Here is a 57,671-nt window from a genome sequence, read left to right on the forward strand (position 1 = left end):
TATTATCAAAAACCCCTCGATTAACCTCTTGGGGTTTTTTTTATGACCTTAGTCTTTAAGAAAGATGGTAAAGGACAGTTTTGAAAGCGCTTTTATATGAATTTTGTTTCAGGGAAGTGAGAAATATTGTATTATAGTAAAGAATTTCTATTTGTATTAAGCAGTAGCAATTTCGACCTTGAACTGAACGCCTCAACTCGATGATCCAGATACGTATATGTCACTATACGACAAAAATATTTTTTACATTATTATTTTGTTTCATATTTTTTCTCGTTACAAGTTCTCCATTACATTCTCAATCTGAGAAAATTTCTGACTTAATAGAACTGTCTAAACGAAATTCACGGTACCCAGATAGTTTAGCACTTTATGGAAGGGAACTCATTTCATATAATGATTCTCTTGCATTGACAGAAGGTCATTTCGCCATTGGTTATGCTTTTTACCAAAGAGGAATAATGGAAGCTGCTGGTTTACATTATGATAGTGCGTTAAACTTCATTGATTCTTCAAAAGATTACTTAACCTATAGTAGAATTAAAAGAAATAGGGGGATAGTTTACCAGAGGCAGGGTGAGTTCACAAGGGCAAAAGAAGTTTTTGAGACATTATTTCAGGAGGCTCAAGATCAAAAGAATGAGTTGGGTCAGGCTTTGATGTACAATCAATTAGGGATTATTGCACAGTCACAAGGTAATTATAATGAAGCTGCGGACGACTTCAATAAGGCTATTGAGATATATTCAAAGAAGGATTCTGCCAATATAGCCAATACATTAATGAATTTAGGCACCCTATATGGGAGAATGAACTTGATTGGCCAATCTAACCAGAAATTACTGATTGCTGCTGAGATTGCTGGAAACTTCAAACAGTGGGTAATACAGGCTAGATGTTATAATAATATTTCTGTCAATTATAGAAAAGTATCTAACCTAGATTCTAGTAATTATTATCTTAGTTTAAATGAGCAACTGTACAAAAAGTTGAATAATAGATTAGCCTTAATTGAGGTCTATCAAAACAAAACCAGTAATTTTTTAATTGCTAAAAACGCAGATAGTGCTTATTATTTTTTAGAGAATGCACTTTCGTTAATTACACCAAATCAGGATTTATATAGGGAGTCGCAACTAGATTTTTTAAGAGCTAGGGTTGAGTTGGAGTTTGGAGATGCGAATTTAGCCATACAATATGTGAACGATGCTATTACTAAGGCATTAGCTCAGAATAGGGTTGATGATCTCAATGATCATTATGTTTTACTATCTGAGGCATATGAAAAGGAAGGTGATACAAAGGCGGCCTTGGCTATTATGAAGAAGTGGAAAAGTTTGGATGATAGTCTTGAGATATATAAAAGCATTAAAACTATTCATGAGATAACTTCTGCTTATGATTTGGCAAGATCAGAAGAGGTAATTAAACAGAGCCAAGAACAGGCTACTTTTTTTCAGAAATTAAGTACTCGTTTGGCTATTGGCGCTATTTTATTTGCTGCTTTAAGTGCCTTACTTTATTTCAAATTTAGGAAAAAGAGTAATGAAGCAGAGCTCAGAGAGAGTGAGGTAAATGAATTGAAGTCGAAAATATCAGAATTACAACAGAAAGTTAAAAAGTCAACCGAGAACTTTATTACCCTTAAAAGCAAAGCAGTAATACCTCTAAACAAGTTGATGTTCGTTCAATCCGATGGCCCTTATCTAGAATTTTTTCTAGAAAATAAAGAGAGACCTGAGATTGATAGAGGAACCTTAAGGGATTTGAAAACCGATTTGCCAATCAATACCTTTATTCAGGTTCACAGATCATATATAATCAATATTCATTTTATACGTGAAGTGTATGCCAATAGAGTGGTGTTACAAAACGGCCATGAATTGAATATTTCTAGGAGTTTTAAGACGAATATGGATGAGATTTTTCAAGCAAAAGCTTCTTAGCTAACATTTGTGCTAAACCCAAACTCAAAAAAGGAGTGTCAATCATTTTAGGTTTTTGGTGATTCATGACAAAATCTTTCAATTTTACTTTTTTTTGGTATTCAAAGTATTTCCATTCGTGCTAAGACTACTGTCATTCGTGACATTTTTTTTGAATAACCCATATTCCTTTCGACCTTTTCCTAACAACAACTAGTACCCGAATTCGGGTGTGATTTCAGACGCTTATGACTATTGTAAGATTTCGAGAAACTCGAAAATCTATTATTGAAATACTTTCTAATCGAGAAATGGAGGTTCTACTCAGACTCGCAAAAGGAGAAAGTAGAAAAAGCATTTCGGAACAGCTTGGTATTTCAGTTCTTACTTATGATGAACATCGAAAAAATATAAAACAGAAGCTACGGTTGAGAACGCAAGCCGATTGGGCTTCTGCTATTGTGCTTTTTAGAAATTCAGGTTCAGTAACTGTAAAAAAGGAAATTGATAAATAAACATCAAACACATAATAACCCACTCATGAAAAAACATTTACTACTCTTAACATTGTTTAGCGCCTTTATGCTTTTTAACGGCCTCAACAGTTATGCAAGTCCCTTTCAGGAGACAACGGTACCAGCAAATGCTGGTATGAAAATGAACTTTCAAGGAACACTTTATGAAAATGGTGAACCTGTGAATGGCGATAGAAGTATGACTTTCAGTATTGATATTGAAGGTACAGCATGGACTGAAACCCAAACGGTTCAAGTAATTGAAGGTTTGTATTCGGTTACTTTGGGAGCTGAGAACCCACTTCCTGAAAGTCTGTTTTATGATGTAGCTGAGAGGAGTCTTACAGTAAGTGTAGGAAGTAACACTCTTGGTACTGTTCAACTTTTGGCTCCTTTTTCACCTAAAGAAATTGGCCCAGCTAATGATTTGCCTAGGAGGATTGAAATTGACAATGAAAAAGCCAATTCAGATACCATTTTTCACTTTGTAATGAGTTCTGATAATCTGAATAATGGAGCTCAAAGAGGTCTTCAGATTGACATGACCGGTATAGGCTTCAAAATGGCGGTTAGAGGAAATATTGCTTCTCAAGCTGAAGACGCTACTACTAAAATTGGTTTAATAGGTAGTACGATAGGTCAAGGTACTGGCAATCATTATGGTGTTTTTGGCCAAGCATTTGGAGCTGGTAAAACTAATGCTGCTATTTACGGTTTAGCAGGTGGTCCTGGAAACGGGGATGAAGGTTACGAAAACGGTTCTTACAACAATGGTGTGCTTGCGTATGCTCAGTCTAACCCTTGGGGGAACGTTGGAGTTACTGGTTTTGCAACGGGTACTGTTGGAGTTGATAATATAGGTGTGTCAGGTATTTCTTGGGTTGGTCAAGCAGGAAATACAGAAATTGAGAACAAAGGTGTTTTAGGTAGGGCTGAAGGGCCAGGAATAAATAAAGCTGTTTGGGCAAGGGCCATGAATGGTGTAGAAAACTGGGCTGGTTGGTTCGAAGGCGACATAGCGATAAGAGGTGGCAAAAATTTGAAAATTTTTGGGCCAGAAGAAAATCTAAAGGCAGATTTAAATTATTACGAACCAAATAATGCAGGTTCTTTGGTTTTGTACGGACATAATAACACTAGACGAGTAATTCTTGGTAGTAATTCTGGTGGTCAGGCTGGATTTTTAGGACTATATGATTCTTTAGATGTTAGTCGTGCGGTATTAAGGGCTTACCCATCTGGAAATGGATTTTTTAGTTTGGCAGGTAAGAACTCAACAAATATTGAGGCTGGGGCTAAATTTTGGGAAGAAAACTCAGGTTTAGATTTAGGCTACTTCAAAATTCAAGGCTCAACCCAAGTAGACGATGGAAATGGAGGTACTTATTTTCCGGATTTAGTTTGGATGGACGCTCAAAGATGGGAAGATGGTACCGAACTGGGTTCAATAGAATTTAGATCTACTGACGGTGCGCATTTTGGAATGAATGCTTACGGTTTAACAGGGAATAGACCTATTGAAATACATGATAATGAAGGTGCTGTTAAGTCTGCGCTTAGGTTTGATGAGGGTTATAACTCAGGTATTCTAGAGCTATTTGGTGCCACAAGTGAGCCAGATATAAAAATGGGATCTTTCGGTAGTAGCCCAGGAGGCCGTTTGCAAATGTACAGAAGAAGCGATGATAATAGTTTTGTAAGAAGCGCTATTGCTGCGGCTGCATATGGTGAAGGGATGTCTTACTTAAACCTATATGCTGAAAACTTTACGGCAGATAATAATGCAAGATTAGTCGATTTATACACGTACAATAGAGATATTAATAACAATCCATACTCTGATAATTATAAGCGATCGGGCATTGATTTTTATGATAACCAAGGAACGAGGCTGGTTGCTGTTGGTTCAGATAGAGAAGAAGGAGGAGCAGACCCAACGGGTAGGTCTGGCTTTATTTACTTATCTGGAACAAACTCTCCGAACGTAGAATTGTCAGGAAAAAGAGGTGAAAATAATGATTTGGGAGCCATTAGAGTTTATGGAAATACCTCAGATGGAGGCGCTTGGTATCATGCTAATGCTTCTATGGAAGTAAATACTGATGGAACCAACCAATGGGGGAGATTAAGCTTAAATAAGACAGAAATTGCGAACAGTACATCTAGCGAAAATATTGTTCTAGATGCCAACTCAGGAGATATTGTAATATCAGGTTCTTTATCTCAATCATCAGATGTGCGTCTTAAAAAGAATATTTCAACTTTAACTTCTGGCCTAGCCACAGTAAATAGATTGAGAGGAGTACGCTATAACTGGAAAGATTTATCTCAACCAGAAAACAAAATAGGCTTCATTGCACAAGAGGTAGAAAACATACTTCCAGAACTGGTAAACACAAAATCAGATGGATTTAAAACAGTGAATTACGCTGAAATGACAGCCGTTTTAGTAGAAGCAGTGAAAGAACTTAGTCAGCAAATTGAAAACTTAAAAAAGGAAAACACTTCTTTAAAAGCTGAGCTAACAGGCGTAAAAGAAATGGAAGATCGATTGGCCAGAATTGAGGCTTTATTGGGCGCACAAAACACAACTCAAAAAACTGATCAGAAATAATCATGGTGGATTTAAAAGGAATATTTAATGTGTTCCTGAAATCCATATGCTGCCTATCTCTATTGCTTTTGACACATCAAGTAGAAAGTCAAGAAGTCAATAAAGATGAGTTGCGAAACCGTAGGGTGACCAACGCAAGGGGTGGAGAATGGATTTCAGGAGGAATATACACCGGTTATACTTCGGTGGGTCAATATGGTTCTTCTAGTGTGTTAACAGTTACCGATGGACAAACAGAGCTCAAGGGTTCTTTTGGGTTCGTTATACCGTTATTTAATCTTGAAGAAAACAATGCGCCTATTGCCATTGTACCCAGTTCAGAGGTGTTTTACAATTTGGGTAGTAGTATTGAACTGAACGGATTCGATCCTGATGATGACGAAATTACTTTTCAAATAACGGGTAATCCAATGTTGGGGGATTTGACAGCTGTTGAAGGTTCTGATTATGAGTTTCAATTCTCGCCTTCATCAAGTTTGGCCGCTGGGTCAGGTTATAAGGATACCATCAGGTTTAAAGTGAATGAAGTTGAGGGTGAGCTTTCTTCAGAGGTTGCCACTTTCCCTTTTACATTCAATGTTGAAGATAAACCTCATGCAATTACAGATTTTCAGGTAATTACAGCTTTATCCGATAGCAAAACACTGGGGCTTAGTTTTGAAGATGATCGATTCAATTCAAGCTACGATGTTAAGATTAGCTATATTGATTTGTCGCAACCAGGAGCTGTTACACTGGTAACTTTGGTTGATCAAACGTATAAATTAGCAGACCTAACAGCGTCAGGAAACAAGCTAACGGTAAATGTTAATGCTGCCAAAGCGCAGTTCCCATATCTTTTTTCAGCATCACAAGTATTTATTACGGCTGAAGTGAGTGTGAACAATGGCTATGAGGATGACGAGGCCTTTGTTCTTAGTAATTCGGCCGATGGTAGTTCGAGTGGAGCCATAGCAAATTCGGAAAATACATCAGGTTTGTTTGATATTTCTTCGGCAACCGCTGCCACGGGTGTAGATACACAAACCTCTGCTGATGGACAGTTTTTTACTTTTGCTACCAGAAAATCGACTCCTGAGAACCAATCTGTGGAATTGAATTTGTATGCAGTAGAATTAGGTGCTTTTGATTTAACGAAGGCTTCAATTGAAATTCCAACACTTCCTAAAACAGGGAGCAATGAAAGCCCTGTGAAAGTAAAAAGCACGGCTAATTTGGTTCAATGGTCTGTAAAGTATAAGCCTAAAGGAGAAAAAGGCTATTTAGATTCTTTACAGTTCGCGGTGAATAATACGGGAAGAGATTTCACTTCGAAATCATATGCTGTGGTTCAGGTAGTGGATGTTAACGACCCGCCAACCATGAGTGATATTCCAAACCAACAATTGAATGAGGATGGAAGTCTTACACTTACCTTGGCTTTTGCCGATGTAGATAGTGACTTGACCGTAACGGCCAAATCATCGGATAACACTAAGGTGGGCACTACAGTTAATGGAAACCAGTTAACAATAACCCCAGCAGCAAACTTCAATGGCAATGCGAATATTTCGGTTCAGGTGTCCGAGACGGGTACAACCGAGGCGTATTCTGTTATAAAAAGCTTCACTGTAAATGTTCTACCAGTGAATGATGCACCTATCATTGCAGATATTAATGATGTTACTATTGATGAAGACAACTCGGGAACAATTAACATTTTAACCACAGATGTAGATTCTAAGATTTCCGTTTTCAACTATACTGTAACACCTGACAAATTAGGTGTGGTTGACGTTTCATTTTCGGGAAATACAATGAAGGTGACACCTAAACCTAATTATAATGGTACGGTGAGTTTTAGTGTAAAGGCCGATGATCGACTAGGCACAGACCAATCTATTTCTCAGCCTAAAACCTTTAACTTAGTAATTAACCCAGTAAACGATGTGCCAATTGTTGAACAGGTTATTCCTACTCAGAAGGTATTGAAAAGCTTTCCTACTTATACCTTAGAGTTAGGGCGCTTTTTTCAGGATGTTGAGACAACGGACGCTAACCTTACATACAGCTTGAGTAATAGCTCATTATTTACCTTAACCGAGGCTAATGGTGTGTTAAGCATAAGTCCTAATAATGTGGCTGCCGGAAATGAGTCGGTTACAATTACGGCAAGTGATGGCACTGCGAGTGTAAGCCAAAGTGTGTCTTTCGTATTAGAAGAACTGGCAGCCGATATTCAAGTGGCGAATCCTATTTCTAACCGAAATGAAAATGAAGACTTCGGTCAGGTGAGTTTTGATATTAGTAATGTGTTTACCGATGTGAATGATGCGAATGCAGTTTTCACCTATGAAGTTACAGGTAATTCCTCCATTGGTGCCAGTATTTCAGCAGACGGTAAATCCATAGTTCTTACTTCGCCTCAGAACTATTCAGGAACAGAAAAAGTGTTTTTGGTTGGGAAGACTGGGGCAAAGTCTGGATTCGTATCTTTTGACATCACCGTCAGCCCAGTAAATGATGCTCCAACTTTAGGAACTGTCTCAAATCAGACGGTTCAAGAAGATTTTGCATTGAACGGACTGTTTGTATCATATGAAGATATAGATAACAGCTTAAGCGAAATGACCTTTACGGCTTCATCTTCTAACCAGAATTTGATTAAAGACGGGGCAATTACGTTGACCCCGAGCGAAACAGGAGTGTTGGTTTCTTTAAATCCAGAAGTCAATAAAAATGGAGTTGCAGCCATCACGTTAAACGCCTCTGATGGAAATTTAAGTGCAAGCCGTACTTTTGATGTAACGGTTCAATCTGTCAACGATATCCCAACCGTAGTTTCAACAACTATGGCTGATGCAACCGAAGATGTAGCCTATACGGTAGACCTATCAACACTCTTCAACGATGTAGATAACGATAAGCTTACATTCACTTTTGAAAACAAACCTACATGGTTAACCTTTAGCGGAAACCAATTGGCAGGAACACCTTCTAATGAGAATGTAGGGACAGCGACCTTCTTTGTAACAGCCGATGACGGAAGTGGCGGAAAGGTGCGTCAGTCCTATAGTTTGAATACTATTAATGTAAACGATGCACCAACATTGGTTACTGCGTTGCCCGCCATTAATGCTACCGAAGATGTGTTGTTGAGTGTAGCGTTGAATGAAGCTTCTTTCCTCGATGTGGATGGAGATAACCTTACTTATTCAGCTACTTTTAGTGGAAATAGTTGGTTAAGCTTTGATGCGGCTACAAAACGCTTTACGGGAACGCCAAGTAATGATAATGTTGGAGATGTTACCGTTACTGTAACGGCTACCGATGGTTCGAATGAAAGTGTTAGTGCTACATTCCAGTTGAAAGTTATCAATGTAAATGATGCACCAACGGACATCACTATACCAACTTTAACTATTGCAGAGAACGCAAGTTTAGGCGCTCTTTTAAGTGCGCTTTCAACAGCCGATGTGGATGCTGGTGATGTACATACTTACACTTTGGTTTCTGGAGAAGGCTCAGACGATAACAGTGTGTTCAGCATAAACAACAGTAATTTGCTAACAGCTTCTGCTATCGACTTTGAAAGTAAATCATCATTAAAAATCAGGTTGAAATCTACCGATGGAAGCGGAGCAAGCATCGAGAAGGCCTTCGCTGTTACGGTAACAAACGTAAATGAGAGCCCAGAAGCAATAGTTTTAAGTGCTAGTAGCATCGAGGAAAACAAAGCTTCTGGAACAGTGATTGGCGCATTAACCACAACTGACCCAGATAACGGTGATAGTCACGCCTATTCATTCGTGGCTGGAGCCGGAGATACAGATAATGCTTTGTTCGAAATTTCTGGAGGCAATTTGGTTAACAAGTCCGCCTTTAATTATGAGGCAAAAACGGCTTATTCGGTACGTATTAAAACCACAGATGCTGATGGATTGAATTTTACCCAAAATTTCACAGTGAGTGTTCAAGATGTGAATGAAGCCCCAAGTGCTTTGGCTTTGAGTAACCTGTCTGTTTTGGAAAATGAAGACGCAGGAACTTTAGTAGGTAATTTAAGCACTACCGACCAAGATGCGGCTGATAGCCATACCTATGCTTTTGTGAGTGGTGAAGGAGATGGTGATAACAGTGCCTTTATTATTAATGGAAATCAATTGGTAACAGCTCAGACTTTCGATAGAGAAGCCAAGGGTGCGTATACCGTGCGGGTGTCAACTACTGATGGAGGCGGGTTGAGTATTGAAAACAGTTTTACCATTGAAATTTCGAATGTGGCAGAACCTAATTTGAAAGTAGAAGGCGATCTGAGTTTTAACCAAACGGATATTGGTATGAGTAGTGAGTTGATTTTCACCATTACCAATAATGGAGATGGAGACGGTTTGGAGGTCACTAGTATTCAAGTGCCAGAAGGCTTTAGTGTAGATAAGAGTACCGTTAGTCTTTCAGCAGGAGCTTCGGAAGAAGTGAAGGTTACATTCAGTCCTACTGAAGGTAAAACCTATAATGGTCAAATCTCTATAAGCTCTAATGCTGGAACAGAAAGTTTGAATGTTTTAGGTGAAGGGGCAGTAGTAACAGGTATTGATGATGATTTAATAGATCAGGATGAAGTTCAACTCTATCCGAATCCTTCTAGAGATATTGTTACAATTGACTTAAGTCTTGCTCCTGTAGTAACTCCAGATGTTGCCATTGTAGACATAAACGGAAATACGGTTTGGTCACTGAGTAAGGTGAAGGAACGAAAGGTTCAAGTGACTGTGAGTCAGTATCCGGCAGGCACCTATTTGGTGAGAATATCTTCAGAAAAGGGTTCCGTAATTAAAAAGCTAATGATAATTAAATAGTCATGTATACTTTCAAAAATAAAATATCGAGACACTTTGAATTACTATTGTTAGCTATTGTAATTCTGTTAATTACCGCCTCCTGTGGGGGAGGCGGTGGTGGTGATGATAACCCAGGCCCTTCCGAACAAGAGTTGGCCTTTGACAAGCTTAAGGGAGATTGGGGAATTACCAATAATGGTAAAATTGAACTGGATGGAGGCAATGTAGCCGCTAATTATGTTGGTTTTACACTCTCCTTTACAAATGGCGCATTCACAACTACTAATGCTGGCGATCTTTTTCCAGCAACTGGAACATGGGAGTGGGTTGGAGAAGGAACCAATCAAATTCGTACAGGAAGAGGGAAGCTTGTTACAATTACATCCCTTACCACAACAAATTTTGAATTCTCTTTTACAAAAACAGCAAGTAATTCTGTAGCCGGAGTAAGTGGAAATTATGTAATTAAGGTAACTAAATAAGCTTCACTTATTAGATGGAGAGGCCAATCGTCTCTCCATTTTTAATTTAAAAAAAATAAAAATACCCTAAACTGGGTATTGATACTGGAAGCCAAAAAACTCAATTTTGAATTACTAGTTGGGATTAACACTTCATATAGTAGTCTGATTTTAGTTGAGTCTCTTAGGGTATTGCGTACGGCAGTACCCTTTCTTTTTGCCCTATCATTAATAGGCATAAAAAAAGGCATCACTGATGATGATGCCTTATTCATTTTGATGAGCTTTTTATTATTTACATGTCTTCATCATCCTTACCAAAGTCTCCGCGAACGGCCTCGCTTACATTGATAACGTGGTCCCCAATCTTTTCGGCAGCAAAGAATAAATCTCGGTAGATGATTCCACTTTGAACATCATATTCTTTTTTCTCAGTGCTCTTTAAATGCTGCTTTCTCATTTTCGTTTTAAGGGCATTAATGGCCATTTCTGTTTCAATAGCCCCAGAAATATCTACTTTACCATAAACACCATTTAAATTGGTAATCATTTGTTCAATAGAAAGGTCAACCAATCCGAATATTTCCTTAATATTTTTGTTTTGCTTTTCTGAGAAAACGGACTTTTGTTTATTCCCTCGCTCAATATCCTTCGACATCCTAAGAATAATATCGGCAATTCTTTCTAAGTCATGAGCAATGCTCAGTATGGATCTCACTTTAACAGAGGATTCAATACTCAATTGTTGTTCAGAAACCCTTACTAGATAGTCGGCAATTCTTTCTTCAATTTCATCTGTACGAACTTCCAGTTTAGATATTTTGGCTTTTAGTTTATCTCTTGTGTCCTGTTTTTGCTCATTTAGAAGTTCTTTGAGGTTAGTAAACATGAGCTTAGTAATTTCAGCAAACTTAATGCTCTCCTTTTGTGCGCTTAAAATAGATACCTCTGCAGTTAATGGTGCATCATAATTGATGTTTGTAAGAGAGAACTCTTCGTCTTCATCTCCTTTAGATTTCACCAATCTTGTAGCCAGCTTCACAATTGAAGGCACAAACCAAATCAAGAGCATTACATTCATAAAGTTGAATGTAGTGTGGAATAATGCCAAGGTAAATTTGTTTGGATCACCAGTTTCTGGTGCAGGCCAAATGTAGTGTAGAAGATCTAGCACATAGGGTAGCATAATCACCATCCATGTTACCCCAATAATATTAAAGAGAGAGTGGATTTTAGCCGACCTTTTTGCGTGAACGTTTCCAACTAAAGCGGCTAGTTCTGCAGTAATCGTTGTTCCAATGTTTTCTCCCAAAATCATTGCTGTTCCAATTTCAATTGGCAAACCCTGTGCACAAAGCACAATAGTAACCGCCATAGCAGCACTAGACGATTGAACAACGATAGTAAGTATAGTACCAACACCAACAAACAATAACCTTGTTAATATGCCTGGGTCATTAAACTGAGTAAGAAAGGAGAGTAGTTCTGGGCTTTTTTGTATTTCTGGAACGGCCTCTTTTAGAGCTTCTAAACCCAAGAAAAGAAGGGCAAATCCGATCATAAACTCTGACCAGTTTTTAAGGTTTGGCTTTTTAGAGAACATTAGAGGCATTGCAACTGCAATTAGAGGCAGCGCATAAGCCGAAATTTTCATTTTAAAGCCAATCAAAGAAACTAGCCAGCCTGTAATGGTGGTTCCAATGTTCGCTCCCATCATTACACCAGCTGATTCCACCAATGAAATTAAACCCGCATTAACAAAGCTTACCGTCATTACTGTGGTGGCAGATGATGACTGAACTATAGCAGTGATTAAAAAGCCCGTAAGTACTCCCGTATATCTATTGGAAGTCATGGTGCCTAAAATGCTTCTGAGGTTATCTCCTGCAGCTTTTTGAATGCCTTCGCTCATGACTTTCATGCCGTAAATGAAGAAGCCAAGAGCGCCTAAAAGTTCTATTACATTCCAGATGCCGTAATCCATTGTGTTATTTTACTGTGATGACGATATTATGAAAATTCGTTTTTCAGCCGTAAAAGTAGAAATACTTTTTTTAAGGCTAATGTTAAATAATCATTACCAAGCTGCGTAATCTTGTCAAGCATACTTAACAATAGGTTCATGTTGCCTAAAAGTCTTTGAGTCAATTAATAATTACCTTTGCGACTTTCTAATGACTTTAAAGAAACGGGAATTTTAAACAATATGAAAGAAGTTACCTTTGAAGAGAGCGTATTCTCTAGCATAGTTGCGAAGGTGACCCTTATTATATTGGCCGTTCTATTTTTTCTAGTATCCATTGATCTAGTGATTACCGCTCTTTCGGGCTCTCTCAATTTTATAAATGAGAACTTACTCTCAAATGCTCTGAATCCTTTTGTAGGGTTGTTCTTAGGGTTATTGGTTACCGCCATCATTCAGAGTAGCTCTACTACCAGCACTATGGTTGTAGCGCTTGTAGCTTCTGGTACTCTTTCACTCGAAGAAGCCGTTCCTATTATAATGGGAGCAAATGTGGGTACAACACTTACCAGTACAATTGTAGCTTTAGGCTTTATTTCCAATAAAAGAGCATTTAGGAGAGCTGTAGCAGTCGGTACTATTCATGATTTTTATAACATCATTTTAGTGTTGATTTTATTTCCACTCGAGCACTACTATGGGTTTCTTTCTGGCGTTTCTTTTTACTTTAGTGAACTTTTATATGGTAGCGGTATTTCAGAGGCCTTACCACATACTGATAACGTTTTAGGAAGCGGCTTAACAAACCAGTTTGTACTTTGGGTAAATAATAGTGTTCTGATTTTAATTATCTCTTTTGGTTTTTTATTCGCCTCGATTAAGCTTCTAACCTGGATCATTAAAAAAACCATTATTGGGGAGTCGAAAAACAGGTTGCAATCTTTTGTTTTTGGTAAGCCTATACAATCCTTTAGTTGGGGTGTTTTACTTACAGCGGCAATTCAATCAAGTTCTGTAACTACCTCTATTTTAGTACCCTTAGCTGCCGCAGATAAAATTAAGTTAAGAAATGCCTTTACTTTTATTATTGGAGCAAATGTTGGCACTACCTTAACAGCACTTATAGCAGCCGGCTTTAGGTCTGAAGCTGCAGCTACTATCGCCATAGCCCATTTACTGTTTAATTTAACAGGGGTAATTATTTTTATGTCATTACCTATACTCAGAAAATTGTTGGTTCATTTTGTTAAGGAATTTAGCTATGCTATCGCTAAATATAGAATTATAGGTTTGGCTTATATAATTGTTATGTTTTTCTTATTGCCCTTCTTGCTAATTTCATTGAACAGAAATATGGACAAGCCAGTTGATAAGGTACATGATACAAGTGTGGGTCAGCACTTTTAACTTAAAAAAATTTACTCATTAATGTAAAGTTAGCTTTACATTAATGAGATATTTGTAATTAAAAATAGATTAATGCTGAAATTAGACGATCCTAAAACGGGTGCAATATGCAGAATTTTTTTTATGGCTGTGTTATTTTCCGCTCTGACTTTACCTCTAAATGGGCAAGATAAGAGTAGCAACAGTTTTGGTAAGGGACTCCAGGTTGTAGCCTCAGACTCATCGTTTTCGATGAAGTTTGGATTGAGATTTCAAAGCCTGTATCAAGGGTCTCTTAATGTAGTTTCAGAAAAATGGAGTGATCAATTTTTAATTAGAAGAGCTCGGATGAAATTTGATGGTTTTGCATACCATCCTAGCCTTACTTATAAAGTTGAATTAGGCCTTTCTAGTAGAGATATTAGTGGAGGTGATGTAGATGAACATAGTAATACTTCTCGTATAATTTATGATGCCGTTTTGAAATGGCAGTTTAAAGAAAATTGGAGTCTTTGGGCAGGTCAAACAAAATTACCTGGAAATAGAGAGCGTGTAATTTCGTCTCAAAAAATGCAATTTGTAGATCGTAGCCTTTTAAACGCTAGGTTTAACATAGACAGAGACATAGGAATTCAATTACACCATTCAGCTAACCTTGGTAAAAGGGCTGTGATCAAAAATATTTTGGCGATTTCAATTGGTGAAGGACGTAATCTTACCACTGATAATATTGGTGGGTACGATTACACTTACAGGCTAGAGTATCTGCCATTTGGAGAATTTTCTGGAAAAGGTGATTATTTTGGATCTGATTTGAAGCGAGAAACCGCCCCAAAACTGGCCATAGGTGCTACTTTTGATTACAATGACGGTGCTGCAAGGCAAAGAGGGCAGCTCGGAAGTTTTGTGCAAGGCTCAAACGGGTATCAACTTTCAACCGATCTTTCTACCTTATTTATTGATACTCACTTTAAATATAGAGGGTTTTCATTGATGGGGGAGTACGCCAATAAACGATCATCTAAGCAAGTGTTTGTTGTATTAGACGACTTCTCAACACTAAAGTACACTACAGGAAATGCTATTAATCTTCAAGCGGGTTATTTAATTGATAAGTCTGAATGGGCTGTTCGCTATACGCATGTAAAGCCTGATGACTTGGAGTATTCAAGTTTGAAAGAGGAAACGGAGTATACCCTTGGGTACTCTAGGTATATTGTTGGTCATAGTTTAAAACTACAAAGTGACTTATCTTATACTAACAAGGCACTTGGAGATAACTTGGTGTCATTCAGGGTCCAATTTGAAATTTCGTTTTAACGAAGTAACCAACCTTACTAACTGTTAACCCCCTAATTATAAAGCGCCTAACATTAATATGAAGGTAATAGCGTTTACATTCAAACAAAGTTGCCTGAAAAGGGATTGTTTATTAAGAGCGTTACTGGAGCTATTTTAAGCCGAATTGCCTGATAGTTCCTTTCTTCTTCTTAAATTGAAAACTTAAATCAGGGAGTTTGAAACTATTCGATTTTCATAAATTAATTGAGGCCCTTACTGGCTTTATTGAAACCAAAGTTGAACTTTGGAAGCTCGAAGCTAAAGAAGAGATTGGTGCGCTTATCGCTAAAACACTAGTGGTAATGTTGCTCGCTTTGGGGGCTGTAATGGTCTTATTGTTTTTTACTTTGGGCTTAGCTTTTCTTTTGAATGATTTACTGGAGAGTAAAATATGGGGCTTTGTTATTGTGGGGAGCGTTTATGGCTTATTTACCACTGGCCTCTATGTTAAAAGAAGGGCTATTGTCGATATTATTATTAAAAGGCAGAATAACGAAATTGAAGGAGTAAGTGAAGAATAATGCTTATGAAATCTAGAAAAGAAGAGTTGGAACAATCTAACGCTAGCTACAAAGAGTTATTGGAAGATCAGTTTGAGTTGATAAAAAACAATTTTCAAGATACAGGAAAGAAAGCTTTGTGGATTGGCGGTTCACTTTTATTGGCTTATGGACTGACCAGATTAATTACATCTGGTACTTCTGAAGAAGGTGAGGAAACGGAAGAAGGTCAAATTATTGAAATTATACCAGAACCTTCATCAAGCAAAAAGATGAAAGTGAGAAAGTTAGTTCAAAATGAACATACTGAAGAATCAGCTGTTGTAAGTGCCCTAAAACACCAAGCTATTGTTTTTGTGTTAGGCTTGGCCGCTAAAAAACTTGGAAGCTTTCTAAACGAACTCGGAGAAAAAGAAGAAAATAGTGGTTCTTAATTTATTCAAACAAAGAGTACGAGAAGGTAAAAAATCCCTTGCCTTGCTTATCGACCCTGACGACATAAATAAAAGTGGTTTAGGCGCTGTTATTAATGCTGCCATTGAAAACAGAGTTGATTATTTTTTTGTAGGAGGTAGTTTAATTACAACCAATAATCTTTCATCTGTTATAGAATGTATAAAATCCCAAAGTAGTATTCCTTGTGTATTGTTTCCTGGCAATGCCATCCATATTCATTCAGATGCAGACGCTATTCTTTTTCTGTCTTTAATCTCTGGAAGAAATCCCGAATTGCTTATTGGACAACACGTGGTAGCTGCGCCAGTTATAAAAAGGAGTAGGCTGGAAGTTATACCAACGGGCTATATGCTAATCCATTCCGGAAAACCTACGAGTGTTTCATACATGAGTAATACTCAGCCTATTCCCAACGACAAACCAAGTTTAGCGGTAAGTACAGCCATGGCGGGCGAAATGCTTGGTTTGCAGTGTATTTATTTAGATGCGGGAAGTGGAGCCATTGAGCCCGTACCTTCAAAAATGATCAAGGCAGTTAAACGAAATATTGACTCAACTCTAATTGTAGGAGGAGGAATAAATACCACTAGAAAGGCAAAGGAAGCGCTCGAGGCTGGAGCTGATATTATTGTTATAGGAAATGCTGCACAAAAAAACCTCAGCGTTTTGGCTGAGGTTTCTGATGTAGTCGAATGTTTTAATCAAGAGTTAAACGTTAATTAAACTCTCTCTTCTTCTCATTTTTCCTGCAGGAATACCGAACATCATTTTAAATCTACGGCAGAAGTAGGCAGTATCTTTATAACCCACTTCGCGTCCGATATCGCGAATGCTCTTTTTAGTAGTACGAAGTAAATCAACCGCTGCTTCCATTCTTTGGTATTCGATGTAATCCTGAGGGTTGATTCCAGTAAGCATTTTGAAATACTGACCCACGTAATCTTCAGAAACACCAGCAACACCAGCCAATACTTTGTTGGAAAGATCTCCACCAAGGTTGTTTTTGATGTAAGCAAAAATATCGATAAGTCTTGGATCCTTAAAGTAAGTGCTGTTAGTTACCAATTGCTCAACAAAAAGACGTTTGTCAAGAATGTATCTAATGATTTCTACACAAAGATATTCTGTATTTACCTTAATAATTCTGTTTTTACCAGGCTTGGTAGAGTTGGTCTCTTCAATAATTACACGGATTAATTGTGCAATTGTATCGTTACCTCGAATGGCAAAAGGTGTGATGTTTAGCGAAGCAAAGAAGTTTACAGAATCAAAAACTTTAGCTTCAAACATTACTTGACTAAATCCATCAACATCATAATCATTAATGTCAGAATCAGTAGCGTTTTGAAGGTACTTCTTTTTATTAGCAATAAAATCTTCGCTAGAAACAACTGGCGCAGTTAAGGAGCTATATGAAATTGCAGTCGACTTTCCACCAGGGATGAAAAGCATATCTCCTTCAGAAACTTTTTCTTGGTCGGGGCCAAAAAATATATCTCCATTATTTACTATGAAAATCGTGTTCTCTACATCGTAGTGATTTTCGATAGTTACGGGCTTCGCTATTTTCATGTTTCGGCTCTTAATATAGCGTACTCCTAGCGACTCAATGATTTTGTTGTAGTCTTCCATTTACGTTCTTGTTAAAATTAATTATACACTTACACACTGTAAAAGTAAAACAGAATTAACGAGAAACAAAAAAAAATGACCATTGGCAATATTTATTATTCCAATGGTCATTTTAATAGGATAATTCTAACTATTTGAGTAGCTCTCTAGAGATTACAATCTTCTGAATCTCTGATGTGCCCTCATATATCTGAGTGATCTTTGCATCCCTCATCAATCTTTCTACATGATATTCTTTAACATATCCATAGCCGCCATGAATTTGTACTGCCTCAACAGTAGTGTCCATTGCAACTTTAGACGCAAATAATTTTGCCATTGCACCTGCTTTACCGAAGTCCTTCTTCTGGTCTTTTAAGTAGGCAGCTTTAAGGCATAACAATCTTGCCGCGTCAATTTCAGTAGCCATATCGGCTAATTTAAACTGAATGGCTTGGTGTTGGCTGATTGGTTTGCCAAATGCTTTTCTTTCTTTTGAATAAGCTAGGGCCAATTCGTAAGCTCCTGAAGCAATTCCTAAGGCCTGAGATGCGATTCCGATTCTACCACCATTTAATGTTGACATGGCGAATTTAAATCCAAAACCATCTTCTCCTATACGGTTTTCTTTTGGAACCTTAACATCGGTGAACATTAAAGAATGAGTGTCTGAACCTCTAATTCCAAGTTTGTTTTCTTTTTTTCCAACAACAAATCCGTCCATTCCTCTTTCTACAATGAGGCAATTAATGCCCTTGTGACCTTTTTCACGGTCGGTTTGGGCAATTACCAAATAAATTGAAGCGGTGTTTCCGTTTGTGATCCAGTTTTTGGTTCCGTTTAAAAGGTAGTAATCACCATTGTCTTCTGCGGTTGTTCTTTGCGAAGTTGCATCAGAACCTGCTTCTGGCTCAGAAAGGCAAAAAGCACCTATCTTTTCTCCAGTAGCTAAAGGCTTAAGGTATTTTTCTTTTTGTTCTTCAGTTCCGTATTTTTCAATTCCCCAGCATACAAGGCTGTTGTTAACCGACATACAAACAGAAGCTGATGCGTCAATTTTAGAAATCTCTTCCATGGCGAGTACATAAGAAATGGTGTCCATACCACCTCCGTTATACTTAGGGTCTACCATCATTCCTAAAAAGCCTAGTTCTCCCATTTTCTTTACCTGCTCTAATGGGAAAGTTTGGGTTTCGTCTCTTTCAATGACTCCTGGAAGAAGTTCTGTTTGTGCAAATTCTCTTGCGGCTTGTTGAACCGCTAATTGTTCTTCGGTTAATTGAAAATTCATGCTTTAATATTTACCTAACGTTTGTTAGCAAATGTAATAAATTCAGCTTAATGTTTAGTCGCGATTCATGAACATTAACACGTAATATAGCAACATGGCTAATGAACCTAATGCGGCAACTAAATATGTTCTTGCTGCTGCGTTTAATGCGTCTTCGGCCATGCCGTGTTCACCCGAGGTAACAATATTGCGTTCATCAATCCAAGCTAAGGCTCTTTTTGTAGCATCATATTCTACTGGTAGGGTAATGAAAGCAAATAGGGTGAAAATGAAGTAACAGCCAATTACTATTGGTAACCCTACTGTGAATAAATCTAGGCCAGTCATCAAAAATGAACCGAAAAGCATAATCATAAAAATGGTATTGATGATTCTACCACTTGCGTTTTGAATTGGCACCAAGGCAGACCTCATTTCTAAGGGGCCATAAGCCGTAGCGTGTTGTACAGCGTGGCCACATTCGTGGGCGGCAACTGCAGCAGCCATTACTGAGCGACCCTCGTATATTTCTGGGCTAAGGTTTACAGTTTTGTCTGCCGGATTATAATGGTCAGTTAACCTGCCTTGTACTGAAACTACTCTTACATCGTGAATGTGGTTGTCTCGAAGCATTAACTCAGCAATTTCTCGGCCCGTTAAGCCAATATTCAAGCCTACTTTCGAGTACTTTTTAAACTTCCTCTTTAAGTTGTTCTGAACCACCCAGCTGACTATTGCAATTACTATAATCAATATTAAAAACATGTTTTTTTATTTATTTAAGTTTTTGAATCAAATTTGTTGTGGAGTATCCGTCCACTAAATCGATGGTTTTTACTTCTCCACCGTTCGCCAATACGATATCTGCCCCAACAATGTTGCTTAAATCGTAGTCGCTTCCTTTTACTAAAATATCTGGAAGCAAATAGGTAATCAATTCCTTTGGTGTGTCTTCCGAAAATAGTGTCACACCATCAACAAAAGCCAATGCCGCAAGCATTCTCGCTCTGGCGTTTTCATCGTTTATTGGTCTTTCTTCCCCCTTAAGTCTTTTTACAGAAGGATTATCATTGAGCCCCACTACTAGCTTGGAGCCTAAAGTTTTGGCTTTTTCCAAATAGTCGATATGGCCTAAGTGAAGAATGTCGAAACAGCCGTTGGTAAAAACCACTTTTTCTCCTTGGCTTTTCCATTTCAGCATGAGCGCTTTTAAGGCCTTTGGGCTATAAATTTTATTTTTCGTTGGTGTCAATTCGCTTTTTCTTTTTTCTAAAGTTAAGAATCAGAAGACTCAAAAATCCAAATAATATAACTGAAACTACTTGTGATCCGTGTGATACCACTGCAAAAACATAACCATCGTTATAAGTTATGCCATAAACGACTAAAATGCTTGCTACTAAAGCTTGATAGGCCCCAATTCCGTTGTTTACTGGTGCGGCCATGCCAAGACTTCCCATTACTAGTACTGCAACGCCTGCTATTAATGACAGTTCGGCAGTAGGGGCATAGCCAAAGGAAATAACATAGAGCATAGCAAAATATAATACCCAAATCCCTAAGGTAGATACCCAAAAACCAAGTGGGTTTTCTACTTTTTTGATGGCTTTGATTCCTGAAACAAGCTCTTGGACTTTTTGATTTATCTTGTAGTAAATTGATTTTGAATTACGCTCTTCCTTAGATTTTCTCACGAAGAATAAAATGGTTAATAAACCTAATACTCCAGCTAGTGCTAAATACGGCCAAATTGTGATTAAAAAAGGTAGCTTATCATCTATAAATTGGCTGAAATATGATTTGAGCAAATCAAACTGCATTGCGAGTAAAAACATAGCCAGCAGCATAAGCATAAATAAATCCAAAAGTCTATCTGTAATAACGGTGCCTAGTGAGAATGTTACTGGAATATCTTTCTCCTCTTTCATGATGGTACAGCGAGCGACTTCGCCTAACCTGGGAATGGCCATATTCCCTAAGTAACATGCCATTACAGCCAAAAATGCCGTCCATGTACTTGGGCGAGGGCCTTGGGTACCCAATAGCATAGCCCACCTGTAAGCTCTCAGGCCATGGCTTAAAAGGGATAGTATAACACTTACTGCAATCCATTCATATTTGAAGCTTTTTAGAGCTTCCCAGATTTGATTCCAGTCGGTAGTTTTTGTGCTATTATATAAGATATACCCTGTAATCCCAAGGGACAGAATAAGTTTGAGGATATCTTTAGAACTGACTTTCAAAATAGCGTTAAGCTAGCTTGTTGTTCTTATCAGGGAAAACGATTTTAGGCTTGAAGGTTTTGGCTTCTTCATAATCCATTATGCCATATGAAACTATAATGATGATATCACCCACTTGTACTCTTCGAGCTGCCGGGCCATTTAAGCAAACTGTGCCGCTGCCTTTTTCGCCTTTAATAACATAAGTTTCAAATCGTTCTCCGTTGTTTACGTTTACGATTTGTACTTTTTCATTTTCAATGATTCCAGAGGCCTCCATTAAGCTTTCATCCAGCGTGATACTGCCTACATAATGCAGTTCTGCCTGTGTTACTTTTGCCCTGTGAATTTTTGATTTAAAAACTTCTATCTGCATACCTTCTTAAAATGCGACCGCAAAGCTAATAATTTAATAGTAAGTTGTCTATTAACCTTACTTTTCCAATTTCAGCGGCTATACAAAGCGCTGTGGTCTTTGGGTCCGAAACCGTAGAAATTCCTGTGAAATTCTCGGTTTCAACTACTTCGAAATATTCAAGTTTCAAACGCTCGTTTTTCGCGAATAGTTCGTTGGCTTGTTCAATTACATGATGAATTGATCTTCCTTCTAGGATTGCCTCAGCAGATAGCTTAAGTGTTTGGTAAATCAGCCCAGCTTCTAATTTTTCTTCTTGAGTAAGTCGTTCATTTCGAGAAGACATTGCCAAGCCGTTGTCTTCTCTTTTGGTCGGAATCATGTGTAGCTCAATTGGAAAACAAAGCTGATTTATTAGTTTTTTAATTATGAAAAACTGTTGCAAGTCTTTCTGGCCAAAGAAAGCGCTATGAGGTTGGAAAATATTGAAAAGCTTAGACACAATTTGACCAACACCACTAAAATGGCCAGGCCTAAATTTCCCCTCTAATGAATTTTCAAGGGTTCCAAAGCTGATTTTTAAATCATGGCTTCCAGCGTACATTTCTGTTACTTCAGGTGTGAAAACTATATCGCAGCCTGCTTTTTTCAGTAAGTCTAAATCGCGCTCAATATTTCTAGGGTACTTTTCTAAGTCTTCAGGGTTGTTGAATTGTGTGGGATTAACAAAAATTGAAACCGCCACCACATCAGATTTCTCTTTGGCTTTTTCCACCAGTGAAATATGGCCGTGATGTAAGGCTCCCATGGTTGGAACGAGTCCGATTTTCTTGTTTTCAAGTCGATATTTGAGTAGCTCAGCACGGAGTTCCTCTATTTTTTTGAAGGTGTTCATTTGATCGCGAAGGATAGTCTAATTAACGCTTATTAACAACGCTTTTTTAGATAAATCAAGGTTTTTTCGGGAAAATGGAGTAATTTTGTGCTCATTTTCTAAATGAAGGTGTCATTAAATTTCCAATAATTATGTCAAAATTTCGAATTCTTTACGTTGCGAGTGAGATCAATCCGTTCCTAGAAACTTCCGCTGTTGCCGATTTTGTGAGAAAACTTCCACAAGCGATGCAGGAGAGAGGTATGGAGATTAGGATTTTAGTTCCTCGTTTCGGACTTATTAACGAAAGAAAAAACAGGCTACACGAAGTGGTCAGACTTTCAGGTATCAACATTTCTGTGGGTGACGAAGAAAAACCTTTAGTAATTAAGGTGGCGTCTATCCCAAATGCTAAACTACAAGTCTACTTTATTGACAATGAAGACTATTTTCATAGAAAATCGGTATTCGTTGATAAGGAGAATAACTTTTATGCAGATAATGACGAAAGGGCAATATTCTTCTGTAAAGGCGTTCTTGAAACAGTGAAGAAGTTAGGTTGGGCTCCAGATATTGTTCATTGTAATGACTGGATGACTAGTTTGATTCCATTGTATCTGAAGACTACCTATAAAAACGACCCTATATTTCAGAATACTAAGTCAATCTTTACAATCTATAACAATGCATTCTCACATCAGTTTGATGCAGATTTATTAGATAAGGTGAAAATGATGGACATTGATGATAGTATGCTTGAAAATTTAAAAACAGCGGATTTCGCTGGTTTTATTAAAACAGGTGCTGAATATGCCGATGCTGTTATTAGGGCCGAAGAAGAAGGTCATGAGGGTTTAAATGATTTAGTGACTGAAATCGAAAAACTTAAAAAAGTAGATACAATAGAGAAAGACGATAATTTCTTAGACTCTTATTATAACTTATATAATGAACTTGTTGGGTAAGATTAAAAGTATTGGGGCCTTAATGTTAGGCCTCACTCTTTTGTTTTCTTGTGAGAAGAACGGAGATTTTGGGTTTGGGTCAGATGATGTCTCACCTGTAGAGTTTTCAGTAGAAACGGTGGGCACTAGCTCGTCAGTTGTTCTATTGGATTCCATATCATCTACAAACTTAGGAGTAGGCTTTATTGGTAATATTGATGACCCTGATGTAGGGAAAGTTAAAGCTACCACATACGCCAAAATGGAGCTGAATGAAGATGATTTAAACAGTATATCTGAAGAGGCTATTCTTGATAGTGTTAAACTGAGTATTAAGTTTGGTTACTTATACAAGGACTTCGCAAAAACAGTGCGTCTTAAAGTAAGCTTGCTATCTGAACAAATAGAAGACACACTACATATCACAACTAATAGTACTGCCATTTCGAACGAATTGGTTGCTGCGGGTAACATTTTAATCGATGAACTTGATTCGGTTTATACCATAGATTTAGATATGGCTTTTGCCAACAGGTTATTCGAAATCATGAGAGATGAAGGGCCTGAAGTGGCTTCTCAAGAAGCTTTTGAAGCAGCTTTTCCTGGTTTAGCTTTTCAAACAGAGGATAATTCATCGAATGCTTATGGAATAGTTTTAGATCCAGAATCTTCGATGATTGACTTTTACTATAGTGAAGTGTCGAGCACAGGGGCGGTTAACGTTCCTTCTACACACAAAATAACGCTAGGAGACCTCACACATTATTTCGGGCTTGAACTCGATCGCTCAGGTACAGCGTTAGAGGGATTGACTAACACAAACGAAGAGTATTCACCAAGTTCTGGTTTACGATACATTCAAGCTGGTGCGGGAATTGTAACAAAAATTGATCTTTCTGAATTGGAAACATTTGCCAATTTAAAACCCGAAGCAATTGTGAATACAGCTCAAGTCTCAATTGGGCCTATAGAAGAGCCTGTAGACGGAGTTACTCCTCCTACAAGGTTATTGCTTTTACTTACCGACTCTGGAAACAGAGTGATTCGTGATGGACAGAACTTTAGAGCCATACAGCAAGATGGTTCGAATCCAATTGGAAGTGAAACTCCGCTGATACTTTTATATGATGAGGATTCAAAAACTTATATTGGATCGATTACGTCATTTGTAGGCTATTATTTTTCTGATGTTTTTAGAAGAAACCAATTTTTCATTGCTCCCCCATCTGTAAATGGGGAGTTAGGAAATGTAGTATTTCGACCAGAAGATTTTAAACTAAAAGTTTTCTACTCCGAACTTAAATAGAGTAACCCATCTTCTTATATTTATCCAATAAAAAAAAATCGTATGTGCGGAATAGTTGGCTATTTAGGTCATAGAGAAGCTTATTCAGTAATTATCAAGGGTTTACAGCGCTTGGAGTATAGAGGCTACGATAGTGCCGGTGTGGCTTTGTTGAATGGCGACCTTAATGTTTACAAGAAAAAAGGAAAGGTAGCAGATCTCCATGATTTTGCTAAAGGAGAAAACTTAAAGAGTAATATTGGTATTGGGCATACGCGTTGGGCAACCCACGGAGAGCCTAACGATGTAAATGCTCACCCACATTTATCAAACTCAGGTAAACTGGCAATGATTCATAATGGGATTATTGAAAACTATTCCTCTCTTAAAACCGATCTGATTAAAAAAGGCTATGATTTTAAGAGCGATACGGATTCGGAGGTATTTATAAATTTTATTGAAGACATATATTTAAACTCTGAAGTTAGTCTTGCTGAAGCTGTTCGCTTAGCATTAAATAAAGTAGTTGGGGCATATGCTATCGCTATTATTTCTTTGGAAGATCCAAATTTAATGATTGCTGCGCGTAAGGGCAGTCCATTAGTTGTAGGCTTGGGTAAAGATGAGTTCTTTCTTGCTTCAGATGCTACTCCAATTATAGAGTATACCAACGAAGTTGTGTACCTAGATGATCAAGAAATTGCCATTATTAAAGATGGACATCTTACCATAAAGAATGTTTCTGACGTTGAAATGACTCCTTATGTTCAAACCATTGATATTCAACTAGAAGCGATAGAAAAAGGTGGTTACGACCACTTTATGTTGAAGGAGATTTTTGAGCAACCAAAATCAATAGGTGATTGCCTCAGAGGCCGACTTCAAGCAAAAGAGGGCAAATTGGTGCTAGGTGGTATTTTTGACTACGTGACCAAAACGGTTAATGCCGATAGAATCCTGATTATTGCTTGCGGAACCTCTTGGCATGCTGGCTTAGTGGCTGAATACATATTTGAGGAGTTCTGTCGAATTCCAGTAGAAGTAGAGTACGCTTCTGAATTTAGGTATAGAAACCCTATCGTAAATGAAAAGGATGTAGTAATTGCTATTTCTCAATCAGGCGAAACGGCTGATACATTGGCTGCCATTGAGTTGGCCAAGTCGAAAGGTGCTACCATTATAGGGGTTTGTAACGTTGTGGGTTCTTCGATTGCACGAGCTACGCATGCGGGTTCGTATACGCATGCAGGGCCAGAGATTGGTGTAGCAAGTACAAAAGCATTTACTGCTCAAATTTCTGTGCTCACCATGATGGCCTTGATGATTGCTGAGAAGAAAGGCTCTCTTTCTGAAAGCAAGTACAGAGCATTATTATTTGAGCTGGAATCAGTACCAGAGAAAGTGGCTAAGGCTTTGCTGCTAAATGATCAACTTGAGGAGATTGCTAAAGTATTTAAAGATGCTAGAAACTTCCTTTATTTAGGTAGAGGTTTCAATTTCCCTGTAGCCCTAGAAGGAGCTTTAAAGCTTAAGGAGATTTCTTACATACATGCAGAAGGTTACCCTGCAGCAGAAATGAAACATGGTCCTATTGCTTTGATAGACGAAGAAATGCCAGTTGTAGTAATTGCTACTAAGGACAGTAGTTATGAAAAAATTGTTTCTAACGTTCAAGAAGTAAAGGCGAGAAAAGGTAAAGTAATCGCAGTCGTTTCTGAAGGTGATACTGAAATTCCTAAAATGGCTGATTATGTGATTGAAGTGCCTCACATTAGTGATGCATTGATGCCACTTATTGCTGTAATTCCATTACAACTGTTATCATACCATATTGCGGTAATGAGAGGTTGTAATGTAGATCAGCCTAGAAACTTGGCCAAATCGGTTACTGTTGAATAATAGAAATTAAAAATATACTTAAATGAAAAGGGAGCTCAATAGGCTCCCTTTTTTAATGCGAAACTTGGCTTAAGTATTCCTTTTTAAGCAGTGGGCAGATTTTATATCGTTCTTCTTTAGTATCGTCATACAAGGCTTCAAGAACTTCATAAACATTGTTGATTCCTATTTTTTTGCACCATTCAAAAGGACCAAAAGGGTAGTTGGTTCCTAACTTCATGCCTGTGTCTATAGCTTCTTTTGAGGCTGTACCTTCCTGAAGCGTATAAAAGGCCTCATTAATAATCATGAAGATGATTCTGGGAGTTACCATCCCAACACGATCTTCAACCATCTCAAAGTCAGTATTTAGTTTTTTGCATAGGTCCGCCAAACCCGACTGAGCCTTATCATTCAAGGCTGAAACTTCTAGAATATCTCGATTCAGGAAAGTCGGTAGACCGTTAAACCCATAAAGGTTACAGTTCAGTTCTTCTTGGTAATAAGCCAGTTCTGCGAGTGATATTTTAGGAGCGTTTACGAATAGGTTAAGCCCTTCATATGCGCTAAATATCTCGAATTGCTCAGGGCTATCACCAATGAAAAAATCAAAAACACAATCAAATGAGGAGAGGTCTTCTTCGAAATCATAGTCCGTTTCGAAGCGGCATTCATGCCCCGTATTAAATTTTAATTTAAACTCTTCGATATTCTGTTCGGAACCGATGACTAGAATTTTCATAAATGTGTAATTTGCCCCAAAATTATTCATTAAATCAAACAATCCGAACATGTCGAAAATAATCGTTAATAGTCCAGATGCCCCAGCACCAATAGGGCCTTATAGCCAAGCCGTTAAAGCAGGTAATACATTATACATTTCAGGTCAGATTCCTTTTGATCAAGCTACTGGCGAAATGATCAATGAGAATATTACAGAAGAAACGCATCAAGTAATGAAGAACCTTGAGGCCATTCTTTCAGAAGCTGGAATGACATTCAATAACATTGTGAAATGTTCAATTTTCATTAAAGACATGAACCAGTTTTCTACCATCAATGAAGCTTATGGTGTTTATTTCAAAGAGAACCCTCCAGCAAGAGAATGCGTTGAGGTGGCCAGGCTACCTAAAGATGTGAACGTTGAAATTTCTTGCATTGCGGTAGATCTTTAATCCAAATAAATTTTAATTCATTGTAAATCACCAAGTCATTCTTAGCGATGGACTTGACTTTTGCGTATTTTTGCGCCCAAATTAAATTTCATGAGTGTTAGAGTAAGATTTGCCCCTAGCCCAACAGGAGCTTTACATATTGGAGGAGTTAGAACGGCTCTTTATAATTATTTATTTGCCAAGAAAAACGAAGGTAAATTCATTATTAGAATTGAAGACACCGACCAAAACCGCTATGTAGAAGGGGCTGAAGACTATATTCTCAAATCATTGGAATGGTGTGGTATTATACCAGATGAAGGCCCGCAAACTGGAGGCGATTTTGGCCCTTATCGCCAGTCTGATCGTAAATCTCTATACAAAGAATATGCTGACAGACTGATTGCTGAAGGAAAAGCATACTACGCTTTTGACACCCCAGAAGAACTTGATGAAATGCGTGAACGACTTAAAGAAGCACGCATGGCAAACCCACAATACAATGCCATCAGCAGAAATCAAATGAAAAATTCGTTGACAATGTCTGCCGAGGAGGTTGAGCAGAGGCTGGCGTCTGATGAACCTTATGTGATTCGCTTTAAAATGCCTAAGAATGACGATGTCCGGTTTAAAGATGTAGTTAGAGATTGGGTTGTAGTAAATACCACCACGCTCGATGACAAGGTGCTGATGAAGTCAGACGGAATGCCAACCTATCATTTGGCGAATATCGTGGATGACCACTTGATGGAAATCACGCATGTAATTCGTGGTGAAGAATGGTTGCCTTCGGCTCCTTTACACGTTTTATTGTATGAAGCCTTTGGTTGGGAAGCGCCACAATTTGCCCACTTGCCATTGTTACTCAAGCCCGATGGTAACGGTAAGTTAAGTAAGCGAGCCGCAGACCAATTGGGCTTTCCTATATTCCCAATGAATTGGTCTGACCCAGTTACAGGAGAGTTGTCAAAAGGCTTTAAGGAATCTGGTTACTTGCCAGAAGCTTGTATGAACTTCTTGGCTTTGTTGGGCTGGAATCCAGGTACAGAGCAAGAAATGTTCACTATGGATCAGTTAATTTCTGAATTTTCGTTGGAGCGAATCAATAAATCGGGAGCTAAATTCGACATTGAAAAAGCGAAATGGTTCAATCAGCAATACTTGAAGAACAAGTTGAATGATGAGTTGGCTCAAATGCTGAAGGAAGAGAGCAATGTTGATGCAGATATGGAGCTTTTAAGTGCTATTGCTGGCTCAATGAAAGAGCGTATTACTTTCGTTTCCGATATTTTGGAAAACGGAGAGTTCTTCTTTTCTGCACCAAGCACTTACGATGAGAAAACGGTAAATAAAAAATGGACGGCAGAAGCGGTTAAGAAATTGGCTGAGTTTGCAAACGAAATAGCTAAGCTTGAAATGGTTAGCCCAGAAGAAGCAAAAGAGAAGTTTGTAGCCGTACTAGCAACAGACGATACTCCGCTTGGAAAAGTAATGCCCGCATTGCGTTTGGCTTTAACGGGAGCAGGAGGTGGCCCAGACCTCATGGAGATAATCTCTATTTTGGGAACAGCAGAAACAGTTAGCCGAATTAATACAGCTATTGAATCCTTAAAAACATCAAACTAGGTCATTGCGTTACTGACGAGGACTGATATAAATAATAATAACATGGCAAGGAAAAAGGAGAGTAAACAAAAGGATCAGAAGCCAAAGGTGAATAAAGAGCTTGAAGGAATGGAAATCAAGATCGACTCTTTTGGAGAAATTCGTAACTCCTTGTCAATTGATAAAATCAATGAGTTCTTGAACAAGAATGTTGATGATAAGAAGCTCCGCGATCGAGATGATCTGGATGAAATTAAGAGTAAAGAAAGTGATGAAGAGGAATAAAAATTCCTCTTCTCAAATTTTTGAAATCAATTAAATCTTCTCTTTAATACCTGAATAAAGGCGTCCATTTCATCGCCTTCAATATCCCATTTTTTATTGTATGGCTGGGTTTTTGCCAAAGCTTCATCAATGCTGTTCGCTGTATCAAGCTCTTCAAGCACCTTCGTCATTAATTCTTGATTGCCCTCAAAAAGTGTTTTAGTAAACATGATCCGCTCATTCAAGGTAAGTGTTTTTTCAAGCGGCTGTCTATTACTTTTCTGCAGCTTCTCTGCTAGTGTTGGTGCAGTTGTATTTCCGTTGAACCGATCATTAATGGTTTCTTTACCATTCTCATGCTTGGTAGCAACAGTGTTGATTACCTCCGGTGTTTCTTCTATTTCTGGTGTTTGAATAGGTGCTGGTGCTGGCTCAATTACTACTTCTTTCTCGAAAAGGAGATCAAGTTTGTTTTCAGCTTTTAACTTTTGTAGAAACTCAATAGGTTCGGGGATTTCAAAATGAGAACTCATCGAATCGAATAAATTACCCAAATAAGCAGGGTTAATCGGTGTTTTTGCGGTTTCAAAAATTAATTTAAATCCTTCTGTATGCGTTTTGATGTACCTTAGCTTGCCTTTTGGAAGGTTTTCTCTGTTCATATCTAACCAATAGCTTAAGAGAAATTTCTTTGGAGCGAAAGTCAATAGTATTGTGGCCTCAATTGCCTTACTCAAAAGTGGCTCTAAATGCCCTCGGCCAATACTAATGTGGTTTGAAAGGGTATTCATAAACTCTTTAAGCGCTATTTGAACCTCTTCTGCTTCGTAATTAAAGTAAGGACTTCTCAGGCGGGCCATTTCGGCTTGCCATTGGGTAAATAATGCTTCAATAATAAATGAATTCACTTGTCTGACATCGGTGAGACTCATAATCGACTCTCCGCTGATCTTATTTTTTCCAGCAAAAAACTCAGTACATATGTTTGCAGCAGTGGCAGTAGAAAAACTCGAGATTGATTCTTGCTTTAGCTTGTAGCTCATGGCTTATTTCTTTTGTTTTGTAAATTAAAAATTATGGGACAGATCACTATTGAAAACCTGAACAATAAAGAGATTTCTAACACAGATAACTCTAAATCGGTACTGGATATTATTCACGAAAGCGGAATCGACTGGATGCACGCTTGCGGTAAAAAAGGCCGTTGTACCACATGTAAAATTATAGTAGTAGAAGGAGCAGACCAACTGAGCCCGATTGAAGAAACAGAGCAACTGCTTTTCGATGCTGGTAAGCTTCAACCTGGAGAACGTGTGGCTTGCCAGGCAAAGTTACTGGGTGATGTGAAAGTTCGCGTAGCTGACAAAAATAAATTTCCTCATATGACCTATACCGCATAGTATGTTTATCGAACCACAAGGTAAAATAGCAGGAGAACATGCGTCAGGATCCATCGAGGTGGTTTGTGGCTGTATGTTTTCTGGAAAAACGGAGGAGCTAATTAGGCGCCTCCGAAGGGCTACTATTGCCAGACAGAATGTGGAAATCTTTAAACCAGCTATCGATACGCGTTACGATGTAGAGAACGTAGTCTCACACAACAATACCGTGATTCGGTCTACGCCAGTACAGTTCGCGTCCGATATTTTGCTTTTATGCGGTGAAAGCGATGTGGTAGGAATTGACGAGGCACAATTCTTCGATGATCAAATTATAGATGTGTGCCGAACCATGGCCAATAACGGGAAGAGGGTAATTGTTGCTGGTTTAGATATGGACGCCCAAGGAAATCCTTTCGGCCCCATGCCTCAGTTACTTGCAATTGCAGAATTTGTAACCAAATTACATGCTATTTGTACAGTGAGCGGTAGCTTAGCTTCGTTCTCATACAAACTTTCCGACTCTGAAAGGACAGTGGAATTGGGTGAAAAGGATATTTACGAAGCTCGAAACCGTAAATACTTCTACAAGGGACTCGAAGAAAAAAAGAGAAATAAGAAAAAGTGATCAAACGCCTGCTTAGTCTGACTTTAGGAGCCGTCATACTCCTTGCAGTGCAAACCAGCTTTGCACAAGGTCAGATTCCAGTTTTTAATTGGCGGTCGCACATCAGCTATAATAATGTGATTGACATTGCTGCGGCAGGCGAGTTGATTTATGCCGCTTCCCCCAACGGACTTTTCTTTGTCGATCTATCCGAAAACTCTGTCAACAGACTTACAAAAAGTAACGGACTTTCCGATGTGAGTATTGGCGCTATTGGCTACGATTCTGATTCCAAAACACTGGTGATTGGTTATGCAAATGGAAATATCGATTTGCTTTCAGCTAATGGTATACACAACATTAGAACAGTACTCGAAGCACCAACAACTACCAATAAATCATTTAAGGATATCGCCTTCAATGATGGAAAGGCCTACTTGTCCGGAGATTTAGGTATTATCGTTTTAGACCTTTCCTCTGAAGAAATTATCGAATCGTACCAGAATATAGGTGTGAATGGCGAAAGTGTAAGTGTTTCAGAGATCGTATTTTCGAATGACCGCATTTATGCTGCTACCGAAAGTGGAATTCTTTCAGTCAGCTTAGAGAACGGAGTTAATCGCCAAGATTACAATAATTGGGAAAGAGATTTTGTTGGGATTCCTTTTTCGAATATTCATGAAGTAGAGTCGAAACTTTACGCTAGTTCAACTACGGATTTGTTTGCCTTCAATGGAAGCAGTTGGTCGTATCAAACTTCAGCTGATGCATCGATTACGGCAATTACTTCCGATTCAGACTTACCATTGATTTTAACCAATTCCGGTATTTTTTCTTTCGACAATAATCAGTTTAACCTTCAATATAGCTTTCCAAAACAAGGAATTTCCCGAAATGAATTATTACGCTATCAGAATTATTGGTGGGTGGGCGATGGCTTTGATGGTTTGCTCAAGGTGGAGCCTAATGGTCAACAATCCTTCAAACCTTCTGGCCCAGCCAACGACAATACTTGGTTGGTAGGAAAGAGCGAAGCACAAATAATAAAGCTTTCAGGCGGATTTGATGATAACCTTTCTGCTTTAAATAGGGCTTCATTTTTCTCTTCTTTTTCGTTTGACGAGGGTTGGAAAAGCTTGGCTGTCGTGAATAGTCAAGGAGATAGCATCCAAGATTTGTTGGATTTTGAATCCATTTCTTTTTCAGGAGAGAACAAGTTGGTTTCAGCTTCATTTAATGAAGGCCTCTTTTTGTATTCAGAAGGAAACATTCGCTCGGTTAATGAAATTTCACCTAATACCACTTTGAATACAAGCGGGAATGTTAAAATCACAGGTTTGGCCAAAAGCGAGAATTCGCTTTGGGTGACGGATTATGGAACATTGAACGTTCTTCACGAATGGAATTTTGAAGAAGATACTTGGCGCTCTTATTCTCTGACCAACTCCCGAGCAAGATATGCGGTTTCACTTTTCATTGCACCCAATGGCGATAAATGGCTTCCTATAGACGATAGTCGTGGAGGTGGAATTTTGGTGTTTAATGAAACCAGTAATACCGAACGATATTTGAATACAAATGGTGGGCAGGGTGGTTTGCCAGGAAGTAAAATCACCTCCTTGATATTGGATCAAAACCAATTTTTGTGGGTGGGAACTGACGAAGGGATCGCTTTTTTTCCTAACCTGAATGCCGTTCTTCAAGGCCAAGCGTTAACAGCCAGTATTCCTATTTATGAAAATCGCCTTTTGCTTCGCGATGAAAATATTACTGCCGTGGCAATCGACCCAGCTAATCGTAAATGGTTCGGAACGAAGAATAATGGGCTTTGGCTGTTTAGCGAAACGGGTGAGGAGTTGGTGCAAAGGTTTACTACTCAAAATAGCCCGCTCATTTCCAATACCATCACTTCGGTTTATGTTGAAGAAACTTCGGGAGAAGTGTTTGTTGGAACAGACAAAGGCTTGGTGTCTTTTAAAGGCGATGCTACTCAAGGTACTTTCGAACATCAAAATGTAAAGATTTATCCTAACCCAGTACCACCAAATTTCGATGGGCAAATTGTAATTAATGGACTGGTGAATAATGCTTCGGTAAAGTTTACTGACATTTCGGGTAAGCTGGTAAAAGAAACCAAAGCCAATGGCAGCACAGCCATTTGGAACGGCCGCGATAACAACGGTGCAAAAGTGAAAACCGGTGTGTATTTGGTGTTTAGCTCGAATGCCGATGGAACGGAAACCTTTGTTGGTAAAATAGTGGTTATCTAATGCTACATCGTACCAGAGGCATAGTTTTGAGCTATATAAAATATAGAGAAACCTCCATCATAGTTCGGGTGTTTACTGAAGCCTTTGGCATGCAAAGCTATATTGTAAATAGTGTGCGAAGCGCAAAATCAAGAGGAAAAATGGCGCTTTACCAGCCGTTAGGTTTACTTGATTTGGTAGTGTACCATAAAAACGGAAAAGACTTACAGCGGATTTCTGAAGCCAAATTTGCTTATGGTTATAGCTCTATTCCATTTAATCCAGTAAAAACCGGAATAGGAATTTTCCTTACCGAAATGCTCAGCAAAACATTGCGAGAAGAATCGGAAAACGAAGGCCTTTATGATTTTGTGCATCAGGCCATGGTTATTTTCGATCATTTGGAAACGAACATAAGCAACTTTCATTTACAGTTTTTAATGAAATGCAGCGGTTACTTGGGCTTCGAACCCCAATCGGCCGAAGGTTTTATTGAAGAGCTAGGTGAGCATGGTGTTCACTTTTCTACTTTAGAAGCTGAAAGAGCAATTATTTCTGATTTAATGAACAAGCCTTTGGGAGACGAAATAACGTTGAGTAGTCAGCTCAGACGTGATGTGCTCTCACATATTATTAAGTTTTATCAGATTCACGTTTCAGGATTAAATGAAATAAAATCGTTAGAAGTACTGAAAGAGGTGTTGAGATAGTGAACTCTATAACGAATATTTAATAAATTAGACTGTTTTTAACCATTTGAGCCATGAGCGAAAAATTATACGATGAGGTTCCCTCACTAGATTTAGCCGATTTCACTTCGGGTGACCCAGCCAAAAAACAAGCATTTGTAGATGCACTAGGCCAAGCTTATAATAATATTGGATTTGTTGCCATTAAAAATCACGGACTTTCCGATGCCCAAACGCAAAAGCTTTATGCCATTATTCAGAAGTTCTTTATGTTGCCCGACAACATTAAGCAAAAATACGAAGTGCCAGAATTAGCAGGGCAGCGTGGCTATATAGGCAAAGGTAAAGAACACGCCAAAGGTCGTAAAACTGGCGACTTGAAAGAGTTTTATCATGTTGGCCAAGAGGTAACCGATGGCGACCCGATAAAAAACGAATACCCAGATAATATTTGGCCAGAAGAACTTCCAGAAATGGAAGAGATTGCGCTAGAAGTATATAAAACCATTGAGGCAGCAGGTATAAAAATGTTACAAGCCATTGCGCTTTACTTAGGTTTACCTGAGCATTATTTTGATGATAAAGTAAAGAATGGGAATAGCATTTTGCGCCCTATTCATTACTTTCCAATAGAAAACCCAGACGAAGTACCTGATGATGCGGTTCGTGCAGCTGAGCATGGCGACATTAACCTGATTACGCTTTTAATGGGAGCCAGTGCCGATGGTCTTCAAGTGTTGAGAAATGACGGCAAATGGATTCCAATTACTGCTTTGCCAGAGCAATTGGTAGTAAATGTGGGCGATATGCTTTCGCGTCATACCAACAATAAGCTGAAATCAACAATCCATAGGGTGGTAAATCCGCCAAGAGAGCTAATGAAGAATTCACGTTTTTCAATTCCTTTCTTCATGCATCCGCGTTCCGACATGGATTTGACTTGCCTAGAAAGCTGTATTGATGCGGATCATCCAAAGCTGTATGACGACATTACGGCTGGCGAGTTTCTGAATGAAAGGCTTATTGAGTTAGGCTTGAAAAAGAAGTAAAGCACTTCGAGCTTTGATCAAGCGTATTCGATACTATATTTTTCTGCGTGATGTTTTACTCATGGCGGTAAGTGCCTTTGGTGGTGCCCAAGCGCATTTTGCCATGCTCATTAAAATCATGGTGAAGAAAAGAGGCTACCTCACCGAAGAAGAATTAATAGAATTGAATGCGCTTTGCCAAATTTTACCTGGTCCAACTTCTACCCAAACCATAACTGCCATTGGTTTTAGAATTGGTGGGGCAAATCTAGCCTACCTTACTTTATTGGTTTGGATGCTCCCGGCAGTTGCTGTTATGACCACGGCCGCCATTTTGGTAGACTCTTACCAAACCAAAAACCTGAGCTTAGAATTTACCCGATTTATTCAGCCCATGGCTGTAGGCTTTGTAAGCTATGGCGCCTATATAATTGCTTCAAAAGTTGTCACAACCCGAACGGCTGGTGGATTGATGGCGCTTTCGGCCATTGTTACCTACTTTATTTCTAAACCGATTGCATTGCCTTTGGTGCTAATTTTTGCTGGTACACTTACGGCATTCAAATACAAAAAACAGGTTCCCGAAGAGAAACAAAAGATAAAAATCAAATGGGGAAACTTTACGCTTTGGGCATTGGTGCTTTTAACAGCCGCTGGATTAGGTGCTGTTACCCAAGATAGGTTTGTATTACTTTTTGAGAATTTTTATCGAAACGGAAGTTTGATTTTTGGCGGAGGGCAAGTATTGATTCCATTCTTGCACACAGAGTTTGTAGAGTTTAAGGGGTTCCTTACCTCAGAAGAATTTCTTTCAGGTTTTGCGATGGTACAAGCTGTTCCTGGCCCAGTGTTTTCAGTAAGCTCATTTGTTGGAGCTTTGTCTGTTCGTGAGATGGGATTGGGTGCACAAATCTTGGGTGGTTTTGTGGCCGCCTGCGGAATTTTTCTACCTGGTACCTTCTTGATTTTCTTTGTTATTCGCTTTTGGGATGACCTAAAACGCTATCGTGTTGTAAGGGCTTCGTTGGAAGGAATTAACGCGGCCAGTGCAGGCATGGTGGCAGCTGCCGCTTTCGTTCTTTTTCAGCCCATCGAAAACAATGTACTGAATGTAAGTGTGATTATCGGCACTTTCTTAATGCTCACTTACACCAAAATACCACCCCCTTTTATCATTTTGGCCGGGCTACTGGCGGGAATTTTTATACCGAATATTTAGTAGTAGCAAACCTCTAACTTTCCAAAAGTTTCAAACTTTTGGAAAGTTGATTCTACTAAAAGCCTACAAACTTGTTATATCGAAGTTTAGGCTCACACCTGTCTCACTAACATCGAAAGTTGTAGGAACCCCACAATAAACAGACAAGTTTCTTTTTTCATGCCCAAGCGGAAAACCATAAGCGATTAGAATATTCAAGCCAGCCAAGTTGCGAACAATAACCTCCAAGGCTTCTGCTCCAAAACTATCCTTGTGGTCTTTCATTGAAGAAAAATCTCCGATGATTACGCCTGCCAAATCATCAAGTTTTCCAGCTCTTTTTAACTGCACAAGCATTCGGTCTAAATGATAAATATATTCCCCTACTTCTTCCAAAAAGAGGATTTTACCTTTGGTTTGGATTTCTGAAGAAGTTCCTATGGAATTGCAAATGATGGATAAATTCCCTCCAATAAGTTCGGCATTGGCTTGACCGAATTGGTTTAAGGGGTGAGGAGGGATGTTGTAATTTACCTTTCCTTCAAAAAGCATAGATTTTAAGCTTTCTGTAGTCAATTCATCCCAATCGAGAGTAACCGCCAATGGACCATGAATGCAGGCTACTGAACGATTGTTGAGTTCGGTAATGAGTGATGTAATATCGCTAAAACCGCAAATCCATTTTGGGTTTTTGAGGAAATTGCTCCAATTGATTTGCTCCAAAATCCTTGTAGTGCCATAGCCGCCACGAGCAATTAGAATGGCTTTGATTTCGGGATTGTCTAATGCTTCTTGTAAATCCTGAAGTCTTTGACTGTCTGTTCCTGCAAAATAATGGTCTGTTGCTAAAACGTGCTCACCCAAAACGGGTTTTAAACCCCATTCGGTTAAGGTGTTCACCGCAAAAGTCAAGTCGGATTGAATTTTCTTGGCAGGAGCTACGATGGCAATCTTATCGCCTTTACTTAATAATGGAGGGATGAACATGCCCCTAAAGTAAAAAGAAGACGCCTGATTAAGACGTCTTCTTTCAATTTTTATGTTGCTGTAGCTTTGAAAAGCTACAACTCTTCTACTTTTTCAATATTCACGAATTCGATTTCCTTCTCAGGAGTAAGTTCAATACTTACAACGGAATCTTTATCCACTTTTCCAGATAAAATTTGCTTAGAAAGCTCGTTCAACACTTTGCGCTGAATCACTCTTTTGAGCGGACGGGCACCGTATTGCGGATCCCAGCCTAATTCTCCAAGGTAATCGAGCACTTCGTCAGTCGCTTCGATTTCAATTCCGTTTTCACTCAATTGGTTCTGAATTAAGCCAAACTGAATTCGAACAATCTGCCTGATATTATCGCGGTTGAGCGGCATAAACATGATCGTTTCGTCAATCCTGTTTAAGAACTCTGGCCTCACCGATTTCTTCAGCTGATCCATCACTTCCATTTTCGTTTCCTCTATCACATCCAATACATTTTCTTCGTTAATCGTAGCGAAGTTGTCTTGAATTATGGTCGAGCCAATGTTAGTCGTCATAATGATGATCGTGTTCTTAAAGTTGGCCACACGGCCTTTATTATCTGTTAATCGTCCATCATCTAGCACCTGTAAAAGAATGTTGAAAGCATCTGGGTGTGCTTTTTCAATCTCATCCAATAAAATTACTGAATAAGGTTTTCTACGTACCGCTTCTGTCAATTGGCCACCTTCATCGTAGCCTACATAGCCCGGAGGTGCTCCAATCAATCTACTCACCGCATGGCGTTCTTGATATTCCGACATATCGATACGCACCATGTTGTTTTCGTCATTGAAGAGGTATTCCGCCAAGGCTTTCGCCAATTCGGTTTTTCCTACCCCAGTTGTTCCTAGAAAAATGAAAGAACCAATCGGGCGTTTAGGGTCTTGCAAGCCTGCTCTGCTTCTTCGAACTGCATCCGATAAAGCTGTAATCGCTTCTTTTTGTCCCGCCACGCGTTTGCCCAATTCTTCCTCTAGATGAAGAAGTTTTTCACGGTCGGACTGAAGCATTTTGGAGAGGGGAATTCCCGTCCATTTTGCTACTACTTCCGCAATATCTTCCGCATCCACTTCTTCCTTCAGCAAGGTTTTTTCTCCTTGCATCTCTCGCATTAGCGCTTTTTGCTCTTCCAGTTTTCTTTCCGCTTCCACGATTTTGCCGTAACGTATTTCCGCTACTTTACCGAAATCGCCTTCTCTTTCAGCTTTTTCAGCTTCAGATTTATAGCGGTCTATGTTTTCTTTGGCTTCGCGAATACTGGTAATCACCGATTTCTCGTTTTCCCATTTCGCTTTAAGCCCATCGCGCTTCTCAGAAATCTCGGCAATCTCTTTCGAAAGCACCGTTTCCTTGTCTTTGTTTTTCTCCCTACGGATGGCTTCGCGCTCAATTTCCAATTGCATGATCTTACGGTTCATCTCATCCAATTCCTGAGGAAGAGAGTCCATTTCGATACGCATTTTAGCGGCAGCCTCATCCATTAAGTCAATCGCTTTATCCGGTAAGAAGCGATCAGAGATGTATCGGCTTGAAAGTTCTACTGCAGCAATTACCGCATCATCTTTAATCCGTACTCCGTGGTGGACCTCATACTTCTCTTTGATTCCTCTCAGAATTGAAATGGCATCATCACGATCGGGCTCATCGACTACAACAGCCTGGAACCTTCTTTCCAAAGCCTTATCTTTTTCGATATACTTCTGATATTCTTTAAGCGTAGTCGCTCCTATGGCATGCAATTCCCCACGTGCCAAGGCTGGTTTTAGAAGGTTGGCCGCATCCATTGCGCCTTCGCCTCCGCCACCTGCTCCAATTAAGGTGTGAATCTCGTCAATGAAGAGAATGATTTCTCCAGCCGCATCTTGTACTTCTTTGATTACGGCTTTCAAACGCTCTTCAAATTCACCTTTGTATTTGGCACCAGCCACCAAAAGCCCCATATCTAGCGATATAATGGTTTTTGATTTTAGGTTTTCTGGCACATCACCATCAATAATTCGCTGCGCCATACCTTCTACAATGGCGGTTTTTCCTACACCTGGTTCGCCCAAAAGAATTGGGTTGTTCTTCGTTCTTCTTGAAAGAATTTGAAGCACCCTTCTAATTTCTTCATCGCGACCAATTACGGGGTCGATTTTACCTTGGCTGGCGAGCTCGTTTAGGTTTTTAGAATACTTGCTCAGCGACTGGTATTTGGATTCTGCGTTGGCATCGGTTACACTGTTTCCACCGCGCAGCTCTTTAATGGCTGCAATCAACTCTTTCTTGCCAAAGCCCACTTCCTTCATCAGGTTGGCTACCTTGTCTTTTCCCGCCAAAAGGCCTAAAACAATATGTTCAATAGCTACGAATTCGTCTTTAAACTCCTTTAGGTAGTCTAAGCCTTTGGTGAGCGCTGCATGAGCATCGTTCGATAAATAGGGCTGCGAACTACTTCCGCTTACTTTTGGGTATCCGTTTACTATATCTTCCAGTTTTGTTTCAAACTGTACCTTATTCACACTCAGTTTTTTTATCAGGAAAGAAAGTACATTCTCATCCGATAAAAGGATCGCCTTTAAAAGGTGTCCTGGCTCAATGGCTTGTTGCTGATTTCCAGCGGCAAGCTCGGCCGCCTTTTGAATGGCTTCCTGCGATTTGATGGTATATTTTTTAAAATCCATGATTGTTGTTTTCCTTTAAATATTCTCAAGCTTTTAAGCTGACATCGCTACCATTACAAACTATAATCCATAGTTGATGTTCGGAAAATTTGGCCGAAAAATATGGCTTCATTACTTTTATTCGGACATTATGTCTTAGATTTACACAAAATTCCTTTAGAAATATGCCAAGAGTGAAGATAGAGTTACCTGATGTTTTTTTGTATGAAACTGAAATCAAAGTGCGCATTTCGGACATTAATTATGGAGGGCATTTGGGCAACGATAGCGTGCTGAGTATGATTCACGAATCGCGTTACCGTTTCTTTAATTCTTTTGGCTATAAAGACGAGCTTTCGATTGATGGCTGTGGTACAATCCAAGCCGATGTAGCTATTGCCTACAAGGGCGAAGCTTTTCACGGAGATTTAATTAAAGTAGAAATTGCCGTTGCTGAGATTAGTAAGAAGAGCTTTGAATTAGTGTACCGATTAAGCTGTGGCACCAAAGAAATTGCTCGGGCGAAAACAGGAATTACCATGTTCGATTACAAAGAAAACAAAGTGGTGAATATCCCTTCACCATTCCTTTCAAAGATTCAAGCTTAGATCGTTACCTTTGCAAAATGGTTGAGGCAAAACGCGACATTAGACAACTCTCGCTCGAAGAAATTCAGGAGTTTTTTGTGAGCATTGGAGACAAGGCTTTTAGAGCAAAACAGGTGTACGAATGGCTTTGGAAGAAATCTGCAAAGGATTTTGACCAAATGACTAATATTTCGCTTTCTACTCGCGAACTTCTTAAAGAGAAATTTAGCATCAACCATATTAAGGTGGATGAGATGCAGCGCAGTTCGGACGGGACTATAAAAAATGCTGTGCGCCTGCATGACGGTATGACGGTGGAATCGGTATTGATTCCTACAGAAACACGAATTACCGCCTGTATTTCATCGCAAGTGGGTTGTAGTTTAGATTGCCACTTTTGCGCCACGGCCCGCCTTAAGCGTATGCGGAATTTAAATCCTGATGAAATCTACGATCAGGTAGTCGCCATTAAGGAAGAAGGAGAGCTTTACTTTGGTCGCTCGCTTACTAATATTGTGTACATGGGAATGGGCGAACCTTTGCTCAATTACCAAAACGTAATGGAGTCCATCCGTAAAATCACTTCGCCAGAAGGTTTGGGCATGTCACCAAAGCGCATTACACTTTCTACCGTAGGCATTCCAAAAATGATTATGCGCATGGCCGATGAAGACATGAAATTCAATTTGGCTGTTTCGCTCCATTCTGCCATTGACGAAACGCGCTCGAAGGTAATGCCAATCAACGAAAAAAGTGATTTGAACGAGTTGGCGGAGTCGTTAAACTATTGGTATCAGAAAACGAATCGAAAAATCACTTTTGAATATGTGGTTTGGAAGGGAATTAATGATGATGAAAGACACGCTCATGCTTTGGCTAAATATTGTGGTCGTGTAGCTTCAAAAGTTAATTTGATTGAATACAACCCAATTGACGATGGCATGTTTCAGCAGGCCGATCCCGAAAAAATCGACATGTACGAAAAAATTCTAGGAGATAAGGGCATTATTGTAAATGTGCGCAGAAGCCGAGGAAAAGATATAGATGCGGCATGTGGTCAATTGGCCAATAAGTTATAAACCTTTTGGTTTTCAGGCCGTCTATAAATTATCTTGTTAATTCCCATGTATTTACGCTGATTTCATGACCAAAAAAATAGTTCTAGTATTGTTGCTTGCGTTGATATTTAATGCCAGCTACGGTCAGAAAAACACTACAATACAAGAGAAACTCAACTTCTATAATAAGGAGTACCCTCAGGAAAAAGTTTACATCCACACCGACAGAAAGTATTATGCACCGGGCGAACCCATTTGGTTTCAGTCGTATGTAACGGCAGGTTACCTTCATGAACCTTCTCCGTTTAGCGCTAATGTTTATATAGAGCTCTATTCAGCAAGTGATAGTTTGGTGGCCGAAAAACTAATTTTTTCCGATGATGGCTTCGGTCAGGGGGTAATTGATATTCCCCAGAAATTGGCAGAAGGTAACTATATATTACGGGCCTACACCAACTGGATGCGCAATTTTGATCAAGGCTTCTTTTTTGAAAAACCCATAGTGATAGTCACTGGTAGCGAGTTAGAGAAGAATGCTTCGGCTGTAGGTAGCGAAATTGATCTTCAATTTTTCCCTGAAGGAGGACATTTAGTAAGTGGAATTCCTACAAAAGTGGGCTTCAAAGCCATCAATAGATCAGGCAAAGGTGCCTATGTTGAAGGAGAAGTATATAATAGTGCAGGAGTGAAAGTTACCAGCTTTAGTGCCCAGCACGATGGAATGGGTTTGTTTACGCTGCTTCCGTTGGCTGGCGAGTCTTATAGCGTTAGATTAACAGGAAAGGATGAGGTTTACAGTCTTCCTGAATTAAAAAAAGAAGGCTATGGAATGGAGGCTATACTTCGTCCAAACCAATTAAGGTTGATTTTTAGGACTAATATAAGCAATCCTTCAAAAGATAAATTCAAAGCACTTATCCATACGCGTGGCTTGGTGTCGCATATTATAGAGGTTGATTTATCTAAGGGCGAGGCCTTGGGAGTGATTTCCACAGACGAAATACCAGCGGGCATTTCCCATATTACCCTTTTTAATGAGAATGATAGGCCTTTGCTTGAACGCTTAGTTTTTATTGATCGCCCGATCGAAACAAGCTTGTCTTTAGATAAGAATAACTATAAGCCCAGAGAGAAGCTTACCACCAAAATTAAACTGACCGACTTGAACGGAGACCCTTTCACAGGGATGATGTCGATGAGTGTTCTGGACATGGATAAAGTAATTGATGGAAGCCCAGAGCAGACCATTTATTCTGAATTATTGTTGACTTCCGACCTGAAGGGCTATGTTGACAACCCAATGTACTACTTCAATGGTGAAAATACCGAAGCTAAAAAACACCTTGATTTGGTAATGATGACTCATGGTTGGAGTCGGCTTGTATGGAATGACTTAATGAGTGATAATTATCCAAGCTTTGATTTTCCAGTAGAGCTAGGAGTTTCTTTGGAAGGTACACTCTACAAAGAATCGAGCAATAAAATAGAATCGTCTGGTAAGGTGACTCTGGTAAATAATCGTTCTTTTCCTCCACTTATTTTAGAAGCCGAAACCGATAAAAACGGGCGTTTTTCTTTTCAAAACTTAATGGTTTACAAGTCGGACAACCTTCTGCTGAAAGGTAAAAGTTCTAAAGGTAAAGACAACGTTCGCTTTGAAGTTGATACTTTGAAGGAAAGCGTGAGTCTTCCGTTACCTGAGTTTAAGTCAATTTTGAGTGAAGAACTGAAATTTGAGAAAGAAGACTTCTTGCAGTTCAAAAAGGAGAGAGATATGATTGAAAGGGCTTTCAATCCAGACTCTTTATTTACCGATTTAGGAACGGTAATGGTAGAAGGCGACAAATTACAAGTAGAACGAGAAGACAAACAGCAGAAAGAAAAAACGGCTTATGGCAGAGGAACTGCCGCTTTTGATTTTACAGAATGGTCTGCCACAGGCGCCTACACCAATATTTTTTCTGCTTTGGTTGGCAAGTTTCCAGGGGTTACGGTACGGATGGGGCCAACAGGAGAACCCACTGTGGTGATTCGTGCGGGAGGCTTTACTTACCCAGCACTTTTTTTATTAGACGATGTTCCAACAGATGCAGCTTTAATTTCGGGTTTATCTCCTGTGAATTTTTCGAGAGTAGTTTTATTTAAAGGACTGGCAGCTACCGCAATTTTTGGAGATGCAGGAAAGGGAGGTGTGATGGCTTTCTATACAAAATCTGCCGATGGCATATCGCTAAGCCCAGAAGAATTGAAAAATAGTAGCACGGTAACAGTAGAATTGCCTTATACCTATGATCAGCCTAGAGAATTCTACGCACCTAAGTATGACGTTCAAAAACCAGAAGATGCCAAGCCCGATAAACGTGTTGTATTACACTGGCAAACCATGATTGAGTTAGACGAAAATGGAGAAGCTACTATCGAATTTTATAATTCAGATGACGCAAAGCAGATTATGTTTGATGTGCAAGGGTTGACCAATTCTGGTATTCCGTTTTTCATCAACAAAATTTATACTATAGAAGGAAAGAACTAATCCTTACTAGCGTTAAACAGTTTCTGCTTTTCTTCCTTGGTTAGGGCATCGTAGCCTCTTTCAGAAATCTTATCCAGAATAGCGTCAATCTCACTTTGTGAGGTTTCAGGCTTTTTCTTTTCCGATGTTCTAGTGCTATTAGTTGATTTAGCACTACTACTCGATTTTGCGCTTCTGTAGCTTACCTTAATTTTTGGCTGCGGCTTAAAAAGGCTTTTCACCCAAGTGATAAACTGAACCACAATCCTGCTCCAGTCATTGCCGCTTTTTAGTTGAGTGATGAACAAGAAACCAGCTAAAGCACCTCCTAAGTGGGCTATTTCACCTCCAGCATTTGATCCTGTGGACTGAAGTAAAGAAGTGATTACGTAAAACGCGGCAATATACTTCAACCTTACAGGCCCAAGAAAAATCAAAGGAACTGTGAAGTTGGGCATAAAAGTAGCGGCTCCAACAACAATCGCAATTACACCACCAGAAGCTCCTAAGAGGTACGTTCCGTTAATAGCTGGCGCATAGTAAGGGAGTAAGTTATAGACTAAGAGGTAAAGTATTCCTCCAAAAATTCCACCCCAAATATATAGGCCTAGAACTTTATTCTGACCAATGTACTCTGCTATAATTCTTCCAAACCAATACAGGAACAGCATATTGAATAGAATATGGAAGACACCTTCATGGTAAAAGAAATAAGTGATTAAAGTCCAAGGCTGATAGATCAATTGACTTGGGTTGGCAGGAAGCATCAAGTACTGACTAATGCTTTGAAAAAGGCTTCCGTAACCAGCAACTGTAAAGAAAACACCAGTTACTCCAAGTACTACAAAAACCACCACATTGATAACAATCAACTGGTTTAAGATATTTCCAGTTTTAAACGCGAGTTTAAAATCGTCTAGAATACTATTCATGTGTTTTTAGTAAAATTCCCTTCTGCTTTTCTTCCAAAAAGTAACCAAGAAAAAGGCAATGATTGCACCCCCGATATGCGCCAAATGGGCCACGTTATCTCCTTGTGCTCTTTGAAATTCAGCGAACAGCTCATAAAGAATGTACACCGTAACTAAATATTTTGCCTTGACTGGGAAAGGTAGAAAGAGTAAGAAAAGTTCGGTATTGGGGAATAAAAGGGCAAAAGCCGCTAAAATTCCAAAAATTGCGCCCGAAGCTCCAACCATTGGGTAATCACCAAAGAAAGCGTATAGACCACGTGCATATTGAATAGACTCTTGTCTTAACTGTGGGCTGTCTTCGTTTCTGGAATATTGCTCAATGAAAGGATAAATATACTCTGGCTTGTACACATTGTGCTTTGCAATCAGGCGATTAAAATCTTCAGAATTAGGATTGTCTAAATAGCTTTCAACATCATTTTTAATGGCACTCACCTCTAAGTAGTTTGCTCCTGTGTAGAAAAGTCCAGCTCCCACGCCTGTAACCATATACAGGATAATGAATTTCTTAGGCCCTAAAAACTGTTCTAAAAGCGGTCCGAAAATAAAGAGGGCAAACATGTTTCCGAAAATGTGCATTGGACTCAACGTGTCGTGCAGAAACATATAAGTAATAAACTGCACCGGATTGAAATTATCAGAGGCAATGAAATACAAGCCAAAGCGGCTACCCAAATCCATTTTCAGTAAAAACTGAACCAACCAAATTCCGATATTGATATATAGGAGGTTTTTTACAAGGGGAGTAAGTCGTCCAAACATAGGTGTTAGTTAAAAAACTGGTCTATTTTTTCCAATTCCATTACGAAAGATGTTTTTCTTCCATTAGGTGAATAATTCGGGTTTTTGCATGCAAAAAGTTGGTCGATCAATGATGCCATTTCTTCTGGTGACAAAGTTGTTCCCGTTTTTAAAGAAGAACGTTTTGCGATTGATCTAGCAATGTTTTCATCGGCACTGATAGACAGCTCCGATTGATTTTGCTTGAACTGTTCAACAAAGCCCTCAAACAATTGTTTTTCGTTTGCCGCTTTTAAGTCTGCTGGTACTCCATTAATCACCACCGTATTTTTTCCAAATTCTGAAAACTCAAAACCAATGGCACTGATTTCGTCTTTCATACCCATAACGAGGGCAAAGTCTGCAGGGTTGAGTTCTAAACTTTGCGGAAACAACGACTGCTGAGAGGCTCCTGATCGGTTCTGGATCATCTGAAAAAAGCGTTCATATAAAATACGTTCATGTGCCTCTTGTTGTGCCACTAAAAGCAAACCAGATTTTACATGGGTTGCAATATACTTTTTATGAATCTGAAAATACTTTGCCGATGGTAGAACCGCTTCATGATTCGGTTTATAAGCCTCAGCTGTGTTGGCTGCGCTGCCCATGGTTACTGTGCTTTGTGCTTCTGGGTGAATGTCCAGCTGAGCGTTTTGTCTTTCTTCCTTTTCTATGTCCTTCTGTAGGCCGTCATACAATTTCTCCCAATGCGAAGTAGATTCGCGTTTTTTGTCCAAGTCTCGGAACTGCCCATAATTTCTATCTGATTGGCTTGAGCTGGTTCCTGTGCTTGTACTTTGTGGTTGTGGCCGGAAAGAAGCAAAGTTGACATCGGCACCAAAGTCTAGGGCTGGAGTAATATTGTGCGTTCCTAAAGCTTGTCTTACGGCAGCCTTTACTATGGCATAAACCGTGCGTTCATCATCAAACTTTATTTCAGTTTTGGTGGGGTGAACGTTGATATCGATGTGCTTTGGATCGAGCTCTAAAAAGAGGGTGTAGAAAGGAAAGTTTCCATCAGGAATAAGTCCAGTAAAAGCAGTGGTTACGGCATGGTTCAGGTAATTGCTTTTAATGAAACGGTTGTTCACAAAAAAGAACTGCTCCCCACGGGTTTTCTTAGCAAACTCAGGTTTTCCTACATAACCGTAAACTTTCAGCATGTCGGTTTCTTCTAAACAAGAAGCCATTTGCGCTTGGTATTTTTTACCAAAAATGCCCACAATTCTATTGCTCAACTTACCCGAGGTAAGGTGATACATTTCCAAATCGTTGTGGTACATGGTCATTTCCACTTGAGGATTCGATAGCGCCACACGCTGAAATTCGTCAACGATATGGCGCATTTCAACTGAATTTGATTTTAAGAAATTCCGCCTTGCAGGAACATTGTAAAAAAGATTTTTTACACAAAACGAAGTGCCAACTGGGGTAGAAGTGGGTTCTTGTTTTTTTACTTCGGAAGCCTCAATTTGAAGCAAAACCCCAAGTTCTTCGCTTTCTTTTCTAGTTTTGGCTTCTACTTGGCTTACCGCAGCAATTGAGGCCATTGCTTCACCTCGAAAGCCCATAGTTTTTATACTGAAAAGATCTTCTGTAGAACGGATTTTTGATGTGGCGTGTCGTTCAAAACACATACGAACGTCTGTTTCAGACATTCCTGTTCCGTTGTCAATTACTTGAATTAAAGCTTTTCCTGCCTCTTTTATAATTAATTTAATGTTTGTAGCTCCTGCGTCAATGGCGTTTTCCAGTAGTTCTTTTACTACCGAAGCAGGACGCTGGACCACCTCGCCAGCGGCAATCTGATTGGCGATATTATCAGGAAGTAATCGTATTAAATCGGGCATGCAAGGTTGAAGAAATTACTTTCGCATTTTCTTCCAAATTAAATAAGGAACATAAAGAAGGGCAAGGTAGAAAATATCTTTTCCGATGTAAACGAAACCACCTACAAACAGCACCAAAATCACAAAAATGATTAGACGCAACATGATGGTTTGATCAACCCCATTTTTGGCGTGTTTCATGTTTTTTCTGAAAGAACCTTCAATTTGCGAACGATAACCTGCATCAAGTTTTGCATCGTCACTCAAACCCAACTCAGCTTTAATTCTGCTGGTGCGGTTCTCGATGTCTTCTTTTATAGGATCGTAGTACCGAGGCTTGATGTCGTATCGTTGATAATTGGGCTTCTTTACAAGACTTGGTAGCTTCATAATATAGTTTCTTATAATTTGACGTTCTTTATATCGCAAAGAATTTCGCTATAAACTACGCCATGAGCAAATTTATAGTTTATTTGCTATAACTAAAAATTACGGCATAATGCTTAAAAAAGTTACTTACACCTTTCTTCTACTTTCTTGTTTCACTATCGTAGCTAGCGCGCAAAAAATCTATTCTAAAATAGACAGAGCAAGCCAAAAAGTATGGGTTGATAGTGTTTTCAACAGTATGACTCCTGAGGAAAGGCTGGGCCAACTTTTTATGGTGGCGGCTTATTCAAATAGAAATGAAGCGCACTATGCAGAAATTGACTCCCTCATTTCTAAGTATAATATTGGCGGTTTAATCTTCTTTCAAGGAGGCGCAGGCAGACAAGCCCATCTTACCAATCGTTATCAGGCAAAAGCTAAAGTACCATTGGCCATTGCCATGGATGCAGAATGGGGAATAGGTATGCGATTGGACAGCATAATGGACTTTCCTAAGCAAATGACTTTAGGCGCCATACAAGATAACCGACTGATTTACGAAATGGGCAAGGAAGTGGCCAATCAGTTCAAGCAATTGAACATGCACATCAATTTTGCGCCAGTTGTCGATGTAAATGTGAATCCTAAAAACCCTGTGATAGGCTATAGATCTTTTGGTGAAAATAAATTTAATGTGGCTGAAAAGGGCGTTGCTTATATGAAGGGCATGCAAGACTTTGGCATAATGGCTAATGCTAAGCATTTTCCTGGTCATGGCGATACCGATGTAGATTCTCACGCAGATTTGCCTGTGATTAACCACAGCAAAGAACGCATGAATGACATTGAACTTTATCCTTTTAAGGCCTTGATGAAAGATAGCTTGATGAGTGTAATGGTAGCGCATTTGCAAATTCCTGCTTATGATAACCGAGAGAAAACCCCAACTACGCTTTCACAAAAAGTAGTAACCGACCTGCTAAAAAATGAACTTGGTTTTGATGGTTTGGCTTTTACCGATGCCATGAACATGCAAGGCGTAGCAAAATATTACGAGCCTGGCGAAGCCGATGTGCGTGCTTTGATGGCTGGGAATGATATTATTCTTTATCCTGTAGATGTAGCAAAAGGCATTGACCAAGTAAAGAAGGCCATTAAAAAAGGCGATTTGACTCAAGCTTCACTTGATTACCGAGTAAGAAGAATTTTGGAAGCTAAATACTGGCTAGGACTTTCTAAGTATGAACCAATTTCAACAGATAACCTTACAGAGCGCATTAACACCAGCTATGCAGAAATGCTCAATCGTATTCTTTACCAAAAGGCGATGACTGTGGTGGACAATACAGATGAGCTTTTACCAATCATTAGATTGGACAGTACCAAGTTTGCCTCACTGGACTTTGGTTCTGCAGATAATCTGGAGTTTCAGAGTACGCTAAGCAAGTATGCCAAGTTCGATCATTTTAGGGCAGGAACTACTTATCGGTCTTTGTTAGACTCGCTGGCTTCTTATAATACTGTAGTTGTGGGCTATGGTGGAATTACCAATTCAACCAAAGATCAGCACGGAGTAAAGTCGGAAGAGGTGCAGTTTATTCGCGACTTACAGGCCAAAACCAATGTCATTGTTGTGGCATTTGGTAATGCCTATGGGCTTCAGTTTTTTGATGGGGTGAAGAATATTATTTGCACTTATGAAGACAATGAAATTACAAGAAATATTGCTCCACAAATCATTTTTGGAGCCCTTCGTGCCGAAGGTAAATTACCAGTAACTACAGGTAATTTTAAAAGTGGAACAGGAATTAAGACAATGACCGCCTCTCGTTTAGGTTTTGGATTGCCAGAGGAAGTAGGAATGGATTCTGAAACATTGAAAGGCATAGATGATTTAATGAAAAAAGCGATTGACGGTAAAGCAACTCCTGGTGGTCAAGTGATGGTGGCCAGAAAGGGCAAAGTGATCTTCAGCAAGAATTATGGTTATCAAACTTATGACAGTCTCATCGCTGTAAATGGCGAAACGATGTACGATTTGGCCTCAATTACTAAAGTGATGGCCAGTGTGCAGGTGCTGATGTACCTTAACGAAAACGGCCTCATCGACATGAATAAAACCTTGGGTGATTACTTGCCCGAAGTGAAGGGAACAAACAAAGAAAACTTGGTCATTCGAGATGTGCTTTTGCACCAAGCTGGCCTTCAGCCTTTTATTCCTTTTTGGAAAAGGACAGTAGAGAATGGAGTTTTGAATGATGCTTATTATAGCGAAACCCCAGGCCCGAGTTACAATTCTACCATTGCCGATCATGTATACGGAAGCCCAGCTTTAGCAGATTCAGTTTGGAAATGGGTAATTGATGCGGATTTGAGAAAAATGCCTAAGGGCGAAGAAAAGTACGATTACCTCTATTCGGATATGGGTTATTATTTTTTCTACAAGTTGGCCGAAAATATTCTAGACAAACCTTTTGATGCTTTTCTAAATGATAAGCTTTATGCTCCGCTAGGTTTACAAACCATGGGATACCTACCTACGGAAAAAGGGTTTTTAGCAGAAATTGCTCCAACCGAAGACGATAACCTTTTCAGAAAAACTTTATTGAGAGGAACTGTGCACGACCAAGGTGCTGCCATGTTTGGTGGAGTAGCAGGGCATGCGGGTTTGTTTTCCAATGCGCTCGATTTAGCTATTCTTATGCAAATGCATTTACAGCTGGGCCAGTATGGCAATCAAAAATATTATAAACTGAATACGATTCCTGCTTTTACTTCTCAACAAACGGAAGACAATCGAAGGGGGATGGGCTGGGACAAACCAATTGTGGGTAAAGATGAAGGGCCAACTTCTCGCTATGCCTCAGCATCAACTTTTGGGCATTCAGGGTTTACGGGTACTGCGGTTTGGGCCGATCCAGAGCAAGAGCTGGTTTATGTATTCCTTGCAAACCGCGTTTATCCGAATGCGGATAATACAAAACTGATTCAATGGAACATTCGTACCAAAATTCAAGATTTAATCTACGAGTCGATCTGGAACTTTAATAATGACTAACCAGTTGAAAGAAAGTTGGCTTTAAAGCGCTAGAATTAATGAATATTGGAATCGTGTGTTACCCAACCTTTGGTGGTTCGGGAGTTGTAGCTACAGAACTAGGAATAGGGCTGGCTAAAAAGGGGTATAAAATTCATTTTATCACCTATTCTCAACCCACTAGATTGGACTTCTTTAATGAGAATCTTTTTTATCACGAAGTAAATATTCGTTCCTATCCGCTTTTCAAATTTCCTCCTTATGAACTCGCATTGGCCAGTAAAATGGTAGATGTGGTGAAATACGAAAAGCTTGATTTGCTGCATGTGCATTATGCAATCCCACATGCTTCGGCTGCGGTGTTGGCCAAGCAAATTTTGAAAGATCAAGGCATTGAAATCCCAGTAATTACCACTTTGCACGGTACAGATATTACTTTGGTGGGGAAAGATCCATCGTATGAGCCTGTGGTAACTTATAGCATCAACCAGTCGGATGGTGTTACTTCGGTTTCTGAAGATTTGAAGAAGGATACCTACAAGCATTTTAACATCAGACGTGAAATTGAGGTGATTCCCAATTTTATCGATCTGGAAAAATTCAAGAAACAGCGCAAAGAACACTTCAAAACCGCCATTTGCCCGAATGGGGAAAAGCTCATCGTTCACACATCAAACTTCAGAAAAGTTAAACGTATTGACGATGTAGTGAAAGTGTTCCATAAAATTCAAGAACAAATACCAGCTCGTTTGCTTTTGGTAGGCGATGGCCCAGAAAGAAGTCATATAGAAACGCTTTGCCGTGACTTAGGCATTTATGACGAAGTAAGATTTTTAGGAAAATTAGAAGCGGTGCAAGAAGTGCTTTCGGTTGCCGATTTATTCTTAATGCCTTCTGAAAAGGAAAGCTTTGGTTTATCTGCTTTAGAGGCCATGGCCTGTGAAGTGCCATTAGTGACTTCGGATGCGGGTGGTATTCCCGAGTTAAACCTTCATGGTATAACAGGTTTTGTTTCTCCCATTGGAGACGTAAAGGACATGACTAAAAATGCCCTACATATTCTGAAAGATGAGAACTTGCCAACTTTTAAAATCAATGCACTTAAAAGGGCTCAAGATTTTGACATTGCGAATATTCTTCCTCTTTATGAAGCATATTACGACAGAGTAGTTGCTGAAATGAAAGCTCAGGCTGCGCTTTAATTTAACTCAAATGAAGGTAAGTATTGTTGGTTGCGGTTGGTTAGGCTTGGCTTTGGGTAGAAGATTAGCTGAGGAAGGTTTTGCTGTGATGGGCAGCACTACTTCAAAAGAGAAATTCGATTTGCTTTCTGATGCAGGCATCAATCCGTTTTTACTCAAAATGGATCCGATGCCAACAGGCGAAAACTTCAATGCTCTTTTTCAAACCGATGTATTGGTCATCAATATTCCCCCCGGGAGAAAAAAAAATACACCTGAGTTTTATGGTGAACAAATCAAGTACTTGAAATATTTAGCAGATCAGCACAAAGTATCTAGAGTTATTTTTGTGAGCTCTACTTCTTACTATCCGAATACAGGCGATTGGGTAACCGAAACTACCAATTTCGACTTAGAAAATGGATCGACAAAAGCGGTGGTATTGGGTGAAAGGGAAATTCGCCAAGTGGAGGCTAAACTCACTGTTCTTCGTTGTGGAGGTTTAATGGGCGAAGACAGAGTTCCGGGAAAGTGGTTTGCAGGCAAGGTCACTTCAGGAGCTTCCACCCCAGTTAATTACATTCACCGCGATGACGTTATCAACATTATTCAGCAATTAATAAAGGGTGATTTGCCAGAAGAGGGTACGCTCAATTTAGTTTGTCCCGAACACCCAACACGTAAAGAAGTACACGAAGCCATGGCGCATAAGTATAACTTCGACCAGCCCATTTGGGAGGCGCCTGAACGTATTGATTCTAAAAAAGTGTCGGGGAAAAAGCTTACTGACCTAGGGTATAGCTTCTTAAAACCGACTCCTCTGGATTTCTAGAGAACGTCTATTTTAATTTTCAATAACCTCTAAAAAAAGTTCACCACGCTTCAGCTTGTTGATGGCTTTAATGGATTTCAATCGATTATTAATTTGGGTGAACATTTCATCTTCTGCTTGAGCTATCTGCCAGCCTTGTTTATAAGTGACAGGTAGTGATTGTTGTTTTTGATTTTTCATGTCTGAGTTAATTGACCATTCCTAAATAAAAAAATTGCTCAGTTAGTTCCCGAGACGACAATCGAGAACAATATTTTTTTAATTACACCCTAGACGATTAAAAGCCCATGTATGTTTAGGTGATGACAAGCTAAACGCATGGGCTTTAATTTTTGTTATTTACTACACTGTTTTTTAACATATGTTGGCTATTTCCATACGCCTAGAATAACTCCGATAATAGTAAAGGCGATGGTGTGGTAAAGTGAGTCAATCATAATCAGTCCAACTCCCTTTCTAGCGAAATTGTAATTAAGTGCGGTAGAAGGAATAATAAAAAATAAGCCTGTCATTAGTCCCATCATGCCACCCATTGTAGCATCCATATCGGGGTTTTCTCCAAAACCATAAAAGAACATGGCCATTCCAAAGCTCACTACAAAAGAGAGAATGAGTGCGCTACCGAATAGCTTTCCCATGTTTGCCTTCTTGAGTTCTTCATCAGAGAGCCCAACGCCACGCTGCCAAGCTTTACCGAAAAGAGGGCCATACCATATAGCGCCCAGTGCAAAATAGGCCACTGTCGATACGACAACCGCCAACCAATTGATGTTTGAAATGTCCATAGTTTTATGTTTGGTTAAAAAATCATTTCTTGATTTGAATGCCAGAATACAAATCATCGGGCAAACCATCGCTATCCCAATCTAAAAAACCCGTAAACTCTCCTTTACCATCCATCCAGACGAATTTATATGCGGTGGTAATGTCATTTTCGGTAAGGTAAAGACTGTCGCCTTTTACTTCCCATGTGCCCGAAGTTTCCATGGATACTTCCCCAGATAAATCGGTGTACACAGAAGTGTAATTTCCATCTTCCGTATAAGTGGTCAGTATGGGTTTAATGCCAAGAATTTCTTCCCAACTACCAATAGGAACTTTGAAGGCTGACTCTTCTGGCTTACCGTGATCTATCGTAACGATCATAGACTCGTTGTACCATTCACCTAAAATCAATTCATTAATATCGGTATTTGAATTGGAGCAAGAAGAAATTGCGCAAAGTGCAAAGCCAAAAAGTAATAGTTTAGTGAGTTTCATTCAGAGTTTTTTTATAAAAGATAAGCAAAGGAAGGCAAAATTAGCCGTTCGCTAAAGCAACTTTTATTTGAACTACTTACTAAATGTAAGCAATTACCTAATAATTAAGACGTTCGATTGAAAGTTTTATTAGGTCAGAACAGTTGTAGATTGCTAAAAGAAACTAACCTTAAATTAAACCAATTCATTATCAATCGCGTTGTCAAGGCATTCATGAAAGGATATCGATTTTCAAAATACATTCCGCAAAAAACGGCTGGGCAATCGGCCTTTGACAACCTACTGAATATTTTCTTACAGCTGATCAGTATTACAGGAGGCGATGCTGGCGAAGCCCTCAGTTGGCTGACGAATTTAGATAAGCAATACAACATCACCAATGGTAATTATGGCATTGGTGATTTTATTGAAGACTTGAAAGATAAAGGCTATCTGACCGAGCAAAACGGAGATGGTAAATTTCAGGTGACCGATAAAACGGGGCAGGAAATCAGAAAATCTTCTTTGGAAGAAATTTTTGGAAAGCTGAAAAAGTCAGGGAAAGGACAGCATAAAACTTCCTTTTCGGGTATAGGAGATGAAACGGGCACCGACAGACGTCCCTTCGAATTTGGTGATGCACTTCAGCAAATTGCCATGACGGATTCTATTCGCAACGCACAAATCAATAACGGTTTCGGAGAGTTTAAGCTGACCGAAAATGATTTGGAGGTCATTGAAACGGAGTATAAAACTCAGACTTCAACCGTGTTGATGATTGATATTTCCCATTCCATGATTTTATATGGGGAAGACAGAATTACGCCAGCTAAAAAAGTGGCCATGGCCTTGGCCGAACTTATCAAAACCAAATACCCAAAAGACACACTCGATGTAATTGTGTTTGGGAACGATGCTTGGCAGATAGAAATCAAAGATTTGCCTTATCTGCAAGTTGGGCCGTACCATACCAACACCATTGCTGGGTTGGAACTGGCCATGGATATTTTAAGAAGAAGGAAGAACGCCAACAAACAAATTTTCATGATTACAGACGGGAAACCCACCTGTATGAAAGTTGGAATTAAATACTACAAAAATGCCTTTGGCCTCGATCCGAAGATTTTTAATAAAACACTGAACTTGGCGAGCCAGTGTAAAAGATTACAGATTCCTATTACCACTTTTATGATTGCGTCAGATCCATATCTGAAGGAGTTTGTGAAGGAATTCACCGCAGCCAATAACGGCAATGCCTATTATAGCAGCCTCAAGGGCTTGGGGCACGTTATTTTTGAAGATTTTAAACGCAATCGCAGAAAACGATTTTAACATGAGCTATTACAAATTGACCTCTGATCAATTATTGAAGATAAATACCCTTGCCGATTTGAAAAAGGCGGGTTATCAAAGTAAATCTGTAAAGGATGAACTTCGCGACAACCTCATCAAAAAGCTAGTGAACAAGGAGCCTACTTTTGAAGGTATTTGGGGCTATGAAGATACCGTAATTCCTGATGTGGAGCGCGCCATTCTTTCCAAGCACAACATGAATTTGTTGGGTTTAAGGGGGCAGGCCAAAACAAGAATTGCCCGCCAAATGACCTTGCTTTTGGATGAGTATGTGCCCGTCATTGAAGGCTCTGAATTGAATGATGATCCGTTGAACCCCATCACCAAGTTTGGGCTAGAGAAAGTAAAGGAAATGGGAGATAAAACGCCTATTGCTTGGCTTCATCGCAGCGATCGTTATTCTGAAAAATTGGCTACACCCGATGTTTCCATTGCGGATTTAATTGGCGATGTCGATCCAATCAAAGCTGCTTCTTTGAAGTTACCATATTCAGATGAGCGTGTGATCCACTACGGCATGGTGCCGAGGTCGCATAGAGGCATTTTTGTCATCAATGAATTGCCAGATTTACAAGCCAGAATTCAGGTGGCACTTTTCAATATTTTGCAAGAAGGCGATATTCAAATCAGAGGTTTCAAACTGAGACTTCCTTTAGATATTCAGTTTGTGTTTACCGCAAACCCTGAAGATTATACCAACCGAGGCAGTATTGTAACTCCTCTGAAAGACCGTATCGATAGTCAGATTATCACCCATTATCCAAAAACTTTGGAAATAGGAAAACAGATTACGGTGCAAGAGGCAGACATTAAGGAGGCGCAGAAAGAGAAAATTGTCTTGAATGAAATTGCACAAGACCTCATTGAGCAAGTGGCGATTGAAGCCCGAAACAGTGAGTATGTAGATGAGAAAAGTGGGGTTTCGGCACGACTGACCATTTCGGCTTACGAAAATTTATTGAGTGCTGCGGAAAGAAGGGCTTTAATGAATGGTGAAAACCAAACCTACGTTCGTATTTCCGACTTTGTAGGGGTAATTCCTGCCATTACCGGAAAGGTAGAATTAGTATATGAAGGCGAACAAGAAGGGCCTGGAATTGTAGCGCACAACTTGGTGGGCAAGGCCATTCGGACACAGTTTTTAGATTATTTTCCAAACCCAGACGAAAAGAAGAAGGACAAAGGAGAAAAAGCGGAAAACCCTTACAAAGCGATTATTAACTGGTTTGGAGAAGGATACACGATTGACTTACTGAATAACCTTTCAAATGAGGCTTATGAAAAAGCGCTGCTGGCAGTGCCTGGTTTATCGGATTTAGTAAAGAATAAGTACCCTAAAAAATCTAAACATGAACAACTGTTCCTCATGGAGTTTGTGCTTCACGGCTTGGCTGAATACAGCAAACTGAGCAAGGCTGCATTGGATACAGGCACCCGCTTTAAAGACTTACTCAGCAGCATGTTTTCCATTGATGACATGGAAGGTTTTGATGAAGACGAGCTGAGTTAAGCTTTAAGAAAAGATCAAACTAATTATAAAGGCTCTTCGGAGCCTTTTTTCGTTTTATGCGGAGATTAACCGGTCTAATCTCAGCAGTTTTTAAAGAGAAAAGTCTGTGAGTCTGGTGGGGTTTCTATCATTCAATCACAATATCAAAGCCATTC

The 57,671-nt window shown here is 39.3% G+C and carries 50 protein-coding genes (1 of these 50 running past the window's edge); 30 read left to right on the top strand and 20 right to left on the bottom strand.

Going from position 1 to position 57,671, the window contains the following annotated elements; genetic code table 11:
• Positions 1-410 precede the first annotated feature (410 nt).
• The 5 genes from OB69_RS09535 (at position 411) to OB69_RS09555 (ending at position 10,356) form a co-directional block, all read left to right on the top strand.
• Positions 411-1,946, top strand: a complete 1,536-nt coding sequence (locus OB69_RS09535) for a tetratricopeptide repeat protein (RefSeq protein ID WP_053223500.1) — start codon at positions 411-413, stop codon at positions 1,944-1,946.
• A gap of 227 nt (positions 1,947-2,173) precedes the next feature.
• Positions 2,174-2,440, top strand: a complete 267-nt coding sequence (locus OB69_RS09540; protein WP_053223501.1) for a response regulator transcription factor — start codon at positions 2,174-2,176, stop codon at positions 2,438-2,440.
• Between the two features lie 25 nt (positions 2,441-2,465).
• Positions 2,466-5,054 carry a tail fiber domain-containing protein gene (locus OB69_RS09545; protein ID WP_157608537.1) on the top strand — a complete coding sequence of 863 codons (2,589 nt, stop codon included), beginning with the start codon at positions 2,466-2,468 and terminating at the stop codon, positions 5,052-5,054.
• Positions 5,055-5,056: 2 nt separating this feature from the next.
• Positions 5,057-9,892 (top strand): tandem-95 repeat protein, encoded by a 4,836-nt coding sequence (locus OB69_RS09550; protein WP_082338141.1) that lies wholly within the window; start codon positions 5,057-5,059, stop codon positions 9,890-9,892.
• 2 nt (positions 9,893-9,894) lie between these two features.
• Complete coding sequence (locus OB69_RS09555; protein ID WP_053223504.1) at positions 9,895-10,356, top strand: hypothetical protein; 462 nt, start codon at positions 9,895-9,897, stop codon at positions 10,354-10,356.
• A gap of 274 nt (positions 10,357-10,630) precedes the next feature.
• On the opposite strand, the gene OB69_RS09560 is transcribed toward OB69_RS09555, so the two are convergent.
• The gene (locus OB69_RS09560) at positions 10,631-12,319 is read right to left on the bottom strand and encodes a Na/Pi cotransporter family protein (RefSeq protein WP_053223505.1); all 1,689 of its coding nucleotides are present in this window, start codon (positions 12,317-12,319) and stop codon (positions 10,631-10,633) included.
• 222 nt (positions 12,320-12,541) lie between these two features.
• Here OB69_RS09560 and OB69_RS09565 point away from each other — a divergent pair, with 222 nt between their 5' ends.
• The 5 genes from OB69_RS09565 to OB69_RS09585 all read left to right on the top strand — a co-directional run bounded on the left by OB69_RS09565 (position 12,542) and on the right by OB69_RS09585 (position 16,704).
• Positions 12,542-13,705, top strand: coding sequence for a Na/Pi symporter (locus tag OB69_RS09565; protein WP_071387062.1), 1,164 nt, complete (start codon positions 12,542-12,544; stop codon positions 13,703-13,705).
• Positions 13,706-13,828: 123 nt separating this feature from the next.
• The gene (locus OB69_RS09570; protein ID WP_053223841.1) at positions 13,829-15,004 is read left to right on the top strand and encodes a porin; all 1,176 of its coding nucleotides are present in this window, start codon (positions 13,829-13,831) and stop codon (positions 15,002-15,004) included.
• A 197-nt stretch (positions 15,005-15,201) separates the two neighbouring features.
• Positions 15,202-15,546, top strand: coding sequence for a phage holin family protein (locus OB69_RS09575; RefSeq protein ID WP_053223507.1), 345 nt, complete (start codon positions 15,202-15,204; stop codon positions 15,544-15,546).
• 5 nt (positions 15,547-15,551) lie between these two features.
• Positions 15,552-15,959 carry a hypothetical protein gene (locus tag OB69_RS09580; RefSeq protein WP_141655383.1) on the top strand — a complete coding sequence of 136 codons (408 nt, stop codon included), beginning with the start codon at positions 15,552-15,554 and terminating at the stop codon, positions 15,957-15,959.
• Positions 15,960-16,002: 43 nt separating this feature from the next.
• Positions 16,003-16,704 carry a geranylgeranylglyceryl/heptaprenylglyceryl phosphate synthase gene (locus OB69_RS09585; RefSeq protein ID WP_245620797.1) on the top strand — a complete coding sequence of 234 codons (702 nt, stop codon included), beginning with the start codon at positions 16,003-16,005 and terminating at the stop codon, positions 16,702-16,704.
• Here OB69_RS09585 and OB69_RS09590 read toward each other — a convergent pair.
• The 7 genes from OB69_RS09590 to panC form a co-directional block, all read right to left on the bottom strand.
• On the bottom strand, positions 16,690-17,613 hold the full coding sequence (locus OB69_RS09590) for an AraC family transcriptional regulator (protein WP_053223510.1): 924 nt from the start codon (positions 17,611-17,613) through the stop codon (positions 16,690-16,692). The two genes, OB69_RS09585 and OB69_RS09590, sit on opposite strands and share 15 nt — an antisense overlap.
• 130 nt (positions 17,614-17,743) lie before the next feature.
• Positions 17,744-18,883 carry an acyl-CoA dehydrogenase gene (locus tag OB69_RS09595; RefSeq protein ID WP_053223511.1) on the bottom strand — a complete coding sequence of 380 codons (1,140 nt, stop codon included), beginning with the start codon at positions 18,881-18,883 and terminating at the stop codon, positions 17,744-17,746.
• Positions 18,884-18,937: 54 nt separating this feature from the next.
• Positions 18,938-19,627, bottom strand: coding sequence for a zinc metallopeptidase (locus tag OB69_RS09600; protein WP_053223512.1), 690 nt, complete (start codon positions 19,625-19,627; stop codon positions 18,938-18,940).
• Between the two features lie 10 nt (positions 19,628-19,637).
• Positions 19,638-20,063, bottom strand: coding sequence for a D-glycero-beta-D-manno-heptose 1-phosphate adenylyltransferase (gene rfaE2, locus OB69_RS09605; RefSeq protein ID WP_053223842.1), 426 nt, complete (start codon positions 20,061-20,063; stop codon positions 19,638-19,640).
• 31 nt (positions 20,064-20,094) lie between these two features.
• Positions 20,095-21,105 (bottom strand): lysylphosphatidylglycerol synthase transmembrane domain-containing protein, encoded by a 1,011-nt coding sequence (locus OB69_RS09610; RefSeq protein WP_053223513.1) that lies wholly within the window; start codon positions 21,103-21,105, stop codon positions 20,095-20,097.
• A 7-nt stretch (positions 21,106-21,112) separates the two neighbouring features.
• Positions 21,113-21,460 (bottom strand): aspartate 1-decarboxylase, encoded by a 348-nt coding sequence (panD, locus tag OB69_RS09615; RefSeq protein WP_053223514.1) that lies wholly within the window; start codon positions 21,458-21,460, stop codon positions 21,113-21,115.
• 25 nt (positions 21,461-21,485) lie between these two features.
• A complete protein-coding gene (gene panC, locus OB69_RS09620; RefSeq protein WP_053223515.1) occupies positions 21,486-22,334 on the bottom strand; it encodes a pantoate--beta-alanine ligase in 849 nt (282 codons plus the stop codon).
• A gap of 131 nt (positions 22,335-22,465) precedes the next feature.
• Here panC and OB69_RS09625 point away from each other — a divergent pair, with 131 nt between their 5' ends.
• Genes OB69_RS09625 through glmS form a run of 3 tightly spaced genes read left to right on the top strand, consistent with a single transcriptional unit; the run spans position 22,466 to position 26,441 of the window.
• Positions 22,466-23,278, top strand: a complete 813-nt coding sequence (locus OB69_RS09625) for a glycogen/starch synthase (protein WP_053223516.1) — start codon at positions 22,466-22,468, stop codon at positions 23,276-23,278.
• A complete protein-coding gene (locus OB69_RS09630) occupies positions 23,271-24,563 on the top strand; it encodes a DUF4270 family protein (protein ID WP_221404873.1) in 1,293 nt (430 codons plus the stop codon). Before OB69_RS09625 ends, OB69_RS09630 begins: the two co-directional genes overlap by 8 nt.
• Positions 24,564-24,605: 42 nt before the next feature.
• Complete coding sequence (glmS, locus tag OB69_RS09635) at positions 24,606-26,441, top strand: glutamine--fructose-6-phosphate transaminase (isomerizing) (protein ID WP_053223518.1); 1,836 nt, start codon at positions 24,606-24,608, stop codon at positions 26,439-26,441.
• A gap of 52 nt (positions 26,442-26,493) precedes the next feature.
• On the opposite strand, the gene OB69_RS09640 is transcribed toward glmS, so the two are convergent.
• The gene (locus OB69_RS09640; RefSeq protein WP_053223843.1) at positions 26,494-27,162 is read right to left on the bottom strand and encodes a 3-hydroxyacyl-CoA dehydrogenase family protein; all 669 of its coding nucleotides are present in this window, start codon (positions 27,160-27,162) and stop codon (positions 26,494-26,496) included.
• Between the two features lie 49 nt (positions 27,163-27,211).
• Between OB69_RS09640 and OB69_RS09645 the strand changes: the two genes are divergently transcribed.
• The 3 genes from OB69_RS09645 (at position 27,212) to OB69_RS09655 (ending at position 29,464) form a co-directional block, all read left to right on the top strand.
• On the top strand, positions 27,212-27,595 hold the full coding sequence (locus OB69_RS09645; RefSeq protein ID WP_053223519.1) for a RidA family protein: 384 nt from the start codon (positions 27,212-27,214) through the stop codon (positions 27,593-27,595).
• A 90-nt stretch (positions 27,596-27,685) separates the two neighbouring features.
• Positions 27,686-29,200: a glutamate--tRNA ligase gene (gene gltX, locus OB69_RS09650; protein WP_053223520.1), complete on the top strand. Its 1,515-nt coding sequence runs from the start codon at positions 27,686-27,688 to the stop codon at positions 29,198-29,200.
• Positions 29,201-29,242: 42 nt separating this feature from the next.
• The gene (locus tag OB69_RS09655; protein ID WP_053223521.1) at positions 29,243-29,464 is read left to right on the top strand and encodes a hypothetical protein; all 222 of its coding nucleotides are present in this window, start codon (positions 29,243-29,245) and stop codon (positions 29,462-29,464) included.
• A gap of 26 nt (positions 29,465-29,490) precedes the next feature.
• On the opposite strand, the gene OB69_RS09660 is transcribed toward OB69_RS09655, so the two are convergent.
• Positions 29,491-30,486, bottom strand: coding sequence for a hypothetical protein (locus tag OB69_RS09660; protein ID WP_053223522.1), 996 nt, complete (start codon positions 30,484-30,486; stop codon positions 29,491-29,493).
• 33 nt (positions 30,487-30,519) lie between these two features.
• Here OB69_RS09660 and OB69_RS09665 point away from each other — a divergent pair, with 33 nt between their 5' ends.
• The 6 genes from OB69_RS09665 to chrA are packed head-to-tail and all read left to right on the top strand — an operon-like array spanning position 30,520 to position 36,614.
• On the top strand, positions 30,520-30,843 hold the full coding sequence (locus OB69_RS09665; RefSeq protein WP_053223523.1) for a 2Fe-2S iron-sulfur cluster-binding protein: 324 nt from the start codon (positions 30,520-30,522) through the stop codon (positions 30,841-30,843).
• 1 nt (position 30,844) lies between these two features.
• Entirely contained in the window at positions 30,845-31,450 is a 606-nt protein-coding gene (locus OB69_RS09670; RefSeq protein ID WP_053223524.1) for a thymidine kinase, read from the top strand.
• A complete protein-coding gene (porZ, locus tag OB69_RS09675) occupies positions 31,447-33,699 on the top strand; it encodes a type IX secretion system anionic LPS delivery protein PorZ (RefSeq protein ID WP_157608538.1) in 2,253 nt (750 codons plus the stop codon). Before OB69_RS09670 ends, porZ begins: the two co-directional genes overlap by 4 nt.
• Entirely contained in the window at positions 33,699-34,388 is a 690-nt protein-coding gene (gene recO, locus OB69_RS09680) for a DNA repair protein RecO (RefSeq protein WP_053223526.1), read from the top strand. Before porZ ends, recO begins: the two co-directional genes overlap by 1 nt.
• Positions 34,389-34,441: 53 nt before the next feature.
• Positions 34,442-35,416 carry an isopenicillin N synthase family dioxygenase gene (locus tag OB69_RS09685; RefSeq protein WP_053223527.1) on the top strand — a complete coding sequence of 325 codons (975 nt, stop codon included), beginning with the start codon at positions 34,442-34,444 and terminating at the stop codon, positions 35,414-35,416.
• Positions 35,417-35,429: 13 nt separating this feature from the next.
• A complete protein-coding gene (gene chrA, locus OB69_RS09690; protein ID WP_245620798.1) occupies positions 35,430-36,614 on the top strand; it encodes a chromate efflux transporter in 1,185 nt (394 codons plus the stop codon).
• Positions 36,615-36,677: 63 nt separating this feature from the next.
• On the opposite strand, the gene OB69_RS09695 is transcribed toward chrA, so the two are convergent.
• Complete coding sequence (locus OB69_RS09695) at positions 36,678-37,580, bottom strand: S66 peptidase family protein (protein ID WP_053223529.1); 903 nt, start codon at positions 37,578-37,580, stop codon at positions 36,678-36,680.
• Positions 37,581-37,654: 74 nt separating this feature from the next.
• Positions 37,655-40,276 carry an ATP-dependent chaperone ClpB gene (gene clpB, locus OB69_RS09700; RefSeq protein ID WP_053223530.1) on the bottom strand — a complete coding sequence of 874 codons (2,622 nt, stop codon included), beginning with the start codon at positions 40,274-40,276 and terminating at the stop codon, positions 37,655-37,657.
• Between the two features lie 164 nt (positions 40,277-40,440).
• On the opposite strand from clpB, the gene OB69_RS09705 reads away from it, so the two are divergent.
• The 3 genes from OB69_RS09705 (at position 40,441) to OB69_RS09715 (ending at position 44,433) form a co-directional block, all read left to right on the top strand.
• Complete coding sequence (locus tag OB69_RS09705; protein WP_053223531.1) at positions 40,441-40,863, top strand: acyl-CoA thioesterase; 423 nt, start codon at positions 40,441-40,443, stop codon at positions 40,861-40,863.
• Positions 40,864-40,880: 17 nt separating this feature from the next.
• A complete protein-coding gene (gene rlmN, locus OB69_RS09710) occupies positions 40,881-41,921 on the top strand; it encodes a 23S rRNA (adenine(2503)-C(2))-methyltransferase RlmN (protein ID WP_053223532.1) in 1,041 nt (346 codons plus the stop codon).
• A 64-nt stretch (positions 41,922-41,985) separates the two neighbouring features.
• On the top strand, positions 41,986-44,433 hold the full coding sequence (locus OB69_RS09715) for a TonB-dependent receptor (RefSeq protein WP_053223533.1): 2,448 nt from the start codon (positions 41,986-41,988) through the stop codon (positions 44,431-44,433).
• Here OB69_RS09715 and OB69_RS09720 read toward each other — a convergent pair.
• From OB69_RS09720 to OB69_RS09735, 4 genes are read right to left on the bottom strand one after another with little or no spacing between them, the layout of a single operon-like run.
• The gene (locus OB69_RS09720) at positions 44,430-45,344 is read right to left on the bottom strand and encodes a rhomboid family protein (protein ID WP_053223534.1); all 915 of its coding nucleotides are present in this window, start codon (positions 45,342-45,344) and stop codon (positions 44,430-44,432) included. The genes OB69_RS09715 and OB69_RS09720 overlap by 4 nt on opposite strands.
• Positions 45,345-45,350: 6 nt before the next feature.
• Entirely contained in the window at positions 45,351-46,148 is a 798-nt protein-coding gene (locus tag OB69_RS09725; RefSeq protein WP_053223535.1) for a rhomboid family intramembrane serine protease, read from the bottom strand.
• Positions 46,149-46,153: 5 nt separating this feature from the next.
• Positions 46,154-48,016, bottom strand: a complete 1,863-nt coding sequence (mutL, locus tag OB69_RS09730; protein WP_053223536.1) for a DNA mismatch repair endonuclease MutL — start codon at positions 48,014-48,016, stop codon at positions 46,154-46,156.
• A 15-nt stretch (positions 48,017-48,031) separates the two neighbouring features.
• Positions 48,032-48,385, bottom strand: a complete 354-nt coding sequence (locus tag OB69_RS09735) for a hypothetical protein (RefSeq protein ID WP_053223537.1) — start codon at positions 48,383-48,385, stop codon at positions 48,032-48,034.
• 109 nt (positions 48,386-48,494) lie between these two features.
• On the opposite strand from OB69_RS09735, the gene OB69_RS09740 reads away from it, so the two are divergent.
• Genes OB69_RS09740 through OB69_RS09750 form a run of 3 tightly spaced genes read left to right on the top strand, consistent with a single transcriptional unit; the run spans position 48,495 to position 53,414 of the window.
• On the top strand, positions 48,495-51,422 hold the full coding sequence (locus OB69_RS09740; protein WP_053223538.1) for a glycoside hydrolase family 3 N-terminal domain-containing protein: 2,928 nt from the start codon (positions 48,495-48,497) through the stop codon (positions 51,420-51,422).
• 38 nt (positions 51,423-51,460) lie between these two features.
• On the top strand, positions 51,461-52,603 hold the full coding sequence (gene bshA, locus OB69_RS09745; RefSeq protein ID WP_053223539.1) for an N-acetyl-alpha-D-glucosaminyl L-malate synthase BshA: 1,143 nt from the start codon (positions 51,461-51,463) through the stop codon (positions 52,601-52,603).
• Between the two features lie 10 nt (positions 52,604-52,613).
• Positions 52,614-53,414, top strand: a complete 801-nt coding sequence (locus OB69_RS09750; RefSeq protein WP_053223540.1) for an NAD(P)H-binding protein — start codon at positions 52,614-52,616, stop codon at positions 53,412-53,414.
• A 12-nt stretch (positions 53,415-53,426) separates the two neighbouring features.
• Here OB69_RS09750 and OB69_RS18595 read toward each other — a convergent pair whose 3' ends face one another.
• The 3 genes from OB69_RS18595 to OB69_RS09760 all read right to left on the bottom strand — a co-directional run bounded on the left by OB69_RS18595 (position 53,427) and on the right by OB69_RS09760 (position 54,674).
• Positions 53,427-53,594, bottom strand: coding sequence for a hypothetical protein (locus OB69_RS18595; RefSeq protein ID WP_157608539.1), 168 nt, complete (start codon positions 53,592-53,594; stop codon positions 53,427-53,429).
• Positions 53,595-53,782: 188 nt separating this feature from the next.
• Entirely contained in the window at positions 53,783-54,199 is a 417-nt protein-coding gene (locus OB69_RS09755) for a DUF1761 domain-containing protein (protein WP_062588046.1), read from the bottom strand.
• A gap of 22 nt (positions 54,200-54,221) precedes the next feature.
• Positions 54,222-54,674 carry a hypothetical protein gene (locus OB69_RS09760; protein WP_053223542.1) on the bottom strand — a complete coding sequence of 151 codons (453 nt, stop codon included), beginning with the start codon at positions 54,672-54,674 and terminating at the stop codon, positions 54,222-54,224.
• Between the two features lie 213 nt (positions 54,675-54,887).
• On the opposite strand from OB69_RS09760, the gene OB69_RS09765 reads away from it, so the two are divergent.
• Together OB69_RS09765 and OB69_RS09770 are read left to right on the top strand one after the other, a co-directional pair.
• On the top strand, positions 54,888-55,985 hold the full coding sequence (locus tag OB69_RS09765; protein WP_053223844.1) for a vWA domain-containing protein: 1,098 nt from the start codon (positions 54,888-54,890) through the stop codon (positions 55,983-55,985).
• A gap of 1 nt (position 55,986) precedes the next feature.
• Positions 55,987-57,516 carry a P-loop NTPase family protein gene (locus OB69_RS09770; protein WP_053223543.1) on the top strand — a complete coding sequence of 510 codons (1,530 nt, stop codon included), beginning with the start codon at positions 55,987-55,989 and terminating at the stop codon, positions 57,514-57,516.
• Positions 57,517-57,643: 127 nt separating this feature from the next.
• Here OB69_RS09770 and OB69_RS09775 read toward each other — a convergent pair whose 3' ends face one another.
• A protein-coding gene (locus OB69_RS09775) for a pentapeptide repeat-containing protein (protein ID WP_053223544.1) crosses the window boundary here: on the bottom strand, positions 57,644-57,671 show its end. 539 nt of this gene lie beyond the right edge of the window; only the last 28 of its 567 coding nucleotides appear in the window; the start codon falls outside the window, past its right edge; it ends in the stop codon at positions 57,644-57,646.

The sequence above is a fragment of the Roseivirga seohaensis subsp. aquiponti genome, from assembly GCF_001267955.1.
In the GTDB taxonomy this organism is placed as follows: Bacteria; Bacteroidota; Bacteroidia; order Cytophagales; family Cyclobacteriaceae; genus Roseivirga; species Roseivirga seohaensis.

Coding starts and splice junctions, on each gene's coding strand:
- OB69_RS09540 (WP_053223501.1), top strand. CDS start 2,174: ATGACTATTGTAAGATTTCGAGAAACTCGAAAATCTATTATTGAAATA.
- OB69_RS09545 (WP_157608537.1), top strand. CDS start 2,466: ATGAAAAAACATTTACTACTCTTAACATTGTTTAGCGCCTTTATGCTT.
- OB69_RS09550 (WP_082338141.1), top strand. CDS start 5,057: ATGGTGGATTTAAAAGGAATATTTAATGTGTTCCTGAAATCCATATGC.
- OB69_RS09555 (WP_053223504.1), top strand. CDS start 9,895: ATGTATACTTTCAAAAATAAAATATCGAGACACTTTGAATTACTATTG.
- OB69_RS09560 (WP_053223505.1), bottom strand. CDS start 12,319: ATGGATTACGGCATCTGGAATGTAATAGAACTTTTAGGCGCTCTTGGC.
- OB69_RS09565 (WP_071387062.1), top strand. CDS start 12,542: ATGAAAGAAGTTACCTTTGAAGAGAGCGTATTCTCTAGCATAGTTGCG.
- OB69_RS09570 (WP_053223841.1), top strand. CDS start 13,829: ATGGCTGTGTTATTTTCCGCTCTGACTTTACCTCTAAATGGGCAAGAT.
- OB69_RS09580 (WP_141655383.1), top strand. CDS start 15,552: ATGAAATCTAGAAAAGAAGAGTTGGAACAATCTAACGCTAGCTACAAA.
- OB69_RS09590 (WP_053223510.1), bottom strand. CDS start 17,613: ATGGAAGACTACAACAAAATCATTGAGTCGCTAGGAGTACGCTATATT.
- OB69_RS09595 (WP_053223511.1), bottom strand. CDS start 18,883: ATGAATTTTCAATTAACCGAAGAACAATTAGCGGTTCAACAAGCCGCA.
- OB69_RS09600 (WP_053223512.1), bottom strand. CDS start 19,627: ATGTTTTTAATATTGATTATAGTAATTGCAATAGTCAGCTGGGTGGTT.
- rfaE2 (WP_053223842.1), bottom strand. CDS start 20,063: ATGCTGAAATGGAAAAGCCAAGGAGAAAAAGTGGTTTTTACCAACGGC.
- panD (WP_053223514.1), bottom strand. CDS start 21,460: ATGCAGATAGAAGTTTTTAAATCAAAAATTCACAGGGCAAAAGTAACA.
- panC (WP_053223515.1), bottom strand. CDS start 22,334: ATGAACACCTTCAAAAAAATAGAGGAACTCCGTGCTGAGCTACTCAAA.
- OB69_RS09625 (WP_053223516.1), top strand. CDS start 22,466: ATGTCAAAATTTCGAATTCTTTACGTTGCGAGTGAGATCAATCCGTTC.
- glmS (WP_053223518.1), top strand. CDS start 24,606: ATGTGCGGAATAGTTGGCTATTTAGGTCATAGAGAAGCTTATTCAGTA.
- OB69_RS09640 (WP_053223843.1), bottom strand. CDS start 27,162: ATGAAAATTCTAGTCATCGGTTCCGAACAGAATATCGAAGAGTTTAAA.
- OB69_RS09645 (WP_053223519.1), top strand. CDS start 27,212: ATGTCGAAAATAATCGTTAATAGTCCAGATGCCCCAGCACCAATAGGG.
- gltX (WP_053223520.1), top strand. CDS start 27,686: ATGAGTGTTAGAGTAAGATTTGCCCCTAGCCCAACAGGAGCTTTACAT.
- OB69_RS09655 (WP_053223521.1), top strand. CDS start 29,243: ATGGCAAGGAAAAAGGAGAGTAAACAAAAGGATCAGAAGCCAAAGGTG.
- OB69_RS09660 (WP_053223522.1), bottom strand. CDS start 30,486: ATGAGCTACAAGCTAAAGCAAGAATCAATCTCGAGTTTTTCTACTGCC.
- OB69_RS09665 (WP_053223523.1), top strand. CDS start 30,520: ATGGGACAGATCACTATTGAAAACCTGAACAATAAAGAGATTTCTAAC.
- OB69_RS09670 (WP_053223524.1), top strand. CDS start 30,845: ATGTTTATCGAACCACAAGGTAAAATAGCAGGAGAACATGCGTCAGGA.
- recO (WP_053223526.1), top strand. CDS start 33,699: ATGCTACATCGTACCAGAGGCATAGTTTTGAGCTATATAAAATATAGA.
- OB69_RS09685 (WP_053223527.1), top strand. CDS start 34,442: ATGAGCGAAAAATTATACGATGAGGTTCCCTCACTAGATTTAGCCGAT.
- OB69_RS09695 (WP_053223529.1), bottom strand. CDS start 37,580: ATGTTCATCCCTCCATTATTAAGTAAAGGCGATAAGATTGCCATCGTA.
- clpB (WP_053223530.1), bottom strand. CDS start 40,276: ATGGATTTTAAAAAATATACCATCAAATCGCAGGAAGCCATTCAAAAG.
- OB69_RS09705 (WP_053223531.1), top strand. CDS start 40,441: ATGCCAAGAGTGAAGATAGAGTTACCTGATGTTTTTTTGTATGAAACT.
- rlmN (WP_053223532.1), top strand. CDS start 40,881: ATGGTTGAGGCAAAACGCGACATTAGACAACTCTCGCTCGAAGAAATT.
- OB69_RS09715 (WP_053223533.1), top strand. CDS start 41,986: ATGACCAAAAAAATAGTTCTAGTATTGTTGCTTGCGTTGATATTTAAT.
- OB69_RS09720 (WP_053223534.1), bottom strand. CDS start 45,344: ATGAATAGTATTCTAGACGATTTTAAACTCGCGTTTAAAACTGGAAAT.
- OB69_RS09725 (WP_053223535.1), bottom strand. CDS start 46,148: ATGTTTGGACGACTTACTCCCCTTGTAAAAAACCTCCTATATATCAAT.
- mutL (WP_053223536.1), bottom strand. CDS start 48,016: ATGCCCGATTTAATACGATTACTTCCTGATAATATCGCCAATCAGATT.
- OB69_RS09735 (WP_053223537.1), bottom strand. CDS start 48,385: ATGAAGCTACCAAGTCTTGTAAAGAAGCCCAATTATCAACGATACGAC.
- OB69_RS09740 (WP_053223538.1), top strand. CDS start 48,495: ATGCTTAAAAAAGTTACTTACACCTTTCTTCTACTTTCTTGTTTCACT.
- bshA (WP_053223539.1), top strand. CDS start 51,461: ATGAATATTGGAATCGTGTGTTACCCAACCTTTGGTGGTTCGGGAGTT.
- OB69_RS09750 (WP_053223540.1), top strand. CDS start 52,614: ATGAAGGTAAGTATTGTTGGTTGCGGTTGGTTAGGCTTGGCTTTGGGT.
- OB69_RS18595 (WP_157608539.1), bottom strand. CDS start 53,594: ATGAAAAATCAAAAACAACAATCACTACCTGTCACTTATAAACAAGGC.
- OB69_RS09755 (WP_062588046.1), bottom strand. CDS start 54,199: ATGGACATTTCAAACATCAATTGGTTGGCGGTTGTCGTATCGACAGTG.
- OB69_RS09760 (WP_053223542.1), bottom strand. CDS start 54,674: ATGAAACTCACTAAACTATTACTTTTTGGCTTTGCACTTTGCGCAATT.
- OB69_RS09765 (WP_053223844.1), top strand. CDS start 54,888: ATGAAAGGATATCGATTTTCAAAATACATTCCGCAAAAAACGGCTGGG.
- OB69_RS09770 (WP_053223543.1), top strand. CDS start 55,987: ATGAGCTATTACAAATTGACCTCTGATCAATTATTGAAGATAAATACC.